This is a genomic window from Pseudomonas sp. SED1 (genome assembly GCF_034044025.1).
Lineage (GTDB): Bacteria > Pseudomonadota > Gammaproteobacteria > Pseudomonadales > Pseudomonadaceae > Aquipseudomonas.
Map to the genome: position 1 here is coordinate 1 of NZ_JAXCIS010000116.1, position 54,370 is coordinate 54,370.

General features: G+C 60.2%; 59 protein-coding genes (1 of these 59 cut by a window edge). 33 read left to right on the top strand and 26 right to left on the bottom strand.

Annotated elements, in window-relative coordinates:
* Positions 1-26 precede the first annotated feature (26 nt).
* On the bottom strand, positions 27-968 hold the full coding sequence (locus tag SNL23_RS14955) for a magnesium transporter CorA family protein (RefSeq protein WP_318302594.1): 942 nt from the start codon (positions 966-968) through the stop codon (positions 27-29).
* A 6-nt stretch (positions 969-974) separates the two neighbouring features.
* A complete protein-coding gene (locus tag SNL23_RS14960; protein ID WP_076013623.1) occupies positions 975-2,561 on the bottom strand; it encodes a RimK family protein in 1,587 nt (528 codons plus the stop codon).
* A 94-nt stretch (positions 2,562-2,655) separates the two neighbouring features.
* Between SNL23_RS14960 and SNL23_RS14965 the strand changes: the two genes are divergently transcribed.
* Positions 2,656-3,756 carry a GNAT family N-acetyltransferase/peptidase C39 family protein gene (locus SNL23_RS14965; RefSeq protein ID WP_318302595.1) on the top strand — a complete coding sequence of 367 codons (1,101 nt, stop codon included), beginning with the start codon at positions 2,656-2,658 and terminating at the stop codon, positions 3,754-3,756.
* Here SNL23_RS14965 and sfnG read toward each other — a convergent pair.
* Positions 3,740-4,831 (bottom strand): dimethylsulfone monooxygenase SfnG, encoded by a 1,092-nt coding sequence (gene sfnG, locus SNL23_RS14970; RefSeq protein WP_017475582.1) that lies wholly within the window; start codon positions 4,829-4,831, stop codon positions 3,740-3,742. The two genes, SNL23_RS14965 and sfnG, sit on opposite strands and share 17 nt — an antisense overlap.
* Positions 4,832-5,094: 263 nt before the next feature.
* Here sfnG and SNL23_RS14975 point away from each other — a divergent pair, with 263 nt between their 5' ends.
* Positions 5,095-6,330, top strand: a complete 1,236-nt coding sequence (locus SNL23_RS14975) for an acyl-CoA dehydrogenase family protein (protein WP_318302596.1) — start codon at positions 5,095-5,097, stop codon at positions 6,328-6,330.
* Here SNL23_RS14975 and SNL23_RS14980 read toward each other — a convergent pair.
* Both SNL23_RS14980 and SNL23_RS14985 read right to left on the bottom strand, forming a co-directional pair.
* Positions 6,327-7,112: a sulfite exporter TauE/SafE family protein gene (locus tag SNL23_RS14980; protein WP_076013626.1), complete on the bottom strand. Its 786-nt coding sequence runs from the start codon at positions 7,110-7,112 to the stop codon at positions 6,327-6,329. The genes SNL23_RS14975 and SNL23_RS14980 overlap by 4 nt on opposite strands.
* Positions 7,113-7,194: 82 nt before the next feature.
* Entirely contained in the window at positions 7,195-7,974 is a 780-nt protein-coding gene (locus SNL23_RS14985; RefSeq protein ID WP_318302597.1) for a class I SAM-dependent methyltransferase, read from the bottom strand.
* A gap of 136 nt (positions 7,975-8,110) precedes the next feature.
* On the opposite strand from SNL23_RS14985, the gene SNL23_RS14990 reads away from it, so the two are divergent.
* From SNL23_RS14990 to SNL23_RS15010, 5 genes are all read left to right on the top strand, one after another.
* Complete coding sequence (locus SNL23_RS14990) at positions 8,111-8,632, top strand: DUF3455 domain-containing protein (RefSeq protein WP_318302598.1); 522 nt, start codon at positions 8,111-8,113, stop codon at positions 8,630-8,632.
* 71 nt (positions 8,633-8,703) lie between these two features.
* Positions 8,704-9,231, top strand: a complete 528-nt coding sequence (locus SNL23_RS14995) for a sigma-70 family RNA polymerase sigma factor (protein ID WP_318302599.1) — start codon at positions 8,704-8,706, stop codon at positions 9,229-9,231.
* Entirely contained in the window at positions 9,228-9,911 is a 684-nt protein-coding gene (locus tag SNL23_RS15000; protein WP_318302600.1) for an anti-sigma factor, read from the top strand. Before SNL23_RS14995 ends, SNL23_RS15000 begins: the two co-directional genes overlap by 4 nt.
* 114 nt (positions 9,912-10,025) lie before the next feature.
* Positions 10,026-11,279, top strand: a complete 1,254-nt coding sequence (locus SNL23_RS15005) for a chloride channel protein (RefSeq protein WP_318302601.1) — start codon at positions 10,026-10,028, stop codon at positions 11,277-11,279.
* 87 nt (positions 11,280-11,366) lie between these two features.
* Positions 11,367-11,921: a UPF0149 family protein gene (locus tag SNL23_RS15010; protein ID WP_167664681.1), complete on the top strand. Its 555-nt coding sequence runs from the start codon at positions 11,367-11,369 to the stop codon at positions 11,919-11,921.
* A 147-nt stretch (positions 11,922-12,068) separates the two neighbouring features.
* Here the strand turns inward: SNL23_RS15010 and SNL23_RS15015 are convergent, their stop codons facing one another.
* The 3 genes from SNL23_RS15015 to SNL23_RS15025 all read right to left on the bottom strand — a co-directional run bounded on the left by SNL23_RS15015 (position 12,069) and on the right by SNL23_RS15025 (position 14,278).
* Entirely contained in the window at positions 12,069-12,698 is a 630-nt protein-coding gene (locus SNL23_RS15015; RefSeq protein ID WP_167664682.1) for a lytic polysaccharide monooxygenase auxiliary activity family 9 protein, read from the bottom strand.
* A 212-nt stretch (positions 12,699-12,910) separates the two neighbouring features.
* A complete protein-coding gene (locus tag SNL23_RS15020) occupies positions 12,911-13,264 on the bottom strand; it encodes a DUF1428 domain-containing protein (RefSeq protein WP_258345444.1) in 354 nt (117 codons plus the stop codon).
* 114 nt (positions 13,265-13,378) lie between these two features.
* Positions 13,379-14,278 carry a LysR family transcriptional regulator gene (locus SNL23_RS15025; RefSeq protein WP_318302637.1) on the bottom strand — a complete coding sequence of 300 codons (900 nt, stop codon included), beginning with the start codon at positions 14,276-14,278 and terminating at the stop codon, positions 13,379-13,381.
* Between the two features lie 114 nt (positions 14,279-14,392).
* Here SNL23_RS15025 and SNL23_RS15030 point away from each other — a divergent pair, with 114 nt between their 5' ends.
* The 5 genes from SNL23_RS15030 to SNL23_RS15050 all read left to right on the top strand — a co-directional run bounded on the left by SNL23_RS15030 (position 14,393) and on the right by SNL23_RS15050 (position 18,350).
* Positions 14,393-15,292, top strand: coding sequence for an NAD-dependent epimerase/dehydratase family protein (locus SNL23_RS15030; protein ID WP_318302602.1), 900 nt, complete (start codon positions 14,393-14,395; stop codon positions 15,290-15,292).
* Complete coding sequence (locus SNL23_RS15035; RefSeq protein WP_318302603.1) at positions 15,289-16,119, top strand: SDR family NAD(P)-dependent oxidoreductase; 831 nt, start codon at positions 15,289-15,291, stop codon at positions 16,117-16,119. The genes SNL23_RS15030 and SNL23_RS15035 overlap by 4 nt, the downstream gene beginning before the upstream one ends.
* A gap of 123 nt (positions 16,120-16,242) precedes the next feature.
* Positions 16,243-16,587, top strand: coding sequence for a nuclear transport factor 2 family protein (locus tag SNL23_RS15040; RefSeq protein WP_318302638.1), 345 nt, complete (start codon positions 16,243-16,245; stop codon positions 16,585-16,587).
* 84 nt (positions 16,588-16,671) lie between these two features.
* The gene (gene aroA / locus SNL23_RS15045) at positions 16,672-17,928 is read left to right on the top strand and encodes a 3-phosphoshikimate 1-carboxyvinyltransferase (protein WP_318302604.1); all 1,257 of its coding nucleotides are present in this window, start codon (positions 16,672-16,674) and stop codon (positions 17,926-17,928) included.
* Between the two features lie 32 nt (positions 17,929-17,960).
* Positions 17,961-18,350, top strand: a complete 390-nt coding sequence (locus tag SNL23_RS15050; protein WP_318302605.1) for a hypothetical protein — start codon at positions 17,961-17,963, stop codon at positions 18,348-18,350.
* A gap of 1 nt (position 18,351) precedes the next feature.
* On the opposite strand, the gene SNL23_RS15055 is transcribed toward SNL23_RS15050, so the two are convergent.
* Both SNL23_RS15055 and SNL23_RS15060 read right to left on the bottom strand, forming a co-directional pair.
* Positions 18,352-18,726 (bottom strand): tautomerase family protein, encoded by a 375-nt coding sequence (locus tag SNL23_RS15055; RefSeq protein ID WP_318302606.1) that lies wholly within the window; start codon positions 18,724-18,726, stop codon positions 18,352-18,354.
* 4 nt (positions 18,727-18,730) lie between these two features.
* Positions 18,731-19,009, bottom strand: coding sequence for a carboxymuconolactone decarboxylase family protein (locus SNL23_RS15060; RefSeq protein ID WP_008436391.1), 279 nt, complete (start codon positions 19,007-19,009; stop codon positions 18,731-18,733).
* Positions 19,010-19,116: 107 nt separating this feature from the next.
* Here SNL23_RS15060 and SNL23_RS15065 point away from each other — a divergent pair, with 107 nt between their 5' ends.
* Positions 19,117-19,974 carry a LysR substrate-binding domain-containing protein gene (locus SNL23_RS15065; protein WP_318302607.1) on the top strand — a complete coding sequence of 286 codons (858 nt, stop codon included), beginning with the start codon at positions 19,117-19,119 and terminating at the stop codon, positions 19,972-19,974.
* On the opposite strand, the gene SNL23_RS15070 is transcribed toward SNL23_RS15065, so the two are convergent.
* Complete coding sequence (locus SNL23_RS15070; protein WP_318302608.1) at positions 19,971-20,576, bottom strand: NAD(P)H-dependent oxidoreductase; 606 nt, start codon at positions 20,574-20,576, stop codon at positions 19,971-19,973. The two genes, SNL23_RS15065 and SNL23_RS15070, sit on opposite strands and share 4 nt — an antisense overlap.
* Positions 20,577-20,666: 90 nt before the next feature.
* Here SNL23_RS15070 and SNL23_RS15075 point away from each other — a divergent pair, with 90 nt between their 5' ends.
* On the top strand, positions 20,667-21,269 hold the full coding sequence (locus SNL23_RS15075; RefSeq protein WP_167664691.1) for a TetR/AcrR family transcriptional regulator: 603 nt from the start codon (positions 20,667-20,669) through the stop codon (positions 21,267-21,269).
* On the opposite strand, the gene SNL23_RS15080 is transcribed toward SNL23_RS15075, so the two are convergent.
* A complete protein-coding gene (locus SNL23_RS15080; protein WP_003215223.1) occupies positions 21,266-21,940 on the bottom strand; it encodes a GNAT family N-acetyltransferase in 675 nt (224 codons plus the stop codon). The two genes, SNL23_RS15075 and SNL23_RS15080, sit on opposite strands and share 4 nt — an antisense overlap.
* A 464-nt stretch (positions 21,941-22,404) precedes the next feature.
* Here SNL23_RS15080 and SNL23_RS15085 point away from each other — a divergent pair, with 464 nt between their 5' ends.
* The 6 genes from SNL23_RS15085 (at position 22,405) to SNL23_RS15110 (ending at position 29,112) form a co-directional block, all read left to right on the top strand.
* Positions 22,405-23,115: a FadR/GntR family transcriptional regulator gene (locus SNL23_RS15085; protein WP_063029761.1), complete on the top strand. Its 711-nt coding sequence runs from the start codon at positions 22,405-22,407 to the stop codon at positions 23,113-23,115.
* 107 nt (positions 23,116-23,222) lie between these two features.
* Positions 23,223-24,416 carry an L-2-hydroxyglutarate oxidase gene (gene lhgO / locus SNL23_RS15090; protein WP_167664692.1) on the top strand — a complete coding sequence of 398 codons (1,194 nt, stop codon included), beginning with the start codon at positions 23,223-23,225 and terminating at the stop codon, positions 24,414-24,416.
* Positions 24,417-24,473: 57 nt separating this feature from the next.
* Entirely contained in the window at positions 24,474-25,799 is a 1,326-nt protein-coding gene (locus tag SNL23_RS15095; protein ID WP_318302609.1) for an MFS transporter, read from the top strand.
* A gap of 81 nt (positions 25,800-25,880) precedes the next feature.
* Positions 25,881-26,735 (top strand): CAP domain-containing protein, encoded by an 855-nt coding sequence (locus SNL23_RS15100; RefSeq protein ID WP_076013647.1) that lies wholly within the window; start codon positions 25,881-25,883, stop codon positions 26,733-26,735.
* Positions 26,736-26,875: 140 nt separating this feature from the next.
* Positions 26,876-27,295 carry an organic hydroperoxide resistance protein gene (locus SNL23_RS15105; RefSeq protein ID WP_076013648.1) on the top strand — a complete coding sequence of 140 codons (420 nt, stop codon included), beginning with the start codon at positions 26,876-26,878 and terminating at the stop codon, positions 27,293-27,295.
* A 140-nt stretch (positions 27,296-27,435) separates the two neighbouring features.
* Positions 27,436-29,112, top strand: coding sequence for an ATP-binding protein (locus tag SNL23_RS15110; protein ID WP_318302610.1), 1,677 nt, complete (start codon positions 27,436-27,438; stop codon positions 29,110-29,112).
* Between the two features lie 3 nt (positions 29,113-29,115).
* Here the strand turns inward: SNL23_RS15110 and SNL23_RS15115 are convergent, their stop codons facing one another.
* Positions 29,116-30,243, bottom strand: coding sequence for a GGDEF domain-containing protein (locus SNL23_RS15115; protein WP_076013650.1), 1,128 nt, complete (start codon positions 30,241-30,243; stop codon positions 29,116-29,118).
* Positions 30,244-30,393: 150 nt separating this feature from the next.
* Here SNL23_RS15115 and SNL23_RS15120 point away from each other — a divergent pair, with 150 nt between their 5' ends.
* From SNL23_RS15120 to SNL23_RS15130, 3 genes are all read left to right on the top strand, one after another.
* A complete protein-coding gene (locus tag SNL23_RS15120) occupies positions 30,394-30,921 on the top strand; it encodes a GNAT family N-acetyltransferase (RefSeq protein ID WP_318302611.1) in 528 nt (175 codons plus the stop codon).
* Between the two features lie 131 nt (positions 30,922-31,052).
* Positions 31,053-32,105: an alpha/beta fold hydrolase gene (locus tag SNL23_RS15125; protein WP_318302612.1), complete on the top strand. Its 1,053-nt coding sequence runs from the start codon at positions 31,053-31,055 to the stop codon at positions 32,103-32,105.
* Positions 32,105-32,614, top strand: a complete 510-nt coding sequence (locus SNL23_RS15130; RefSeq protein ID WP_318302613.1) for a cytochrome P460 family protein — start codon at positions 32,105-32,107, stop codon at positions 32,612-32,614. Before SNL23_RS15125 ends, SNL23_RS15130 begins: the two co-directional genes overlap by 1 nt.
* Positions 32,615-32,780: 166 nt before the next feature.
* Here the strand turns inward: SNL23_RS15130 and SNL23_RS15135 are convergent, their stop codons facing one another.
* The 3 genes from SNL23_RS15135 to SNL23_RS15145 all read right to left on the bottom strand — a co-directional run bounded on the left by SNL23_RS15135 (position 32,781) and on the right by SNL23_RS15145 (position 36,916).
* Positions 32,781-34,190, bottom strand: coding sequence for an OprD family outer membrane porin (locus SNL23_RS15135; protein WP_318302614.1), 1,410 nt, complete (start codon positions 34,188-34,190; stop codon positions 32,781-32,783).
* A 204-nt stretch (positions 34,191-34,394) separates the two neighbouring features.
* The gene (locus SNL23_RS15140; protein ID WP_318302615.1) at positions 34,395-35,804 is read right to left on the bottom strand and encodes an amino acid permease; all 1,410 of its coding nucleotides are present in this window, start codon (positions 35,802-35,804) and stop codon (positions 34,395-34,397) included.
* A gap of 77 nt (positions 35,805-35,881) precedes the next feature.
* The gene (locus tag SNL23_RS15145) at positions 35,882-36,916 is read right to left on the bottom strand and encodes a histone deacetylase family protein (protein WP_318302616.1); all 1,035 of its coding nucleotides are present in this window, start codon (positions 36,914-36,916) and stop codon (positions 35,882-35,884) included.
* Between the two features lie 118 nt (positions 36,917-37,034).
* Between SNL23_RS15145 and SNL23_RS15150 the strand changes: the two genes are divergently transcribed.
* Entirely contained in the window at positions 37,035-37,535 is a 501-nt protein-coding gene (locus SNL23_RS15150) for an Lrp/AsnC family transcriptional regulator (RefSeq protein ID WP_017475545.1), read from the top strand.
* Between the two features lie 246 nt (positions 37,536-37,781).
* Here SNL23_RS15150 and SNL23_RS15155 read toward each other — a convergent pair whose 3' ends face one another.
* The gene (locus tag SNL23_RS15155) at positions 37,782-38,819 is read right to left on the bottom strand and encodes an alpha/beta hydrolase family protein (RefSeq protein ID WP_318302617.1); all 1,038 of its coding nucleotides are present in this window, start codon (positions 38,817-38,819) and stop codon (positions 37,782-37,784) included.
* Positions 38,820-38,934: 115 nt separating this feature from the next.
* Here SNL23_RS15155 and SNL23_RS15160 point away from each other — a divergent pair, with 115 nt between their 5' ends.
* On the top strand, positions 38,935-39,516 hold the full coding sequence (locus SNL23_RS15160) for a DUF6630 family protein (protein ID WP_318302618.1): 582 nt from the start codon (positions 38,935-38,937) through the stop codon (positions 39,514-39,516).
* Positions 39,517-39,532: 16 nt separating this feature from the next.
* The gene (locus SNL23_RS15165; protein WP_318302619.1) at positions 39,533-40,153 is read left to right on the top strand and encodes a LysE family translocator; all 621 of its coding nucleotides are present in this window, start codon (positions 39,533-39,535) and stop codon (positions 40,151-40,153) included.
* A 137-nt stretch (positions 40,154-40,290) separates the two neighbouring features.
* Here SNL23_RS15165 and SNL23_RS15170 read toward each other — a convergent pair whose 3' ends face one another.
* From SNL23_RS15170 to SNL23_RS15190, 5 genes are all read right to left on the bottom strand, one after another.
* A complete protein-coding gene (locus tag SNL23_RS15170) occupies positions 40,291-42,486 on the bottom strand; it encodes an OsmC domain/YcaO domain-containing protein (RefSeq protein ID WP_318302620.1) in 2,196 nt (731 codons plus the stop codon).
* Between the two features lie 101 nt (positions 42,487-42,587).
* Positions 42,588-43,394 (bottom strand): alpha/beta fold hydrolase, encoded by an 807-nt coding sequence (locus SNL23_RS15175; protein ID WP_318302621.1) that lies wholly within the window; start codon positions 43,392-43,394, stop codon positions 42,588-42,590.
* 155 nt (positions 43,395-43,549) lie between these two features.
* Positions 43,550-44,176: a hypothetical protein gene (locus SNL23_RS15180; RefSeq protein ID WP_167664711.1), complete on the bottom strand. Its 627-nt coding sequence runs from the start codon at positions 44,174-44,176 to the stop codon at positions 43,550-43,552.
* 41 nt (positions 44,177-44,217) lie between these two features.
* Positions 44,218-44,550: a DUF2388 domain-containing protein gene (locus SNL23_RS15185; protein WP_076013663.1), complete on the bottom strand. Its 333-nt coding sequence runs from the start codon at positions 44,548-44,550 to the stop codon at positions 44,218-44,220.
* Between the two features lie 82 nt (positions 44,551-44,632).
* A complete protein-coding gene (locus SNL23_RS15190) occupies positions 44,633-45,517 on the bottom strand; it encodes a LysR family transcriptional regulator (RefSeq protein WP_167664712.1) in 885 nt (294 codons plus the stop codon).
* Positions 45,518-45,629: 112 nt separating this feature from the next.
* Between SNL23_RS15190 and argC the strand changes: the two genes are divergently transcribed.
* On the top strand, positions 45,630-46,562 hold the full coding sequence (gene argC, locus SNL23_RS15195) for an N-acetyl-gamma-glutamyl-phosphate reductase (RefSeq protein ID WP_167664713.1): 933 nt from the start codon (positions 45,630-45,632) through the stop codon (positions 46,560-46,562).
* 39 nt (positions 46,563-46,601) lie between these two features.
* Here argC and SNL23_RS15200 read toward each other — a convergent pair whose 3' ends face one another.
* The gene (locus tag SNL23_RS15200) at positions 46,602-46,973 is read right to left on the bottom strand and encodes a hypothetical protein (protein WP_318302622.1); all 372 of its coding nucleotides are present in this window, start codon (positions 46,971-46,973) and stop codon (positions 46,602-46,604) included.
* Positions 46,974-47,140: 167 nt separating this feature from the next.
* Between SNL23_RS15200 and SNL23_RS15205 the strand changes: the two genes are divergently transcribed.
* Positions 47,141-48,199 (top strand): NAD(P)/FAD-dependent oxidoreductase, encoded by a 1,059-nt coding sequence (locus tag SNL23_RS15205; RefSeq protein WP_318302623.1) that lies wholly within the window; start codon positions 47,141-47,143, stop codon positions 48,197-48,199.
* Between the two features lie 43 nt (positions 48,200-48,242).
* On the opposite strand, the gene SNL23_RS15210 is transcribed toward SNL23_RS15205, so the two are convergent.
* Positions 48,243-48,806 carry a recombinase family protein gene (locus SNL23_RS15210; RefSeq protein ID WP_318302624.1) on the bottom strand — a complete coding sequence of 188 codons (564 nt, stop codon included), beginning with the start codon at positions 48,804-48,806 and terminating at the stop codon, positions 48,243-48,245.
* Positions 48,807-49,120: 314 nt separating this feature from the next.
* Between SNL23_RS15210 and SNL23_RS15215 the strand changes: the two genes are divergently transcribed.
* Both SNL23_RS15215 and SNL23_RS15220 read left to right on the top strand, forming a co-directional pair.
* On the top strand, positions 49,121-50,188 hold the full coding sequence (locus tag SNL23_RS15215; protein WP_318302639.1) for a fatty acid desaturase: 1,068 nt from the start codon (positions 49,121-49,123) through the stop codon (positions 50,186-50,188).
* Between the two features lie 70 nt (positions 50,189-50,258).
* Complete coding sequence (locus tag SNL23_RS15220) at positions 50,259-51,404, top strand: serine hydrolase domain-containing protein (protein WP_076013669.1); 1,146 nt, start codon at positions 50,259-50,261, stop codon at positions 51,402-51,404.
* Positions 51,405-52,094: 690 nt separating this feature from the next.
* Here the strand turns inward: SNL23_RS15220 and SNL23_RS15225 are convergent.
* Positions 52,095-52,661, bottom strand: a complete 567-nt coding sequence (locus tag SNL23_RS15225; protein WP_076013670.1) for a hypothetical protein — start codon at positions 52,659-52,661, stop codon at positions 52,095-52,097.
* Positions 52,662-52,901: 240 nt separating this feature from the next.
* Between SNL23_RS15225 and SNL23_RS15230 the strand changes: the two genes are divergently transcribed.
* From SNL23_RS15230 to SNL23_RS15240, 3 genes are read left to right on the top strand one after another with little or no spacing between them, the layout of a single operon-like run.
* Positions 52,902-53,522 carry a LysE family translocator gene (locus tag SNL23_RS15230; protein ID WP_076013671.1) on the top strand — a complete coding sequence of 207 codons (621 nt, stop codon included), beginning with the start codon at positions 52,902-52,904 and terminating at the stop codon, positions 53,520-53,522.
* Positions 53,523-53,537: 15 nt separating this feature from the next.
* Complete coding sequence (locus SNL23_RS15235; protein WP_318302625.1) at positions 53,538-54,089, top strand: arsinothricin resistance N-acetyltransferase ArsN1 family B; 552 nt, start codon at positions 53,538-53,540, stop codon at positions 54,087-54,089.
* Positions 54,090-54,108: 19 nt separating this feature from the next.
* Entirely contained in the window at positions 54,109-54,237 is a 129-nt protein-coding gene (locus tag SNL23_RS15240; RefSeq protein ID WP_318302641.1) for a hypothetical protein, read from the top strand.
* Here SNL23_RS15240 and SNL23_RS15245 read toward each other — a convergent pair.
* A protein-coding gene (locus SNL23_RS15245) for a VOC family protein (RefSeq protein ID WP_167664720.1) crosses the window boundary here: on the bottom strand, positions 54,227-54,370 show its final stretch. 336 nt of this gene lie beyond the right edge of the window; 144 of the gene's 480 nt are visible here — the last part of the coding sequence; the start codon falls outside the window, past its right edge; it ends in the stop codon at positions 54,227-54,229. The two genes, SNL23_RS15240 and SNL23_RS15245, sit on opposite strands and share 11 nt — an antisense overlap.

The window sequence follows — 54,370 nt, forward strand, 5'->3', positions numbered from 1 at the left end:
GACCTCAGTGATATTCAAGATTTTAGTCAAACTGCCTTGTCGCCACTCCCCGCGATCCGCTTCAACGCCAACACCATCAACCCCGCCCCCAGCCCCATCGCTGCCAAAAACAACGGATACGAAATCCACCACGGCGTCCCCGCCGTCATCATGCTGAATTCCGACATCCCGCCCACACTCGCAATCAGGTTCAGCGGCAGGAACACCACGTTGATCAACGTCAGCTTGCGCAGCAGGTTGTTCATGCTGTTGTTCATCAGGTTGCCCCGGGCATCGATCAGCCCGGAGAACACGTTGGAGTAAATCTCCGCCTGCTTGTAGCACTGGTTGTTCTCGATGATCAGGTCATCGATCAAGCCCAGGGTCTCAGCGCTGAAATGCTCCTTTTCCCCATGGTTACGCAGGCGCGTCAGCACCGCGCCGTTGCTGTGCAAGGCGTTGATGTAATAGATCAGGCTTTCGCTGAGGTTGAACATCTGCATCAGGTGGCGGTTGCTCATCGATGCGTTGAACTGCTGCTGCAACTCCCGGGCGATCATCTTGATCACCTTGAGGTGGCCCAGGTAGTGGTGGATGTTGTTGAGCAGCAGGTCCAGCAACACATCCAGTGGCGTGCGTAACGGCCGGCGTGAGCCCAGCCCGGAGAGTTGGCTGTCGTCGGTGGCGATCACCAAGAGTTGGTCCCCGGAAAACAGCAGGCCGCAGGACGACACTTCAAACACCAGGTTGCCGCCGCCGGAATAGTTTTCCGGGCGCTTCCAGATCAGGAACAGGTTATCGGGGTGGAACTCGATGCGGGACACTTCGTCCGGGTCGAGCGCCGAGGCCAGGGCGTGCTCATCAAGCTTGTAGCAGTCGCGCAGGTACTTGCGCTCGTGAGGGTCCGGATTGCTGAACAGCAAGACATCCCCGCCGTCCCCCAGGCTGTTGTACAACTTGCCATCGGTTAATTCAAAGCGCTGGATCATCGCGCGTCACCACACCTGGCCTTGACGCTTCAACTCCAGGCGTCGTACGAACTCTTCCAGTACCAGGGAATACAAGTCGTCTTGCAGGTAGGCGTCTTCGATACCGGCGTCCATGTTGGGGTTGTCGTTGACCTCGATCACCACCACCTTGTCGCCGGATTGCTTGAGGTCGACGCCGTACAGGCCATCGCCGATCAGGTTGGCGGTTTTTACCGCCAGTTCCACCACGGCCTTGGGTGCTTCGTGAACCGCCAGGGTGCGGCACTCGCCATTGATGTCCTGGCCGATGGCCTTGTGGTTGTAGATCTGCCAATGGCCCTTGGACATGAAGTACTGGCAGGCAAAGATCGGTTTGCGGTTGAGGACGCCGATGCGCCAGTCGTACTCGGTGTAGAAAAATTCCTGGGCCAGCAGCAACACTGAATGCTCGAACAGTTCCGCGGTGGCGGTCAGCAGCGCTTGCTGGCTTTCGACCTTGATCACGCCACGGGAGAAACACCCGTCGGGGATCTTCAGCACCAGCGGGAAGCCAAGGCGCTCGCCCACCCGTTCAAAGTCTTCGGGTCGTTCCTTGTAGAGAATTTCGGTGGCGGGCATGCCCAACTGGTGGCTTTTCAGCAGGTCGGTGAGGTAGACCTTGTTGGTGCAGCGCAGGATCGACGCAGGGTCGTCCATCACCACCAGCCCTTCGCTCTCGGCCTTTTTGGCGAAGCGGTAGGTGTGGTTGTCGACGCTGGTGGTCTCGCGGATCAGCAAGGCGTCGTATTCGGCCAGGCGGGCGTAGTCCTTGCGTTCGATCAGTTCCACATCGATGCCCAGGCCCTTGCCGACGCGTACAAAGTTCTCGAGAGCGCGGGCGTTGGATGGCGGCAATTGTTCCTGCGGGTCATGCAGGATCGCCAGGTCGTAGCGGGCCAAACGTCGGGAGCGCGGTTGGCGCCAAATCTTGCGGCTGAAGTTGTCCAGCGCGTTGGCAAACTGATCTTCCTGGTCATCGCGCAACTTGTGCAATACGCCAGACTTGATGCCTTCGATGTGCCAGCCGTTATTCTTGCGAAACTCAACTAACAGGATTGGACAAGGGAACGCTTCAAACAACTGACGGGCCAAATCCTGCAAGGGTTCAATATTGGTTCGGCCAAAGTAAAGTGTCAGGGTGAAGCCTTCTGTGTTGCTGTAGAGATGGTGACTCAAGGCTTTGTCGAGGGTTTTATCCAGGTCATCCAGGGCCAGGCCATACAGTGATTTTTTGGTCAACTCGCTGATGGTGCGCACCGACGGAATCACCTTGTGGCCCCGCGCCTCGGCCAGCAGCGAGCAGTAGTAACCGTGCCCCAGGTACTTGTAGCTGCGGCACAGGTTGATCACCTGGACCCGCTTGCCCGTCTCGCTTTCCCGGGTTTGCTCAAGGTATTCCTGGGCGGTGACGATGTCTTCGCTGGGAAAGTACGACGCCCAGTCTTCCTTGCGCTCGACAATGATCACGACTTGACTTGCACTCTTGGGAGGGCTGGAAAAATAACCGTTGGAAGTTATTGTCGCCGCCACTGTTTGCTCGGATACTTCACGCCAATGACCTTGTACCGCTGACATATTGATTGATCCGCTTTAGAGAACTAGACCTTTTCTATTAAGCACGATCTTTTAGAGAAGTCCCGTTTCGTTACGCAACTTTTACGGCGGTCACATGGCTCTTTCCTTTCGCGTTGCAACACCCGATGACGTGCCTGCATTGGTGGCATTGGAACAGCACTGTTTCACCACGGACCGGCTCTCCACCCGCAGCTTCCAGTGGATGGTCAGCCGCGCCCACGGGCAACTGCTGGTGGCAGAAAAAGATGACGATTTGCTGGGCTACGCCCTGGTGCTGTTCCACCGGGGCACCTCGTTGGCGCGCCTGTATTCCATCGCCATCGCCGAGTCCTCCCGGGGCCTGGGACTGGGCAAGCAACTGCTGACGCGCATCGAAGCCTGCGCCGTAGAACATGACTGCGCCTACCTGCGCCTGGAAGTGCGCACCGACAACCCCGGCGCCATCGCCCTGTACGAGCGCAACGGCTATCGGCGCTTTGCCCTGATCAACGACTACTACGAAGACCACGCCCCGGCACTGCGCCTGGAGAAACGCATCCTCCAGCATCAGGACGCGCGGGCCTTGAGTGTGCCCTATTACCAACAGACCACCGACTTCACCTGTGGCGCCGCCAGCCTGCTGATGGCCATGGGTGCCCTGGAACCTGCGCGTGTGGCCCAGCGCCGGGAAGAACTGCAAATCTGGCGCGAAGCAACCACCGTGTTCATGACCGCCGGCCATGGCGGTTGCAGCCCCCAAGGCCTGGCACTTGCCGCCTGGCGCCGGGGCTTTCGGGTACGCATGCAGGTCAACGTCAGCGGGCCGTTGTTTCTCGACGGAGTGCGTGATGCGCGTAAAAAAGACGTCATGCGCTTGGTGCATGACGCCTTCGAGGAAGAGTTGGCCTTGAGTGACGTTGAGCGAGTACTCGGCGGCCCGCTGGATCTACCCCAGGTACTGCGCGACGGTGGACAGCCGCTGGTGTTGATCAGCAGCTACCGGCTGACCCGCTCCAAGTCGCCCCATTGGGTGATCGTCACCGACTGCGACGAAGACTTCGTCTACCTGCATGACCCGGACGTCGACCACAGCCAGCACCGCCAACCCATGGACTGTCAGCACTTGCCGGTCAGCCACGGGGAGTTCGAGCGAATGTGCCGGTTCGGCAATAACAAATTGCGTGCGGCGGTGGTGGTGTTCAGGCGACTTGCTTGATCCCGGCCTTGGCTTCCAGCTCGCGCACCAGCGGCAACACGCGCTGGCCGAAGTACTCGACTTCTTCCTGGAAATGCAGGAAACCCGCCAGCACCAGGTCCACGCCGACCGCTTTCAAGGCGACGATGCGCTCGGCGATCTGTTGCGGGGTACCGATCAGGTTGGTCTTGAAGCCGTCGTTGTATTGCACCAGATCCTCAAAGGTCGACTTGGCCCAGTTGCCCTCGCCTTCCGGCGATGCCTTGCCGGCCTGCTTCGCAGCGTCGCCAAACGCATTGACGGCTTCCGGGTCGGCCTGCTCGATGATTTGCGCGAGCACGGCGCGGGCTTCTTCCTCGGTGTCGCGGGCGATCACAAACGCGTTGACCCCGACTTTCACCGAATGGTGGTTGGCAGCGGCCTTGGCACGAATATCGTCCACCTGGGCCTTGATGCCTTCCGGGGTGTTGCCGTTGGTGAAGTACCAGTCTGACACCCGCGCGGCCATGTCACGCGCGGCCCGTGAACTGCCGCCCTGGAAGATTTCCGGGTGCGGTTCGCCCAGTGGCTTGGGCTTGAGGCTGTAGTTGTCGAAGCGGTAGAAATCACCGCGGAAGGTGAAGTTGTCCTGGGTCCAGATGCCTTTCAGGGCGCGAATGAATTCCTCGGAGCGGCGATAACGCTCGTCGTGCTCCAGCCAGTGTTCGCCGATGGCCTGGAACTCACCCTTGAACCAGCCGCTGACGATATTCACGGCGACGCGGCCGTTGGTGAGTTGGTCGATGGTTGCCAGTTGCTTGGCCGCCAGCGCCGGTTGCCAAGGGCCGGGCAGGATTGCCGCGATTACCTTGAGCTTGGTGGTGGCCGCCAGCAACGCGTGGCTGAACGCGACGGACTCATGCTGGTATTCAGCGCCATAACCGGCGGTGAAGCGAATCTGCGTCAGGGCGTATTCGAAGCCGGCTTCTTCGGCCAATTGCGCCAGCTTGCGGTTGTAGTCGATGCCCCAGTGGGTGCGCTGTTCGATCTTGCTGACCACCAGCCCCCCACTGACGTTGGGCACCCAGTAGGCAAATTTAACGGCTTGCTGACTCATCGGACTGTACCTCGCGGATTGGCATGTACAGCGTAGGGAGCAGCAACTGTGCCAGTGACCGTGAGAAGCCCGGCCCAAGTGGCCTGGCGCGCGGAAATGGGCGAAAAGCAACCTGCGGGAAGGTGTCATGGATTGCAGTGGTTTGTCGTTTTGCTGTTGCCGCAGCAACAGTTGAATCCGCCCCGCGCCCGCAAACACGGTCGTTGGCACCCGGCATGGACCGTGCAATAGCTCCATTGTCCAACTGCCCAGGAACCGTCCCCATGACCGAACACCACGTGATCAATCCACTGTCCACCGGCGTCGATTATCACGCCCTGGCCGAACGCTTCCGCCCGATTTTCCAGCGCATCGCCGAGGGTGCCGTAGAACGCGAACACACCCGCGCCCTGCCCTACGAGCCGATCCAATGGCTCAAGCAAGCCGGCTTTGGCGCCGTGCGCGTTCCGGTGGAATACGGCGGTGGCGGCGCTTCCCTGCCCCAGCTGTTTGAACTGCTGATCGAGCTCGCCGAAGCCGACTCCAACGTGCCCCAGGCCCTGCGTGGGCATTTCGCGTTTGCCGAAGACCGCCTGAACACCGCACCTGGCGCAGCGCGGGACATCTGGTTCAAACGCTTTGTCGACGGCGACATCGTCGGCTGCGCCTGGACCGAAATCGGCAGCGTGGCCATCGGCGATGTCGTCACTCAAGTCAGCCCCGACGGCGATAAATGGAAACTCAACGGTGAGAAGTTCTACAGCACCGGCAGCCTGTTTTCCGACTGGATCGACGTCTACGCCCAACGCAGCGACACCGGCGGCGACGTGATTGCCGCCACCCGCACCCGCCAGCCCGGCGTGGTGCAAAGCGATGACTGGGACGGCTTTGGCCAACGCACCACCGGCAGCGGTACCTCGCGTTTTACCGATGCGGTGGTGGAGGCAGAAAACGTCATCGACTTTGCTACCCGCTTTAAATACCAGACTGCGTTCTACCAGTTGGTACTGCTCGCCACCCTGGCCGGTATCGGCCGCGCGGCCCTCAAGGATGTGACGCATCAGGTGCGCAGCCGCAAGCGGATCTACAGCCACGGCAATGCGGCCCATGTGAGCCAGGATTCGCAGATACAGCAGGTGGTGGGCGAAGTCGCAGCACTGGTGTATGCCGCCGAAGCCAGCGCGCTGAAGGCCGCGGTTCCGGCGCAGTGGGCTTATGTGGCGCGGTTTGGTGGGGACGATGCCGTCGAGCGCGAAGCCAACGTGGCGGCCGAGATTGAGTCAGCCACGGCGCAGGTGGTGGTCTCGGAACTGATCCAGCGCGCCACCACTGAACTGTTCAACGCGCTGGGGGCTTCGGATGTGCGCCAGGGCAAAGCCCTCGATCGGCATTGGCGCAACGCACGGACGGTGTCGTCCCACAACCCGGTGATCTACAAGGCGCGGATTGTCGGCGACTGGGTGATCAATGGCACCGAGCCGCCGTTTGTATGGCAGATCGGCAATGGGCCAGCGCGTTAAAGCGCCAGCTTGAAGCCAATCATCACCAGCATGAACGCCAGGCAAGGACGCAATATCCCGTCCGGGACCTTGCCGGCCATGTGGCTGCCGACATAAATCCCCGGCAGCGAGCCCAGCAACAGGAAGCCCAGCAGGGTCCAGTCCATGTTACCCATGCTCGCGTGGCCGAGGCCTGCGACCAGGGTCAGCGGCACGGCGTGGGCGATTTCAGTGCCCACCAGGCGCTTAGTAGCCAGGAACGGGTACAGGATAAACAGCGCCACGGTGCCCAGGGCGCCGGCGCCGATGGAGGTCAGGGCAACCATGGTGCCGAGGATCGCGCCGGTAACGATGGTCAGCGCATTGAGGTTGCGCGGCGCCATCTTGTAGTCGTCGCCGGCATGCCGCTGGGCGAAGGCCAACAGCTTGTTCTTGAACAGGATCGCCGTGGCCGTCAGCAGCAACACCACGCCCAGGGATTGCTTGATGACCGCGTTCAAGGCCGCCGGATCAGTGTCCAGGCTCTTGAGGAACCACAAGGTCAGCAATACCGCAGGCACGCTGCCCAGGGTCAACCAGCCGGTGATGGTCCAGTCGATGTTGCGATTCTTGCTGTGGACCAGCACACCACCCGACTTGGTGATGGCGGCATACAACAGGTCGGTGCCCACGGCGGTGGCCGGGTTGATGCCGAACCAGAGCAGGATCGGCGTCATCAACGAACCACCGCCGACACCGGTCATACCCACGATAAATCCAACAATCAGGCCAGCAATCGAGAAACCAAAATTACCTACATCCATTACAACTACCTGCGGCCTTATAAAATTCTGGCCGCAGCATAGCGATTTTTCTTATAACCACTTATATCAAAACGTTCTGACTTTATGCCTTTCTGGCCAGTCGCTGGCTGCGGTAGGCCTGGGTCTGATACGGGAAGGCGACCGTCTCACGACCGCGCAACGCCGGATGCGTGTTGATCAGCGCCTGCAACTGCTCGGTCACCCGTGCTTTTTCCGTCGGCGGCAGCGCTGCGATAAAGCTCACGGAGAGAAAGCGATCCATGATCACTTCCTGAGGGCTGCCCACATGGCTGTAGGGGAAGCAGGTCATCTCGGGGGCGGAAAAATACTCACCCGTGAACGCCTCGCGCCAACGCCCGGTGTGAAAACGCGGGGTGTCACCCTCGTAGGGCGTGATGATCTCGGTGATCGCCGCAACCCAGTCCACCGACTCATCCCGCACATTCCAGATCAACCCAAGGCGGCCGTCCGGCTTGAGCACCCGGTGAATTTCCGCCAGGGCCGCTTCCGTGGAGAACCAGTGGAATGCCTGGGCGCACACCAGCGCATCGGCGGTGGCCGCTTCAAGGGGGATGGCTTCGGCGGTGCCCGACAGCAGGCGCACATCCGGCAGCAGTTTCTTCAACTGCGCGCCCATCGCCTCCACCGGCTCGACCGCAATCAACGTTGGCGCCACGGTGCTGAGCAAGCGGGTGAACTTGCCAGTGCCGGCCCCCAGGTCGATGACCGTGGACTGGGGATTGATTTGCAGGGCATCGGTCAGCCAACCCGTGAGTTGCCGTGGATAGTCAGGCCGGCCTTGGGCGTACGTGACGGCCTGAGTAGAGAAACCCTGTTGAGCAGACGTGTGAACACCGGTCATTGCCAATCGCTCCTCTGGTAGTGCGGGGGCCACAGTGTGCGCCCTTGCTGATTTATTTTCTAATCGCTGCATCCGTTTTCGCGTGTCGTGGGTAGTACAGGTAGCAGCGCCTTGCTGCCCCTACGGAGAGACACCGATGAACGCCAAAGCCCTGTTCTGCGTGACCTGCCTGTTCGCCGCTGCACCGACTGCCTTTGCCCAGACCGGTTTACCCGACAGCATCAAAGTGCCGGACGGTCACAAGGTGGCAATGGAAACCACCGGGGTCGGCGAAATCACTTACGAGTGCCGCGACAAGGCCAACGCTGCCGGCCAGACCGAATGGTTTTTCGTCGGGCCCAAGGCCGTGCTCAATGACCGCAATGGCCAGCAGGTCGGCAGCTACTTCGGCCCGCCGGCCACCTGGCAGGCCAAGGACGGTTCGAAAGTCACCGGCACCCAGTTGGCGGTGGCGCCGTCCAGCCCCGGCAACCTGCCCTATCAACTGGTCAAGGCCAACCCCGCCGAAGGCAAGGGCGCGATGAGTGGCGTCGCCTACATTCAGCGGGTCGCCCTCAAGGGTGGCGTGGCTCCGAGCACCGAATGCACCGCGGCCAACAAGGGCAAGCAGGCAGTGGTGAAGTACCAGGCTGACTACATCTTCTGGGCGGCCAATTAACCAAACTCGTCTACGCTGCTGCGAAAGCGCCCCGGGCTTACCGCCGGGGCATCCACCAGGAAGCCCTGTCTTTGCCTGAAGCCGATTTTGACTATGAAGCATGCCTGCTGGCCTGCGGCCGTGGCGAACAACCGGCCTTGCGCCGACTGTACCAACAGGAAAGCAGCCGGCTGCTGGGGGTCGCCTTGCGCATCGTGCGCGACAAGGCGGTGGCCGAAGACATCGTGCATGACGCCTTTATCAAGATCTGGAAGGGCGCCGCCAGCTTTGACCCGCACAAGGGCTCGGCCCGCGGCTGGGTGTACAGCGTGACCCGGCACCTGGCGCTGAATGCCGTGCGCAGCAATGGACGCGAAGTGCCCCTCAGCGAAGAGCACGAAAGCGCAGAGCACACCGACCCCTTCGACTATCAGGCGCGCTCGGGGCGGATCTACAGTTGCCTCGAACAACTCGACCCGGCCCGCCGCAACTGCATCCTGCATGCGTATGTAGACGGTTATTCCCACAGCGAAATCGCGCACAAACTCGGCACCCCATTGGGCACCGTGAAAGCGTGGATCAAACGCAGCCTCGCGGCATTGCGTGAGTGCATGGCATGAACAGCATCGATGAACTGGCCAGCGAATATGTGCTCGGCACCTTGCCCGCCGAGCAGCGTGCCGAGGTAGAACAACGCCTGGCAACCGACACCGCGTTGCGCGCAGCGGTGGACGCCTGGGAGCAGCGCCTGCTGCCATTGACCGAACAGGCCGCGCCCGCAACGCCGTCGGTGTATTTATGGCGACGCATCGAGCGCAGCCTGGGGCATTCAGCCACTCACGATTCGCCCGTCTGGTGGTGGAACCGGCTGGCCCTGTGGCGCGGGCTGGCCGGTGCCGGCATCGCGGCAAGCCTGGTGTTGGCGACGCTGCTACTGACCCGTACGGCTGCCATCAACCCGACCGCTTATGTGGTGGTGCTGGTAGCCCCGCAAAACCAGGCGCCGGGCTGGGTGATCCAGGCGAGTAACACTCAGGAAATCCAGCTGATTCCACTGGGCGTCATGGAAGTGCCGGCGGACAAGACCTTGCAGTTCTGGACCAAGGGCGAAGACTGGCAAGGCCCCGTGTCGCTGGGCTTGGTCAAGCCCGGGCAGACGTTGTCGGTGCCGCTGGACAAACTCCCGCCACTGGCGCCGAACCAGCTGTTTGAGCTGACCCTGGAAAATCCGGGCGGATCGAAAACCGGCAGGCCGACAGGTCCGATTCAGGCAATTGGCCGGGCCGTTAAAGTAATCTGAACGTAATGCAATGTTGTGGAAGGCCAGTTCGCGCAGTTGCATTACATCTCGGGGCTATGGCGTCACCATTGCGCTATAGAATCGGGCTGGAAAACCCGGCTCCCTGGACCCTTCATGCCCTCAAAAACCCGTTCGCTGCTGATTCTTGCCCTCGTCGTCATCTTCACCGGCATCGGCGCCGGCCTGGGCGGCATGCTCCTCGCCTTGCTGCTGCACGGAATCCAGCACCTGGCCTACGGCTACAGCCTCGACAGCCTGATCAGCCATGAAACCTTTTTGCTCGGCGTCACCGCCGCCGCCCCCGAACGCCGGGTGTTGGTGCTGATCACCTGCGGCCTGATAGCCGGCGTGGGTTGGTGGTTGATCTACCGTTATGGCCGCCCCTTGGTGAGCATCAAGCAAGCGGTCTCGGCCGACGCGCCGATCATGCCGCCCAAGACCACCCTCGCCCACGCCGTGCTGCAAATCATCACCGTGGCCCTCGGCTCGCCCTTGGGCCGTGAAGTGGCGCCACGGGAAGTCGGCGCGCTGGCCGCCACCTGGTTGTCACAGCGGGCGCGCCTGGCGCCGGACATGCATCGGTTGATTGTTGCGTGCGGCGCGGGTGCCGGGCTGGCGGCGGTGTACAACGTGCCGCTGGGGGGCGCGGTGTTTGTGCTCGAAGTGTTGGTGGGCGTGTTCAGTTGGCCGGCGGCCGTGATTGCCCTGGCCACCTCGGCCATCGGCGCATCGGTGGCCTGGATTGGCTTGGGGGCTGAGGCGCAATACGTGGTGCCGCACTTCGTGCTCAGCCCGGGCCTGATCGCTTGGGCATTGATCTGCGGCCCGGTGTTTGGCCTCGCCGCCTACGGGTTCACCCGCCTGACCGGCGCTGCCCGCAGCAACGCCGCCCGTGGCTGGCGACTGCCGGTGCTGTCGTTGATCAACTTCACCCTCATCGGTGGCCTGGCGATTTTCCTGCCGCAAATCCTCGGCAACGGCAAGGGCCCGGCGCAGTTGGGCTTCGACAACGAGCTGACCATCGCCCTGGCCGCCGTGCTGCTGGTGGTCAAGGTGCTGATCACCGCCAGCAGCCTGCGCGCCGGTGCCGAAGGTGGCCTGTTGACCCCGGCGCTGGCCAACGGCGCGTTGCTCGCGATCATCCTCGGTGGCGCCTGGAACCTGCTGTGGCCCGGCGTGCCCCTGGGGGCGTTCGCGATCATCGGTGCGGCGGCGTTCCTGGCATCGAGCATGAGCATGCCGTTGACGGCGATTGTACTGGTGGCGGAATTCACCCGCATCGACCATGACTTCCTGGTGCCTATCATCCTCGCGGTGGCGGGTTCGATGTGCATGAGCAAGCTGTGCGTCATGTGGGAAAAGCGTTGAAGAAGCTGGATTAAAACCCCGACACGCGCCATCCTCCGCGCTTTAAGCCGCCCCATCAGCGGCGTTCTACGCACAAAGGATATGCCCATGCACGACCAACCCCTCGCCCCCGCCGATTTCGAGTTCATCGACGAAACGCTGCTCAAGTACGGCGACGACCATTCGGTGCTGAACCTGGCCGAACTTGACGGCTACTTCACCGCACTGGTTTCAAGCCCTGCCCAAGTGGACGTTGCCGAATGGTTCCCGGGGATCTTTGGCGGGCAGAACCCGGATTGGGAAAGCCCGGAAGAAGCCGGGCAGTTCCTTGAACTGTGCGTGCGGCATATGAACGCCATCGCCACGCAACTGGCGACCGATGCCCAAGGCTTTAAAGCGCGTTTCGAAGAAACCGAGCATCAGGACCAGCCACTGACCCTGGCGGAAGAATGGTGCTTTGGCTATATCCGTGGCGCCGCCATTGGCAACTGGCCAGAGCTGCCCGCCGAACAGGCCGGGCAACTGGAGAAGATTTCCTGGTGCGCCGAGCAGGACAACTTCGAACTGCCGGCAGACCTGGATGTTGATGCCCATCAGCAACGAGTAGCAGCGATCGAACCTGCGGCCCGTGCGCTGCATGATTACTGGTTGGCCCAGCGCTGATTGATCTTGTGCTGAACGCAACACCTGTGGCGAGGGAGCTTGCTCCCGCTGGGGTGCGAAGCGCCCCTGATTTTTAGGGCTGCTCCGCAGCCCAGCGGGAGCAAGCTCCCTCGCCACATTATGTTGTTCCTCCAGGTTCAGTTGCCGCTAGTTGAAATCGACGTCAAACGCCTGATAGAACGCATTGCCGGTATTGGCCACGATCCACATCAACACCAGCACATGCCGGCCCTTCTTGCCCTTGGGCAATGTCACTTGATGTTCAACCTTGGCCTTCAATTCTGCCGAGTGCTGGTAATACGGCACCTGGGTGTAGAAGTCCTCAAAGAAAGGCTTGGCCTCCAGTTGAGCGCGGCTGATGCGCTGCTTGGGGTCCCAACCGTCCTTGGTGATCAACCAGCGATAGCCACGGGTTACGTGCGCGGCGGTGTAAGCCCACTGCACCTTGAACACCTGGCCGGCTTCAACATTCAGTAACGGCCAGTTAAACGGGGTGTTGAGCTTTTTACCCATTTCTTCGTCGGTGAAGTTGACGCAGTCGCGGGCGTCGGTTTTGCCGCCGCTGAGGATGTGCCCGTCAGCGGGTGGCGTGACACTTTGATCGTCGGTTTCGTAAGGCGCCGGAAACGGGCCTGCGTTGAGGGCCGGGAAGTTCTTGCCGCCTTCCATTTCGTTGACTTGCCAGCCTTCCAGCAGCCCGCGTTCTACCGCTACCGCGCCACGGCTGGCCGGGGTCACGACGCGACCATGCTTGAGTTGAGTCTGGGGTTTGTTCATTTCAGTCACTCCTTGATTGAAGACCTCCCGTCATGGGAGGCGCCTTGAACTTAGCCCACCCCGCCGGGTTGTCTACCCGACGGTTCTGTCAGACAAATCGCGTCATGTCCTTGTTTTGCGGAGTTTTCGTACTGGTCTTGCACCGGAGGTATCGTCGGTCCTACCCTGCAACAGGCGATCGGACTACAGCTGCAGTCCGTGAACACCTGGCCTCAAGTGTTGAGGATCATCTCAAACCCGCCATAGATCATCCGTTGCCCATCAAACGGCATCGGATTGACGTCCGCCTTCAGGCGCGGGTCCTCCATCACCTTGCTCATCCCGACGTCACGCACCTGCCGCGACGGCCAGACGATCCAGGAAAACACCACGGTTTCATCCTCCTTGAGCTTGACCGCCATGGGAAACGAGGTCACCTGCCCCTGGGGCACGTCATCGCCCCAGCACTCGATGATATTCAGCGCACCGTGTTCCTTGAACACCACGGCGGCGGCTTTGGCGTGCTGGATGAATTGTTCGCGCTTTGCGGTGGGCACCGCGATGACACAGCCATCTACGTAAGACATGATCACTCTCCTGATTCGACGGGTTGTTGTGCTTGTAGTCGATCCATCAGGCGCTTAATCGACATCAACATGGGAAATGTCGACCAGTGGTGGTTTAACCAGTGCGATGCCGGGCTAAGGCGCTCCACGCACCAACGGCATGTTCGCAACAATAAACTCGATAAACACCCGCAGCTTGGGCGGCACCTGTCGCCCCGACGGCCACAGCAGGTTGAATTGGCCACCCTCCCAGGTGTAATCCCCGAGCACCTCCACCAGACGCCCGTCTGCCAACGCGTCGCGTACCACGAAGTCCGCTGCATAAGTCATGCCCTGGCCTTGCACGGCGAGCTCCATGCGCCCTTCCACCGAATTGCAGATCATCGAGCGCGGCAGCTCAAGTTCAAGCGCGCGCTCGTCACGGCGCATCTGCCAGGCCTGGAGTTTGCCGGAGGCAGGAAAGCGGAAATGGATGCAGCGATGTGCGTGCAGGTCTTCCGGGCAACGCGGCGTTCCGTTCCGAGCCAGATAATCCGGGGAGCCAACGACCAACATTCGATAAGTGCCCAGTGGGCGTGCCGACAACCCTGAATCCTTCGGCGCACCGCTGCGGATCACTGCATCGAAACCTTCGGCAATCACGTCTGCCAGACGGTCGTTGAAATCCAGGTCCAGCTGGATCTGCGGGTACAACGCCTGGAACTCACCGAACATCCCCAGGAACGGCCGGGCAATCATCGGCAGGCCAACCCGCAGCGGTCCCTGGGGCGCGGCAAGGGTTTGCGACAGTTCTTCACCCGCCACTTCCAGTTCCGCGAGTACCCGCCGGCAGCGCTCGACAAACTGCGTGCCCTGGGCCGTGAGGGTGATGCTGCGGGTGCTGCGATGGAACAGCCGCACACCAAACTTTGCCTCCAGCCGGGCAATGCTCTTGCTCACCGCCGACGCCGAGATGCCCAGCGCCCTGCCCGCGCCGACAAAGCTGCGGGCTTCAGCCGCCGCAACAAATACGCCGATGGCATTCAGGCTTTCCATACGCTTACCCATTAAGGACTCCGGAGTCCATTCTAAACAGAACTGAAGCCTGTTTTTCCGCTAATTGTTCAAGCCTATGGTGGTGGCTCGTTCCCCAGCCACAGGCTTTTACCCATGAAGATTTTCCTTACCGGTGCCAATGGTTTCGTCGGCGGCAGCGTCGCCCATCACTTGATTGCCCAAGGGCACAGCGTGCGCGGCCTGCTGCGGGACTCGCAGAAAGCCGGGCGCCTGCATGCCCAGGGCATCACTCCAGTGATCGGCAGCCTGGATGACCGCCAATTACTGATCGACGAAGCTCGCCAGGCCGATGCCGTGATCGATGCCGCCAACAGCGACCACGCCGGCGCCGTCGACGCGTTTATCGAGGCGCTGCGTGGCTCAGGCAAACTGCTGATCCACACCAGCGGCTCCAGCATCATCGGCGATGATGCGTTGGGTAATACGCTGTCCGAACACATTTTCGACGAAGACACGCCGTTCATCATCGAGGCCCCCAAGCAAGCCCGCTACGACATCGACCTGCGCATGATGGCCGCCGCCAACCTGGGCATTCGCAGCGTTGTGATCTGCCCGAGCAATATCTATGGCGTGGGCCATGGCCTGTCCGATCACAGCTTCCAACTGCCATTCCTGATGGCCCGCGCTCGGGAAACCGGGGTGATGCGTATCGTTGGGCGCGGGGTCAATCGCTGGTCAAACGTGCACATTGATGACGTTGCGCAACTGTTCCTGTTGGCCATGGAAAAAGCCCCGGCCGGCGCGTTTTATTTTCTGGAGAACGGTGAAGCGTCGTTTATCGATATGGCCGCCGCACTGGCCGAGCGCATGAACCTCGGCGCGGTGCAGTCATGGCCGGCCGAAGAAGCCGAGCGACATTGGGACCCGATGCACGTGCATTACACCTTCGGCACCAATAGCCGGGTCAAGGCCAAGCGTGCGCGTGCCGAGCTGGGTTGGGCGCCGCGTCATAGCTCGATCCTCGACTGGATCAGCAGCGAGATGCCGCTATGAGCCGGGTCTGGATGATTACCGGCAGCGCTGGCGGCCTGGGTGCCGGCATCGCCCGCGCGGCGCTGGACCACGGCGACCAGGTGGTGGTCACCGACCTGGACCTGGCCCGCCTGGATCAAACCTACAGCGGCGACCAAGTGATGACCGCCGCCCTGGACATCCGCGATGAGCAACAGGCCCAAACGGTGGTGGCCGCAGCCATCGCACGATTCGGACGCATCGATGTGCTGGTCAATAACGCCGGCTACGGACAGTTCGGGCCTTTCGAGGAAGTCGAACCCGAGGCCATCGAGCGCCAGTTCGCCACCAACGTGTTCGGCACCTTCAACGTCACCCGCGCGGTGCTGCCGGTGATGCGCCGCCAGCGCAGCGGCCACCTGGTGATGATGTCGTCCAATGGCGGCTTCAAGGGCGTGCGAGGGGCCTCGATGTATTCGGCGTCGAAGTTTGCGATTGAAGGGTTTTCCGAAGCCCTGGCCGAGGAAGTCGCCGAGTTCGGCATCCGCCTGACGCTGTTGGAGCCCGGGGCGTTTCGTACTGACTTTCTCGACAGCCGAATGCTCAAGCTCGGCACCCGGGCACTTGAGGATTACGCCGAATTTCGTGCGCGCACGCTGGCGGTCTTCGAGGCTCGTAATCATCGGCAAATCGGTGACCCGGACCGGCTAGGCCTGGCGGTTGTGCAATTGGCGGCCCTGGCAGCGCCGCCCTTGCGCTTCGTCGCTGGCAGCGATGCAGTCAGCGTTGTCGAGGCAAAACTGGGCCAGGTCCACGCCGATCTTGAACACTGGCGCTCGCTGTCCCTCTCCACCGATTTTCCTCAGTAAAGGCTCCTGTCATGACCGACCTAATTAGTCGCGTGGAACACCTGGAAATCCGCTTCGCCCGAGCGCCTGATCAGTGAGTACGCCCACGCCTTCGACTCCCGCGACGAAACGCTGCTGCGCAGCATCTGGCACGACAACGCACGGCTGGACCTCGGTGCCGCGTTCGGCTGCCATGACGGCGTCGCAGCGATCATTGCTTCAGCCCACCTTAACTGGGCAGCCATGCCGCATATGCATCACTGGATGGCCAACCCGCTGATCGACATCAGCGGCGATACCGCCAGCGCGAGGGTTGCGGTGGATTGCCTGTGCACCTATAACGAACTGGGGCAGGTGCAGATCAGCGGTCTTTATCACGACCGTTTCGAACGCCGGCAAGGGCGCTGGGCGTTCAGCGAGCGGCGCTTTGAGCTGCATTTCCTGACGCCATTGGCCGGCTGGAAGCCGGTGGCAGGGCTGGAGGCGTAGATCCACGCTCGACAAGGGTGGCGTGTTTGGCCGATTATTCGTGTCCGCCAAACGCCACCCGCCTTGAAGCAGGAGCCTTGTACCTTGAGTTCGCAGAAAACCGTGACCGTTACACCGCCCAACTTTCCATTGAACGGCAAGGTAGCGCCCCCCGGCTCCAAATCCATTACCAACCGTGCCTTGCTGCTGGCGGCCCTGGCCAAGGGCACCAGTCGCCTGAGCGGCGCGCTGAAAAGCGATGACACCCGCCACATGTCGGTGGCCCTGCGGCAGATGGGCGTGGTGATCGATGAACCGGATGACACCACGTTCGTCGTCACCAGCGTTGGCACGCTGCAATTGCCGGCACAACCGCTGTTCCTTGGCAACGCCGGTACCGCGATGCGCTTCCTCACTGCCGCCGTGGCCACCGTACAAGGCACCGTGGTGCTGGATGGCGACGCCTACATGCAAAAACGCCCGATCGGCCCGCTGCTGGCGACCCTCGGCCAGAATGGCATCAAGGTCGACAGCCCAACTGGTTGCCCGCCCGTGACCGTCCATGGCACTGGCCGTGTGCAAGCCAAGCGTTTCGAGATCGACGGCGGGCTGTCGAGCCAGTACGTGTCGGCGCTGTTGATGTTGGCGGCGTGCGGCGAAGCGCCGATTGAAGTGGCGTTGACCGGCAAGGACATCGGCGCCCGTGGCTACGTCGACCTGACCCTGGACTGCATGCGCGCCTTCGGTGCTCAGGTGGACATCGTTGATGAAAGCACCTGGCGCGTGGCCCCAACCGGCTACACCGCCCACGACTACCTGATCGAGCCTGACGCTTCCGCCGCCACCTACTTGTGGGCTGCCGAAGTGTTGACCGGTGGCCGCATCGACCTCGGTGTCGCCCCGCAGGATTTCACCCAGCCCGATGCCAAGGCCCAGGCAGTGATCGCGCAATTCCCGCAGATGCAGCCGGTGGTCATCGGCTCGCAGATGCAGGACGCAATCCCCACCCTCGCCGTGCTCGCCGCGTTCAACAACACACCGGTACGTTTCACGGAACTGGCCAACCTGCGGGTCAAGGAATGTGATCGGGTGCAGGCACTGCATGACGGCCTGAATGAAATCCGTCCGGGGCTGGCGACCATTGAAGGTGATGACTTGCTGGTGGCCAGCGATCCGGCCCTGGCGGGCACTACGTGCAACGCGCTGATCGACACCCACGCCGACCACCGCATCGCGATGTGCTTTGCCTTGGCGGGCCTGAAGGTTTCAGGCATCAGGATTCAAGACCCGGACTGCGTCGGCAAGACCTATCCTGAGTACTGGAAAGAGCTGGAAAGCCTTGGGGTTCATCTGACCTATTAAGCCGCCGGCGCCGGGAACGGGAGGGAGACTGCATGACGATTCGCCAACCCTGCCCACCCGGCGTCTGCGACTGCAATCGTGAGCAACTGCTCGACCTTCCCGGCGCCGATGCGCGCATTCTGCACCTGACCCGCCAGGAAGAAAAACGCCTGCTCGAACGCCTCGAAAACCTGCAAAGCCTGCCCGACCTGGAACGCATGCAACAGCTGATGTACCTGCAATTGGGCATTCGCGTGCATGTCGCGCCGGGTCATACGGAAGTGAAGACGATGCGCGGGATTCAGATCGTTATCGATGACTTGCCGGGGCTGTGTCGCAAGACCCGACAGTCGATTCCGGCGGCAATTCGCAAGGGCATGGAGAAACGGCCGGAGATTGCGTATCGGTTGCTGGATGCTCATGACTTGTTTCGCGAGGGTTGAGTCAGTTCCCTCTGCCCCCCGCAAACGACCACTCATCCGCCGCCGTCGTCGTAATCACCACCATCACATCCTCAGGGCTCAGCCCAATCGCGACCTCCAGCCGCTCCACCAACACCTGGTAAAACCGCCGTTTGGTCTCGGTATCACGAGGTTTACCGCCCGTGATCGCGATCAGTACATAGTCATGGCCGCGCGGGCCGCCCAGGTAGTTGGGGTCGATGATCATCTCGCCAATTTCGTGCTGGTGGATCACGTGGAAGCGATCCGCGTCAGGAATCTTGAAGCTTTCAACCAGGGCATCATGCAATCCCTGTGAAAGCGCTTGCAGATACTCAGGGGATTTCCCGCGGTGCAGGGAGATTCGAGCGTAAGGCATGGGGTTACTCCGCAGGATGGATGGCTGCCAACAGGTTCAGCGCCGACGCCGCTGTCGGCCAGCCGGAGTAAAACGCCAGGTGAGTGATGACTTCACCCAGTTCCTCGACGCTCAAGCCATTGCCAACCGCCCGCTGCAAGTGAAACGGTAGTTGCTCCAGACGGTACATCGCCACCAGCGCCGCCACGGTGATCAGGCTGCGCTCCCTGGGCGACAGGCCCTCGCGCTCCCAGATATCGGCGAACAGCACGTCGCGGGTCAGCTCGGTGAATTTGTTGCTCATGGGCTCTCGCTCCGACAATTCAGTTGACGGGCAAAAACTAGCAAGACAGGATCATTCCGAATATCAGATTTAATGGCACCCACCATCCCGTTTTAATGGACCATCCAATGCGCCACCCCACCTTCGACCTTGATGTACTGCGCACCTTCGTCACCGGCGTCGAGCTGAACAGCTTTGCCAAGGCGGCGGATCGCCTGGGCCGTTCGACCTCAGCCGTCAGCGCGCAATTAAAGAAACTCGAAGAACAGGTCGGCACGCCGGTGCTGAGCAAATCCGGGCGCGGGCTGGTGTTGACGCCGGTGGGTGAAGCGCTGCTCGGCCACGCCAGGCGGTTGCTGGACCTCAATGACACTGTCTTCAGCAGCCTTAACGAAACCCAAACCGCCGGCACCTTGCGCCTCGGCTTGCAGGAGGATTTTGGCGAGCATTTGCTCAGTGACATCTTGCGGCGCTTCGCCAGGCTGTATCCGATGATCAGCCTTGAAGTGCGGATTGGCCGCAATGCCGAGTTGCTGACCCTGATCAACAGCGCGAGCCTGGACCTGGCGCTGACCTGGGAAACCGGTCAAACATCGTCCTGCCGCACCCGCCTGGGGCAAACACCCATGCATTGGATCGGGCCCCGGGACAAACCCCAACTACCGCGTGCCGAAGATGCGCCGCTGCCCCTGGTGATGTTCGAGGCGCCCTGCGTATTGCGCAGCGCGGCCACTGAAGCCCTGGACCGCGCCGGCATTGCCTGGCGTATTGCATTGACCAGCCCCAGCGTGGGTGGGATCTGGGCGGCGGTCGATGCCGGGTTGGGCGTGACCTTGCGCACCCGCATCGGTTTGCCCGCGCACCTGCGGGTGCTCGACGGCCTGCCGCCGGTGCCGTCCCTTGGCTATGAATTGCATTGCAGCCATCCAGCGCCAGGCCCTGCGGTAGCACAGCTGGCAGCGCTCATACAGAGCAGCCTGGTTTAGGCGGTTTCGCAGGGTTCCAGGGTGACGAACAGTTGTCGCCCCAACTTCGCCACCGTTTCCAAGTGCTGTTCGGCAGCGCCGCTTTCCGAGTCCAGTAGCAGCTCGGATGTCAGCACTTTCGCTCCGCAGTAATCAAAGATCCCGTGGTCGATTTGCGTACGCATGGCGTTGGCATAGCCGTGGCGTTCAAACACACCTTCGTCCGCCCCGCCGACGCCCAGCAAGTGAACCTGCAAATGGCCGAGCTTTTTCACCACCTTCGTCTCAAGGCTGTAGTCGATCGCCCAACCGTTGACAAATACCCGGTCGATCCAGCCCTTGAGCAAGGCCGGCATCGCCCACCAGAAGATCGGGAACACCAGCACCAAGGCGTCGGCGCGGTCCAGACGGGCCTGTTCGGCCAGTACGTCGGCCGGCGGCGTGGCGCGGGTGCGGTGCACTTTATGGTCGGCGGCGCTGTAGCGCGGGTCAAAACCTTCGGCGGCGAGGTCGGCAATTTCAAAGGTGTGGCCGGCTGCGGTTATGCCGGCGGCGGCCTGTTTGGCAAGGCTGTGGGTCAGGGAGTGTGAGTCGTGATGAGCAACAACGATCAGCGCGTGCATGGCAGTGACTCCTTCGGGGTAGCGATGAGAAGGCAAATTGAGTAGGCTTGAGCTAAGTTACCGCTGGTAAGTTACTTTTGGTATATAAGCATGTCAAGCGATCAATCCCCTGCCCCTCGCCGTCGACTGTCCCGGGATGACCGGTTGCGTCAGTTGCTCGACGTGGCCTGGCAACTGGTGCGAGAAGAAGGCACCGATGCCCTGACCCTGGGGCATCTGGCTGAGTTGGCCGGCGTTACAAAGCCGGTGGTGTATGACCATTTCGGCGATCGCGCGGGGCTGTTGGCCGCGCTGTATGAAGATTTCGACGCCCGTCAGAACCAGGTGTTTGCCGCCGCGATCGAGGCCAGCGAACCCACCCTGGACGACCGCGCCTGGGTGATCGCCTCGTGCTATGTCGACTGTGTGTTGCTGCAGGGACGTGAAATTCCGGGGGTGATCGCGGCGTTGGCCGGCAGCCCGGAACTGGAGAGCATCAAGCGTGAGTACGACGTGATTTTCCTCGGCAAGTGCCGCGATGCCCTCGCCCCCTTTGCCGTGGACGGCGCGATAACCCAGGCCGGTTTGAGGGGAATGTTGGGCGCGGCGGAAGCCTTGTCCCATGCCGCAGCGAGCGAGGAAATCAGCGCGCTGGAGGCACAGGAGGAACTGTTTGCGAGCATCAAGTCGATGGTGAGTCGAGGCGTACGTTAACCCAGCCTTGCGTGCACAAACATCCGGGCCTTGTGGGTCATCTGGTCGAAGTGACGATCACGCTGTTTTTCGGCATCGACCATCGCCCGCTTGCCGTGCTTTTGCAGCAGGTAGGTGTGGATCTGCCGCACCTCCAGCGAGCTGTAGATCGACGCCACATCCAGCAAACCCATCAGACCGTCAGTGCTGTAGTCGCGGGTGTTCATCAGCACCTGTGTACCGCGCACGCCGCGCAGTTGAAAGCCCATGGACTCGAACGCCGGCACCTTCTCCACCGCGCAGGTCAGTTCGGCATGGGGGTAGCGAGCGAGCATGTCCTGCATCATCGCCCGCGCCACGCCTTTACGCCGATGGCTGGCGTGCACCGCCATATAGGCAACGCCGCAGGCTTCTGGATCATCCTTCACCGGCAGGTACAGCAGGAAGCCGATCACCTGCTCCTGCGCGTCCAGCGCGACGATCAATTCAACCGCAATGCCCTTGGAGCCACCCAGCGCTTCGAGGTACAGGTGCACTTCGTAGCCGATCGCGTACTGGTAGACGTTGTACAGCAGGTTGCTCGGCGGGATGGCGACCATGCTGATGTCCGTCAGGTAGTCGACCACCATTTGCAGGATCTGCGCATTGATCGGCTCGGGGCATGGGGTTTCATAATGGGTAAGGCTGAACATTCGAATTCCTGGTGTTTCATTCTAAGGCCCGGCGGATTGTACCTGCTCAAGGGCCGCCGTGGCCCCGGAAACACCCATTGTGGCGAGGGAGCTTGCTCCCGCTGGGCTGCGTAGCAGCCCCATTAAGCGCACCGCGTTCTTTCAGCTGGAAACAGGATGCAGGTTTTGGGGCCGCTTCGCAGCCCAGCGGGAGCAAGCTCCCTCGCCACAGGGGGGTCGGTGCTTTCCAAAGCGATGGGCCAGGTCGCCGCCCTGTCACGTCTTTGCACACGTTTCAGGTGACCTCGCCACGGCCACTCCTGCCGACGTGGGAAGTGGGATGCAAGCCACGTTCGGCGTGGCGTTGGCACTGATTGGTGTAGGCCTTTTCCTAGCCCTGCGCGCCCGGTTCCGCCTGACACCTGTCTTGACAAGGTAAAATCATAACGACTATTGTCTGACAACCTGATTACCAAGGTTTTCCCATGCTTGAGCTCCAGCGCCCAGATTCGCTCGTTATGCGTGTTGTCAGCGCCATTCGTGCAGAAATCGATTCCGGCCAACTGGCGCCCGAAGCACGCCTGCCCACCGAACAGCAACTGGCAGAACAACTCAACGTCAGCCGTTCGGTGGTGCGTGAAGCGATCGCCCAGCTCAAGGCCGACGGCGTACTGACTGCGCGGCGTGGCCTGGGCTCATTTATTTCCCAGACCCCGGCCGGCACCGTGTTCCGTTTCCCGGAAAAAAACGGCCGCCGTCCGGACCTGGCGCAGATGTTCGAAGTACGCCTGTGGATCGAAACCCAGGCCGCCTCGATTGCCGCCCAGCGCCGTGATGCCGCTGACCTGCACCGCATGAAAACCGCCCTGCAGGAAATGCACGACAAGCGCGCCGACTTCGAAGCCGCCGCCCTGGCCGACGTGGAATTCCACCGCGCCATCGCCGAGGCCAGCAAGAACGACTATTTCGTGGCCTTCCATGACTTCCTCCGCAGCCAGCTGGCCAGTGCGCGCAAGACCGCCTGGGAAAACTCTGCCACCCGTTTTGTCAGTGGTTCAGCCGACGCCACCCAGGAACACACCGCGCTGTACCAGGCCATCGTCGACGGTGACGCCCAAGGCGCCGCTGCCTGTGCCGAAGCCCATTTGCGCGCGGCAGCACGGCGTTTGCACCTGGAATTGCCCGCCATCAATTAAACGATCCAGACCCGTTTGAAGCGTGCCTTCGGGCGCGCCGGTTTTTTAACAAAATCATTAGTCTGACAACCTGATAAGCAGACTGAAATGCGTAGGTACCTAAAACAATGATTTATGACTTTTGCATCATCGGCGGCGGCATCGTCGGTTTGGCCACCGCGATGGAGTTGCTCAAGCGCCAGCCGAACGCTTCCCTGGTAATCCTGGAAAAGGAAAGCCTACTGGCCAAGCACCAGACCGGCCATAACAGCGGCGTGATCCATGCCGGCATCTACTACGCGCCGGGCAGCCTCAAAGCCGATTTGTGTAAACGCGGCGCCGAAGCCACCAAGCAGTTCTGCACCGAGCACGGGATCAAGTTTGAGGTGTGCGGCAAGTTGCTGGTGGCCTCGACCCCGCTGGAAGTGCAGCGGATGGAAGCGCTGTACGCCCGCTCGCAGCTCAACGGCATGAAAGTCGAACGCCTGGACGCCGACCAGTTGCGCCAGCGCGAACCGAACATCGTCGGGCTGGGCGGGTTGTTTCTCGACGCCACCGGCATCGTCGACTACCGCGAAGTCTGCGAAACCATGGCCCGGGTCATCCGCCGTGCCGGTGGAGAAATCTGCCTGGAACGCACGGTGACCTCGATCGTTGAAGACACCGACAAAGTCACCGTCAACACCCGTGGCGAAAGCTGGCAGGCCAAGCACCTGGTGGTCTGCGCCGGCTTGCAATCGGACCGTTTGGCGAAGATGGCCGGGGTCAAGATCGACCACCAGATCATCCCGTTTCGCGGCGAGTACTTCCGCCTGCCGGAATCGAAAAACAACATCGTCAACCACCTGATCTACCCGATCCCTGATCCGGAGTTGCCGTTCCTCGGCGTGCACCTGACCCGCATGATCGACGGCAGCGTCACCGTCGGCCCGAATGCCGTACTCGGCCTGGGCCGTGAAAACTACCGCAAGTTCTCGGTGAACTGGCGCGATGTGGCGCAGTACGCGAGCTTCCCGGGCTTCTGGAAAACCCTCTGGCAGAACCTCGGTTCCGGCAGCGTCGAGATGAAGAACTCGCTGTTCAAATCCGGCTACCTGGAGCAATGCCGCAAGTACTGTCCGTCGCTGAACATTGAAGACCTGCTGCCTTACGAAGCCGGCATCCGCGCCCAGGCCGTGATGCGCGACGGCACCCTGGTGCACGACTTCCTGTTCGCCCAGACCCCACGAATGCTCCACGTGTGCAATGCGCCCTCACCCGCTGCCACCTCCGCAATTCCCATCGGCGCGATGATCGCCGACCGCATGTTCAAGCCCGACTGACACCCGCAACACGCCTCACTTTGACAATAAATATAATGACCAGGAAGGAACTCCAGAATGACGGCAACCGCCCACACCCCGGACGTTGAAACGCCCGAGCAAACCAAGAAACGCCTGCGCAAAGTCGCGGCCGCGACGATCTTCGGCTCGATGCTGGAGTGGTATGACTTTTACCTGTACGCCACCATGGCGGCGATTGTGTTTTCGAAGATCTTCTTCGATAACAGCGACCCGAAAGCCGCCACGCTGATGGCGTTTTCCACCTTTGCCATCGGCTTTATCGCCCGCCCGTTCGGCGGCATTCTGTTCGGCTACCTGGGCGACAAGTTCGGACGTAAACAAGTGCTGGTGCTGACCTTCTGCATGATGGGCGTGTGCACCACGCTGATCGGCCTGATCCCCAGCTACGCCTCCATCGGCATCTGGGCGCCGATCGTGCTGGTGTTTATCCGCATCATCCAGGGCCTGGGCGCCGGTGCCGAATTGTCCGGCGCGGCGGTTACCTCCTACGAGCACGCCTCGGAAGGCAAGCGCGGCAGCCAGGGTGCGTGGCCGGCGCTGGGCTTGAACCTGGGCTTGCTGCTGTCGTCCCTGACCGTGTACCTGCTGACCATCAACGGCAACGAGTTCCTGCTGGCCGGCGGCTGGCGGATTCCGTTCATTTGCAGCATTGCACTGGTGGGTGTGGGCCTGTGGGTGCGCAACAGCATCCCGGAAACCCCGGAGTTCAAAGAGCTGAGCAAGGAAACCGCGAAGGCCAAGGCCTCGCCGCTCAAGGCGCTGTTCAAGAACGACCTCAAGGGTTTGGCCGTGGTGTTCTTCGTGGCGATTGGCTACAACGCCCTGAGCTACATCTTCAAGACCTTTTCCCTGGCGTACCTGACCCAGTTCAAGGGCGTTGATGTGCACGTCACGTCGCTGTCGGTGACCATCGCCAGCCTGATCGCCATCGTCGCCGTGCCGTGCTTCGGCTGGTTGTGCGACAAGTGGAGCAGCAAGACCGTGCTGATGCTCGGTGGGCTGTTCTCGCTGCTGTTTGCCTATCCGTTCCTGGCGCTGCTCAACACCGGTGAAAGCCTGATGATCTACGTTGCAATCGGCGTAGGCACCGGCATCCTCGCACCGATGATGTTCGCGCCGCAGGGTTCGTTCCTGAGCCGACAGTTCCCGACTCAGACCCGCTCTTCAGGCTTTGGCACCGGGCGTGAAATCGGCACCGCGATCGCGGGTGGCCTCGCGCCATTAGGCGCCTTGTCGATGGTCGCGGCATCGGCCACCCACTCCACTGATGGCGTTGTGATAATTCTCGCCATCTCGTCACTGCTGGTGGTGGTGTTTGCCTTGTGCGATCAGGGCCGTAAACACTCGGCATTCAAGAACTGAGGTAAAAAGTTCGGACCAACGGGTGCATGGATGCCCCTTCATCACGCATCATGGGCACTTTCAAGCTCAAGGGAAACGTCCATGCGCGTTCTGTCATTGATGATGGGTCTTACGACGCTGGCCGCCAGTCTGGTGTTTACCGCCCAGGCGCAGGCGGGTGAAGAAAGCCTGTTGGTCGACTCGATCAATCAATACCGCAGCCAGGTCCAGCGCTGCGGCAACCAGGGTTCCCAGGAATTGCCACCACTGGCCAGCGACACGCGGCTGGTCTTGCCGGTCAACAGCGTCGGCGACCTGCAACAGGCGCTGGCGCGCGCGGCCTACCCGATGGTCAACGTCCAGGCCATCAGCCTGTCCGGGCCCAAGAACGCTGAAGCCGCGATGAAAGCCGTGCGCGAAAGTTTTTGCCGGGTGGTGCTCGACCCGCAATTCATTGATATCGGTGTGAGCAACAGCGGCCAGGACTGGCGCATTGTGCTGGCCCGTCCGCTGTTGACCAGCGGCCTGGGCGAGAGCCAGACCGAAGGTAAAAAGGTCCTCGACCTCATCAACACCGCCCGCCAGCAACCACGCCAATGTGGCGGCCAGGCCTTTGCCGCCACCACGCCGCTGAGCTGGAACGAAGCACTCGCCAACGCCGCCGCCGGCCACGCCCGCAACATGGCCAACGGCAACTTCTTCGATCACCTCGACCACGACGGCCGCACGCCGGGGGACCGGGCTGAGCTGGCGGGCTACATCGGCCAGCAGATCGGCGAAAACATCGCCGCCGGCATGGACACCCCGCGCAAGGTGGTCGACGGCTGGCTCGCCAGCCCCGGGCATTGCGCCAACCTGATGAACCCGCAGTTCCGCGAAATGGGCGCCGCCTATGCCATGGACCCGAAAAGTGATGCCGGCATCTACTGGACGGGGCTGTTTGGGGTGCAGCAGTAGCGGTTTGTATCCCAACGTATCTTCGCGCCAAGGCGACACACTGCGAGGCGCGCAGCCACTGGCGATGACACATTGCGGATACGCCAGCACGGTTTCCTGTGCACACCGGCCCACCCCGGGCCACTCACAAGGAAACCGTCATGTCCCAGAACAGCACCGTGCTCTACACCGGCAAAACCCACACCACTGGCGGCCGTGAAGGCGCGTCCCACAGCGATGACCTGCAACTGGACATCAAGCTGTCGCCACCCGGTTCCAAGGCGGCCGGCACCAACCCCGAGCAACTGTTTGGCGCCGGCTGGTCCGCGTGCTTTATCGGCGCGATGGGCAAGGCCGCTCAAACCCTGCAAATCCGCCTGCCGGCCGACACTGCGATAAGCGCCGAAGTGGACTTGGTGAACAGCCCGGAAAACGGCTATTACCTGCAAGCGCGCCTGCGGGTCAGCCTGCCGGGTATCGAGCACTCGGCCGCCCAGGCGCTGGTGGATCGTGCCCACCAGACGTGCCCGTATTCCAAGGCAACTCGTGGCAATATCGATGTGCTGATCACCGTGGTTTGAAGGCGGTTAGCGGGGTCATTATTTGGCGGAGGTATTAAATTGCCATCTAGCGGATAATCCCGCTGAACTGGCGGGGTCCAGGGGTGTCTGTAGCTTGGCATCCCTACTCAGCAAACCGTGGCAAAGAAGGCGTTCAGCGAATGACAAACTGGCTGCAAGGCGGCGGCGAAATGGCCGAGCGAGTCCGGCATCACGACTGGGCAAGTACGCCGCTGGGGCCGCTGGATCAATGGCCGGACGTGTTGAAGACCACTGTCGCGCTGTGCCTTGCCTCCAGTTTCCCCCAGGCGATCGTCTGGGGACCTTCGCTGATCACCCTTTATAACGACGGTTTTATCCCGATTCTTGGCGACAAACCCGATGCACTCGGGCGGCCCTTCAGCCAGATCTGGCAGGAAGCCTGGAGCGAAATCAGCCCGATCGCCGATGCCGCTTTCGCCGGTGACGCCACCTTTATCGAAAATTTCCCGTTAATCGTCGAACGCGGCGGCGCGCCGGAACAGGCGTACTTCACCTTCTGCTACAGCCCGATTCGCGACGTGCAAGGCAAGGTTGTCGGCATGCTCGACACCGTCACCGAAACCACCGCCACCGTCGTTTTGTCCCGGCGATTGACCGAGTTGAATGCGAGCCTGGAGCAGCGCGTCAACGAAAGAACCACCCTGTTGACCGAGACAGAAGCGGCATTGCGTCAATCCCAAAAGCTCGAAGCCATCGGCCAGTTGACCGGCGGCGTGGCCCACGACTTCAATAACCTGCTGACCATCATTCGCTCATCTGTCGACTTCCTGCGCATGCCCACCCTGTCCGAAGAACGTCGCCAGCGCTACATGAGCGCCGTCACCGACACCGTGGAGCGGGCGAGTAAATTGACCAGCCAGTTGCTCGCGTTCGCCCGCCGCCAGCCGCTTAACCCGGAAGTGTTTGATGCGGCCCAGCGGGTCAAGAACATCGGCGAGATGCTCGAGACGGTCACCGGCGCGCGGATTCAGGTGCGGATCGAACTGCCTGGCCAGCCATGTTATATCCGCGCCGACTCCAGCCAGTTTGAAACCGCCTTGATCAACATCGCCCTCAACGCCCGGGACGCCATGAACGGCCAGGGCACCCTGACCCTGCGCCTGGATGCTGACCAACCGCTGCCGAGCATCCGTGGCGATGCCGGCTCGCGCCAGGCGTTTATTGCGATTTCACTGACCGACACCGGTAGCGGTATTCCCGGCGAGACGTTCGAGCGCATCTTCGAACCCTTCTTCACCACCAAGGAAGTCGGCAAGGGCACCGGGCTTGGGCTGTCCCAAGTGTTCGGCTTCGCCAAGCAGTCGGGCGGCAACGTCGATGTGGCGAGCAAGGTCGGCCAAGGCACGGTGTTTACCCTGTACCTGCCGCAAGTGGTGCCTGAAGAAGGCTTCGAGCATTGCCCGCAGGACACTTGTGGCCTGATCGCGGACTGCGCCCAGCGCCATATCCTGGTGGTGGAAGACAACCTGGAAGTGGGCCGTTTTGCCAATCAGATCCTCCAGGACCTGGGCTACCAGACCACCTGGGCGACCAATGCTGAGCAGGCGCTGGAGCTGGCCGGCTCAGACGTGATGGGGTTCGACGCGGTGTTTTCCGATGTGATGATGCCCGGCATCACCGGCGTGGCGCTGGCCAGGGAATTGCGCCGGCGCAGGCCGGGCCTGCCGGTGGTGCTGACCTCGGGCTACAGCGAAGAACTGGCTGAGAGCGGCTATGAAGGCCTGGCGTTCCTGCCCAAGCCCTACTCCGCCGACCAAATCTCTCAGGTGCTGGCCAAGGCGCTGTTCAAGGGCTGAGCCCTACTCCGCCACGGCCACCTGGTTGCGCCCGAGGGCCTTGGCGCGGTACAGGGCCTTGTCTGCGGTGTTCATCAAGCCGTGCAGGTCTTGGTCCACCGCCCGGGCCCAGGCCACGCCGAGGCTCGCGGTCAACCCATGGACCGGCTCGCTGGCCAGCCCCGCGATGGCCTTGATCAACTGCTCGGCGATGTGCCGCCCGGTCTCCAGCGACGTATCCGGCAGCAGCACCGCAAACTCCTCGCCACCCAACCGCCCGTAGACATCGGCCTGGCGAAACGACGTGCTGATTACCCCGCCGATCTGCCGCAGCACCTCGTCCCCAGCTTGGTGGCCATAGGTGTCGTTGATGTTTTTGAAGTGGTCCATGTCCATCATCAGCGCGCACAACGGCTGCTGGTTATGCCGACACTGTTCGTAGAGCAACTGCGCGTGCTCGAAGAACGCCCGGCGGTTCATCAGGCCAGTGAGTTCGTCGGTTTGTGCGGCGCGGGTGGAGATGTTGTGGGCACGTTCCATTTGCCGGGTCAGGCGAAAGGCCTTCTCCAGGGCGTCGGACAGCTTGCGCGTGGCGCCACCGACAAACGAGGAGAACACCAGAACCGCCAGGGCCATGCCGACTTGCATCGAGGACGGTTGAAACAGCAGCCACAGGGTGCACGGCAGCAAGACCAGTCCCATGGAAACCAGGGTCATGTAGCGATAGGCCGAGTAACACGAGACTGCGCTGACCGACATGCCCACGGTGAACAACATCACCAGGGCCTGGGACAGCCGGTCGTCGGTGGGCATCAGCGCGAGTGCGCCTGCGCCCCAGACCCCGGCAGACAACATCAGCGTCACCCAGTAGCGCCGTTCCCAGCGTGCGGGGGTGCGATCACTGTTGGGGCAGCGAAACCAGGCCATGAACATCGAGACTCGCAGCAATGACGTGCCCGTCAACACCACCAGCCAGACCAGCATTACCGAGTGATCAAAACGTTCCCAGCACAGCCAGCAGAGCATGGCGGCTGCCATATAACTGCCGAACACAGCCGAAAATGATTGGCGAAACAGCTGATGCAAGCGATCGGTTCGTACCTGCTCCTCGATGAAGCAATCCTGGTCCTGCCCACGTCCAAGGCCATTCATTGGGTCCGCCTGATCTTACTGCCGCGACAAAGTGCCATTGTGGCATCCTGCCAGTACCCCTAACAACTGAATCAAGCGTGCTAGAGCGTCGAAAGCAGGATAAATATAGGTGATCACCTTCTCTTTCGCTCCAGGGATCAGAGCCTATCCATGAATACCCACCCAATAAGCACCCAACGATTGATCCTCAGGCCCCCAACGATCGACGATGCGCCCAGTGTATTCGCCATCTATGGCGATCCCGAGACCAACCGCTACAACCCGTCAGGCCCCCTAGCCGACATGGATCAAGCAAAAGCCGTGCTGGATCGCTGGCTGGAACATTGGGCAGAACATGGCTTTGGCCAATGGGCGATCGTGACCCAAGAGGCGCCGCAACGCGTGATCGGCTTTGGGGGCATCACGCTGTACCACTACAACGAGGTTGAGCGGATCAACCTGGGTTACCGCTTCGCCGTCAGCGCCTGGGGCCTGGGTTATGCGACAGAGCTTGCCAGGGCCGCGTTGCAATTTGGTTTTGTGCAGCTGGATCGGCCAGAGGTATACGGCGTGGTGCGCCCGGCGCACCAGGCATCAATCAACGTGCTGGAAAAAATCGGCATGCAACGCATCGATGAGTTGGACGATGTGCCCGGGCAGGCGCCGAGCCTCGTATACCGGGCGACCCGGCCTCTCTGAGCTATGTATCGCAGTGTGTCCAGACCACCCTGCGATACAAAACGTTTAACCCGATGGTTTTCTCGAAACAGGCCGGATACACAACTGCGTTCAACTGTGAGCCAGGCACAACCCGCCGCTGGAGACTCACCATGCACCCACAGTTGAACACCTCACCCGGTTTCACACCCCGCCGCCTGATGGGCGCGTCGCTGCTGGCCCTTGCGCTGTTGCAGTTCGGTGCCCCCGGCGTTGCCAATGCACAGGACACCCAGCCGCCAGCGGCTGCCAGCGCAAGCAGCCACACCACGCTTGGCCCGTTGAAGCATGTGAAGACCGGCTTGCTGGACGTGGCCTACGCCGAAGTCGGCCCGGCCGAAGGCCCGGTGGTGATCCTGCTGCACGGCTGGCCCTACGACATTGACAGCTACTCCGAGGTAGCGCCGCTGCTGGCCGCCCAAGGCTATCGGGTGCTGGTGCCCTACGCCCGCGGCTACGGCGACACGCACTTCCTGTCGGCAAAGACCCTGCGCAACGGCCAGCCGGCCGCACTCGCGGTCGACCTGATCGACTTCATGGATGCACTGAACATCAAACAAGCCGTGCTCGGCGGCTACGACTGGGGCGCACGCACCGCCGACATCGTCTCCGCGCTGTGGCCGGAGCGGGTCAAGGCGCTGGTGTCGGTCAGCGGCTACCTGATCGGCAACCAGGCTACCGGCAAGAACCCGCTGCCGCCCAAGGCCGAGTTGCAATGGTGGTACCAGTTCTACTTCGCCACCGACCGCGGCGCCGCCGGCTATGCAAAAAACACCCACGACTTCGCCAAGCTGATCTGGCAGATCGCCTCGCCGAAATGGGCGTTTGACGACGCCACCTTCGACCGCAGCGCCAAAGGCCTGGACAACCCCGACCACGTCGCCGTGTCGATCTTCAACTACCGCTGGCGCCTGGGCCTGGTGCAGGGCGAGAAGAAATACGCTGCGCTGGAGCAGAAACTCGCCACCGCCCCGTCCATCGGCGTGCCCACCATCACCCTGGAAGGCGACGCCAACGGCGCACCGCACCCGGCGGCGGAAGACTACGCCAAGCGTTTCACCGGCAAGTACGAATACCGGTTGATCAGCGGCGGCATCGGCCACAACCTGCCGCAGGAAGCCCCGCAAGCCTTTGCCAAGGCTGTGATTGATGCGGACCATTTGTGATGAAGCGCCTGCATCTTGCGGCACTCGTCGCAGCGACAGCGGCCATTGTGGCCACGGCTACCGGATTCGCCTTTGGCGGCTCACCCACCAGCGAACCGTCACCGATCTACGGCGTGACCATTCCCGACGGCTACCGCCAATGGGAGCTGATCGCACCGGCCCAGGAAGCCGACCCGCTGAATGAACTGCGGGTGGTGCTGGGCAACAAGATCGCGCTCAAGGCCTACCGCGACGGCACGCTGCCCTTCCCCGACGGCACCGTGCTGGCGAAGTTGGCCTGGAAACACGTGCAGTCGCCCGAGTTCAAGACGGCATCGATTCCCGGTGCGGCCACCACCGTGCAGTTCATGGTGAAGGATTCGAAGAAATACGCGGCGACGGGAGGTTGGGGCTTTGGGCGGTTCATCAACGGCAAGCCAGCGGATCAGGCGCAGCATGAAACGTGCTTTGCCTGCCATCAGGCGTTGGTCAAGAACCATGATTACGTGTTTACCCGTCTGGCGCCTTAGCGCAATAACCCTCTTCCACACCGGCCACCCCGTAGCAGCTGTCGAGCCCAAGCGAGGCTGCGTTTGGTGGTGTTTTATCAGGCCCTGGCCCTGCCAGCGCATCGCGGGTCGCAAAAAAAGGCCGCCCAGTAGGCGGCCCTCTTTTAGAGCATTTACCGGCGTCTTATTAAAAGATCGCGTAGGTGTAGTTGAGGATCAGGCGGGTTTGATCCTGGTCAGCAGTGCCGGTGTTATGGCCGTGGTAGCTACCGGTACGGAAGGTGGTACCGAAGCCTTTCAGCGGGCCTGCTTGCACGACGTAATCCAGACGGAAATCGGTTTCGCGTTCCGACTGATCGCTGCCGCCGGCAACCTTGGACTTGATGTCGCTACCGTTGAGGTAGGCAATCGAGGCTTTCAAGCCAGGCACCAGGGTTCTGAAGTCATACAGGTACTGACCGAAATTGACCTGCTCTCCCGCACGGGAGAACTGCCCAACCACCGCGTCGGTGAACAGGTAGAAGTCTGAGCCCGCCGCGCCTTGTGCGGTGGGGTCGGCGATGCTGCCCTGGTTGACCCAGACGAAGCCGCCGTCATCGCTTACGCCAATGTGGCCGAGCATCAACTGGCTGCCACCCAACTGGTAGGTGAATGCAGCACTGTAGGTTTTGTTGTCGACTTCACCGGCGTGCTTGGCATAGCCACCGTTGTTGTTGAACGCGTAGCCAGCCGAACCGTTTTTGCCGTCGCTGGTGCTGTCGAAATAGCGCAGGTCGGTCTTGAACGATTGGTCATTGCCCAACGGCAGTACGTGCACCAGGCCGAAATAGTTCTGTTTGTAGAAGTCTTCAAGGTCGGCGTAGTAGTACTGCAACGTCAGGTTTTTAGCGATGACGTTGTCAGAAGAACCAAACGGCTGGTAGTCAACGCCGCCGAAACGGAAGCTGTCGCTGTCACGTGTCGCACCGGCGACGCTCAGGCCAGTGGAGTTACTCGATGCACGGCCTTCAGCCTTGTTCAGCTCGCCACCGGTGAAGGTGACGTTAGGAATGTCCTTGGAGGTCAGGATACCGCCGTCGAATGTTTGCGGTGCGGCACGGCTATCGTTGGAGACCAGGATCGGCAGGATCGGCGCCAAACCACCGCCCACGTGCAATTCAGTCTGGGAAATACGGAATTTAACGTTGCCGGCTGCGCGACCGAAGCTGTCAGCAGGCTCGGTGCCGTTGTTCTTGACCGGGAAGAAGCTGTTGCCGTTACCCGACAGGCCATTACCGGCTGCGTGGCCATCGCCACCGTCGAGACGCAAGGCGCCGAAAGCCATCACGTCGAACCCAACGCCTACGGTGCCTTGGGTGTAGCCGGATTTGTAGTCGAAACGCAGTACTTGAGCCGCCTCGCGCAGGTCGTTCGCGGTGCCGGCGTGAACGTCGGCGTTGTAGTACATGGTGCGCGAACTGATCGACGAATGACTGTCTTCGAGGAAGCCGCTATGACCGTTACCCGTGCCGAGTGAACCAAGCCCAAAGTCATCTGCGCAGGCCTGTTGTGCGAGGACAGCCGCGGTGATAGCCAAAGCTAATGTAGAGAGTTTCATTTACTGCGCCCCTGTGAACATTATTTTTTTACTGTCCTTCGAGCGAATACCGTTGCGGCCCTGCAAACGCTGCGGATTGTGGCATGGGGCTTATGGCGCAGAATGTGAAATTTTTGTCATGTAGCGATGAAAAAACCGTCATGAAAAGGCCGTAAAAGACGGCCTTTTTTGAGGCTTGAGTGCCCGTGAGTGGTATGACGACTGCTAGAGCGCTGCGCGCTGATCAGGCTGAAGTCGGCTGCGAAAATGCGAAAATTGGTAGGCAACTGCCAGCCACACAAACCAGGCAGGCATCACGCAAAGGGCCAGCCGCGTGTCTGGTCGCAGTGCCAGCAGGCAAAGTACAAACGCCATGAACCCAAGTGAAACCCAGGCCATCGGTACGCCACCGGGCATTTTGTAGAGGGATTTTGCGTGCAGCTCCGGTCGTTTTTTACGATAGGCAATGTAGGACGCCAGGATGGTCGACCAGGTAAAAATCACCAGGATCGCCGAAACGGTGGAGACGATGGTAAAGGCCGTCATCACTTCCGGGACGATAAAGAGCAGCAACAAGCCCAGCAACATCAGGAAGGTGGTAAACGCCAGGCTGATAAACGGCACGCTGTGTTTCGACAGGCGCCGGAAGATTCCCGGTGCATCACCCAGGTCCGCCAAACCAAACAGCATCCGACTGGCCGAAAACACCCCGCTGTTGGCCGACGAAGCCGCCGACGTCAGCACCACAAAATTCACAATCCCGGCGGCGGCGGGAAACCCGGCCACCAGGAACAGCTCGACAAACGGACTCTTGCTCGGCGACACCTGCTGCCAGGACGTCACCGCGATGATGCACGCCAAGGCCAACACATAAAACAGGATGATCCGCAGCGGAATCGAGTTGATTGCCTTGGGTAGCGTCTTCTCCGGCGAGCGGGTTTCCGCCGCCGCCGTGCCGATCAACTCAGTGCCGGCAAACGAGAAGATCGCCATCTGAAACCCGGCAAAGAAACCGAACAAGCCATTGGGAAACGCCGCCTGCTTATCCAGCAAATGGTTGAGGGAAGCCGTGACGCCAGTGGGCGAAACAAACGAGCTGGCAATCAGCACCACGCTCACGCCGATCAAGGTCACCACGGCGATGATCTTGATGATCGCGAACCAGAATTCCACCTCACCAAACAGCCGTACCGTCAGCACATTCAGCGCAAACAGGGTCAGCAGCATGGCGATCGCCGGGATCCAGGCCGGCACGTCCGGAAACCAGTACTGGAAAAAGCCCCCGACCACCACCGCATCCCCCACCACCGCTACGCTCCAGCTCAGCCAATACGACCAGCCGAGAAAAAACGCCGCACGCGGCCCCAGATAGGCACCGGCAAAGTCGGCGAAGCTCTTGAAGTTCAGGTTGGATAACAGCAGCTCGCCCATGGCGCGCATCACGAAATACACAAACAGCCCGATGATCATGTAGATCAGGATGATCGAGGTGCCGGACAGCGCGATGATCTTGCCCGAGCCCATAAACAGGCCGGTGCCAATCGCACCGCCCATGGCCATCAGTTGGATATGTCGGTTATTGAGGGTGCGTTGCAAAGCGGGCTTTTCAATAAGCCCGGGCGCGGTTGTTTTCATCACAAAACCTCTTGTTATGTTTTTGAGTTTTGGCAGAAAAAAGTCAGGCGTTTTTTATTGTTGAAATGGCATCGGGATCAGGCTTGTTTGTTCTCGAAACCATGCAGCACGTTGACGGCATTGATGCCGATTTCATCGACCATGTAGCCGCCTTCCATCACAAACAGGGTGGGCACGCCGACGCTGGCGATGATCTCGCCAATGCCCAGGAAGTCGCGGCTTTCGAGGAGGAAATGGCTGATGGGATCGTCCTTGAAGGTGTCGACACCGAGGGAGATCACCAACACTTCCGGCGAGAACTTTCGCAGCTGGATGCAGGCGTCGAGCAACGCGTCTCTATAGGTGCTCCAACCGGTGTTTTTTGCCAGCGGATAGTTGAGGTTGAACCCCTCGCCTACCCCTGCGCCGCGCTCGGCACTGAAGCCTGAATAGTAGGGATACGACACGGACGGTTCGCCATGCAGCGAGACGAACATCACGTCACTACGGTCGTAGAAAATGTTCTGCGTGCCGTTGCCGTGGTGGAAGTCCACGTCCAGCACCGCAACACGCCTGGCGCCTTGAGTGATCGCCTGCTGCGCTGCGATGGCGGCGTTATTCAGGTAGCAATAACCGCCCATGTATTCCCGCGCCGCATGGTGGCCAGGTGGACGGCACAAGGCGAAGGCACTGTTGTGGCCTTCATCGATCAACGCCAGGCCGGTGAGCGCGATATCGGCGCTGGTCTTCACCGCTTCCCAGGTGGTGCTGGTGATGGGCGAACCGGCATCCATTGCGAAGAATCCGAGCTTGCCGTCAATAAATTCCGGCACCTGCTCATTGGCCAAGTCACGCACCGGCCACACCAGCGGCAACGCATCATGGGCCCGGCCGATGGCGGTCCATTCAGCCCAGGCGGTTTCCAGGAAAGACACGTAGCGTTCACTGTGGGCGTTGACGTAACAGGCCCGGTCGAACTTGCGCGGGACGATGATATCCCCCAGGCCCACATGCTTGACCCGGTCACGCACGGTGTCGGCCCGGCTGGGTTGTTCGAAGGACGGCTTGAGCACGCCATCCTTGAGTTCGGTGCCATGGTGCAAACGATGAGAATCACTAAAAACAGTCAACATGAAAGACATCCACCCGTGAAAGACAGGTGATTATTTTGTTCTGGCTTTGGTGGGCTTTCTTTGCTTTTACGTGCGCCGATGCTAGCGTAATCGGGCATTTTTACCCCAACGAGCCGCAATGAAGAAAAATAAAACCAAACAGGTCGCACTTGACGACACCGATCTCGCCATCCTCGCTTTGCTGCAGGAAGACGCGAGCATTTCCAACGCCGAACTCAGCGAGCGCCTGTCACTGAGCCTCACGCCGTGCTGGCGACGGCGTAAGCGGCTGGAAGAAGAAGGCGTGATCAAGGACTACCAGGCCAACCTCGATCGGAAGATGTTGGGCCTGGAAATCATGGCGTTTGTGCACGTGCGGTTTGCGGTGCATTCCGACCATACGCCGGAAGATTTTGAAGCAGTGATCAAGGAACTGCCGCAGGTGCAGGCGTGCCACAAGATCACCGGGGATGCGGATTATCTGTTGCAGGTGTTGGCGGAGGATCTGGATGCGTACAGCGATTTTGTGGAGAGCGTGTTGCGGCGACAGTTGGGGATTGCGTCGATTCAGTCGAGTTTGGCGTTAAGGGAGGTCAAGGCGACGAGTCGGGTGGCGATTCCTGGGCGGGTGGGAAAGTGATCCAGTGGGAAATCAGCTTTTGTTTTCTATCCCACGACTCGGCTAGCTAGACGGTGGCGAGGGGGCTTGTCCCCCGTTGGGCTGCGTAGCAGTCCTGTTTTTGGGGGCGCTTCGCACCCCTGCGGCAGCAAGCTCCCTCGCCACGGGGTTAGTGGTTTTTTGACGGATTGCCGGGGCTGCTGCGCAGCCCAACGGGGGACAAGCCCCCTCGCCACAGGTTGTGTGTTTTCCGAAGATATGTGACGGCTAGCGCAGGGATTGCTGCAGGAACTCGCTGATCAAGCTGAGTATCTGTTGCTGAATCTGCGGCTTGGGACGGGCGCCCTTGGCATCCAGGCAGATGAAGCCTTCGCCGGGGTCGCTCTGTTCAATTCGCTCCACCGCGCCCGGCTTGCACAGGGGCAGGAAGCTGAAGTGCGTGGCGTCGCTGATTTCCACGTAGCGCGAAGTCTTCTGCGGCAGGCGTTTGGCCAAGTCGGCCGACTCCAGCGCTGCTGGCAATTCCGGGGACGGCGTACCCGCCGCAATTACCAGTGTGGGCCGGTGCAACGCCGTCAGGCTTTCGTCGCTGAAGCCGCGGGCGAAGCCCAGGTCCAGGGAGATGATGGCGGCCACGCGCTTGTCGCTCAAGTCCTCGGCCAGGCGCTGTTTGGCCTGCTCCGTGCGACCCACCTCGATCAGGTCGTACGCTTTGCAAGGGGCGATCTCGGGATGCACTTTGCAATCCTCGGTAAAGCGCTGCGGGTCGAAGCGTGCGCCGCCAACTTCCATCGCGGTCCAGCCACCGAGGGAATGCCCCACTACCGCGATCCTGTGGTCGGCCACCGCGCCAAAACGCTTGGGCTGGGCGATCACGGCATCAATCACCCGATGGATATCCAGGGGACGTTTCCATAGCTCGGAGGCGGCAGGCTGGGTGCGGTCCTTGCTGGTGGTGCCGGGGTGGTTGGGCGAGGCGACGATGTAACCCTGCCCGGCTAACGCACTGGCGAGCCACGATTGGTTGATCCAGTTGCCAAAGATGCCGTGGGAGATCACCACCAGCGGGTGCTCGCCGGCAGCCGGCGCGGCGTCCTTCAAGGCGGGTGCGCCGACAAACACCGGATTGTCAGCAATCAGTTCTGGTGTGCCGGAAGCATGGGTCGGGTACCACACCGCCACCTGCAACGGCCTGCCGTGCTCCGGGTCGGGAATCACTATTTCCTGGAAACCGATCCGAACCTCATTGGCCTGGGCCAGACCGGTTACAACCGTCAACAACAGCGCAGCACACAGCGTTTTCATCCTTGAGTTCCCTAAGTGGCTAAGCGCCATATTCTTGCACAGTATCGACAGCCCTGCGTCCATGACAGTAACCTGCCTCACTGATGAGGAAAGCCACGTATCCAGGGAGCGCAGCATGGGCATTTTTGATCGTCTGTTTGGTGGGCGCTTTACCATGCCGCCGCCCGAGGAAACCAACGCCAGCCATGCCGCAATCATGCGAGAGATGCGCCCTCCCGAATTCCCGCAGCAGAAGCAGGCGCTTAAAACACTGACCCAAACGCTGCTGGCCCGTGCGCCGGAAGAGGAAAGCGCCAGGCTGGTCAGGCGAGTGCTGCGTCAGTTCTCCGTCCGGCAAGACGCAACCACGGCACTGTCGTTGGGTTTGCTTGCAGATACCCGCGGACAGAAACTCGATTACCTGACGCTGCTGGCCGTCGATTGGCGCGGGTATGACAGCTTTGAATACCTCGCGCCCTACCTGGCAAGCGCCAGCGGCGTGCAAGAACCTTACGTCTACGTGCATGACGGCAAGTCATCAATGGCTGAGGTGCTGGGCCGTTTCGACCAATGGCTGGCTCGGTTCGGCAAGCGTTACGTTCATCTGGACTCGGGAGATGACGATTTCCAGGGCTTTATCATCGATGCTGAACAGGTTGAGGCAATCATTGAGTTGGCGCGTGTAGCGGGTATCAACACCCGTCTCGAGAGCTTCTAATTTCAGGTAACTATCCATGCCCATCACCGATAACCTGCTGGCCTTTACCTTCGCCGCCACACTGCTGACGCTGACCCCAGGGCTGGACACGGCCCTGGTGCTGCGCACCGCAACCGTCGAGGGCAAGCAGCAAGCGCTGCGCGCCACCCTAGGCATCAACGCCGGTTGTTTGTTGTGGGGTGCAGCGGTGGCCTTTGGGCTGGGGGCGCTGATTGCCGTGTCCGAGGTGGCCTTCAACGTCTTGAAGTATTGCGGCGCCGCTTACCTGGCCTGGCTGGGCCTGAACATGCTGATGCGTCCGCGCAGCTCGCTGGCGCCCGTCGAGGCCGACGGAAAACCCGGTGCCAACTGGTTCTTGAAGGGCATGATGGGCAACGTGCTCAACCCCAAGATCGGGATTTTCTACGTGTCTTTCCTGCCGCAGTTCATTCCCCAGGGGCATTCCCTGGTGGCCTGGACGTTCGGCCTGGTGAGCATCCATGTGGTGATCAGCCTGATCTGGGCACTGATACTGATCGGCGCCACGCAGCCACTCGCCGGCGTGCTGCGGCGCGAAAAGGTGATCAAGTGGATGGACCGCACCACCGGCATGATTTTTGTGCTGTTCGCAGTCCGGCTGGCGTTCAGCAAGCGCTGAGGTCAGCGTGTGGCGAGGGGGGCTTGTCCCCGGCTGGGCTGCGCAGCGGCCCCAAAAAAAGGACTGCTACGCAGTCCAACGGGGGACAAGCCCCCTCGCCACAACAAGCCCTCTCACCACAGGTACGGTGTTAGCTTTTAATTGGCGGTATTAGCCCGCGCCGCGTGCAGCTTCTTGTAGCTGTCGACCAACCGCAGATGCCGATCCAGCCCTTCCAGCTTCATGCTCGTCGGCGTCAAACCATAGAACCGCACGCTACCGTTCACCGAACCAATCGCCGCATCCATCCGCTCGTTGCCAAACATCCGGCGGAAATTCACTTCGTAATCCGCCAGTTCCAGATCTTCGTCCAGCTCCATCTCCAACACTGCATTCACAGCTTGGTAGAACAAGCCACGCTCGACGGTGTTGTCGTTGTACTGCTGGAACATCTCCACCAGTTCTTTCGCTTCCTCGAACTGCTGCAAGGCCAGGTAAATCAGCAGCTTCAGTTCCAGAATGGTCAGTTGACCCCACGCCGTGTTGTCATCGAATTCGATGCCGATCAAGGAGGTGATGTCGGTGTAATCGTCCAGCTCACTTTCCACCAGACGCTCAACCAGGCCCTTCAATTCGGCTTCGTCGAGGCGATGCAGGTTCAAGATGTCTTCGCGGAAAAACAGCGCCTTGTTGGTGTTGTCCCAGATCAGATCGTCGATCGGATAGATCTCCGAATAATCCGGCACCAGGATGCGGCAGGCGGTCGCGCCGATGTGCTCGTACACCGCCATGTAGACTTCCTTGCCCATGCCTTCGAGGATACCGAACAAGGTTGCGGCCTCTTCGGCGTTGGAGTTTTCACCCTGGCCGGAGAAGTCCCATTCGACGAACTCGTAATCCGACTTGGAGCTGAAGAAGCGCCACGACACCACGCCGCTGGAGTCGATGAAGTGCTCGACAAAGTTGTTCGGCTCGGTCACTGCGTGGCCTTCAAACGTCGGCTGCGGCAAGTCGTTCAGGCCTTCGAAGCTGCGGCCTTGCAGCAGTTCCGTCAGGCTGCGTTCCAGCGCCACTTCCAGGCTCGGGTGCGCGCCGAACGAGGCGAATACACCGCCGGTGCGCGGGTTCATCAACGTCACGCACATCACCGGAAATTCGCCGCCCAGGGACGCATCCTTCACCAGTACCGGAAAGCCTTGGGCTTCCAGGCCCTGAATACCGGCGAGGATGCCCGGGAATTTCGCCAGCACTTCCTGCGGCACATCCGGCAGCGCGAATTCGCCTTCGATGATTTCGCGTTTTACCGCGCGCTCGAAGATTTCCGACAGGCACTGCACCTGCGCTTCAGCCAGGGTGTTACCGGCACTCATGCCGTTGCTGAGGTACAGGTTCTCGATCAGGTTGGACGGGAAATACACCACCTCACCATCGGACTGGCGCACGAACGGCAGCGAAACAATGCCGCGCTCTTCGTTGCCGGAGTTGGTGTCGTACAAGTGCGAGCCACGCAGCTCGCCGTCGCGGTTGTAGATATGCAGGCAGTGCGCGTCGAGGATTTCCGGCGGCAGTTCGTCTTTACGGCCGGGGTTGAACCAGCGCTCGTCCGGGTAATGCACAAACGCCGCGTTGGCGATGTCTTCACCCCAGAACTGGTCGTTATAGAAGAAGTTGCAGTTCAGCCGCTCAATAAACTCGCCCAACGCCGACGCCAGCGCGCCTTCCTTGGTCGCGCCCTTGCCGTTGGTAAAGCACATCGGCGAGTGCGCATCGCGAATATGCAGCGACCACACGTTGGGCACGATATTGCGCCACGACGCGATTTCAATCTTCATGCCCAGGCCCGCCAGGATGGCCGACATGTTGGCAATGGTTGTTTCCAGCGGCAGGTCCTTGCCCGCGATGTAGGTGCCTGCATCCGACGCCGCGCTCGGCATCAGCAATGCCTGGGCATCGGCATCCAGGTTTTCCACTTCTTCGATCACAAACTCCGGCCCGGCCTGCACCACTTTTTTCACAGTGCAGCGGTCGATGGAGCGCAGGATGCCCTGGCGGTCTTTGTCGGAGATGTCCGCCGGCAACTCGACCTGGATCTTGAAGATCTGGTTGTAGCGGTTTTCCGGATCGACAATGTTGTTCTGGGACAGGCGAATGTTGTCAGTGGGGATGTTGCGGGTTTCGCAGTACAACTTCACAAAGTAAGCCGCACACAACGCCGACGAAGCCAGGAAGTAATCGAACGGACCCGGGGCCGAGCCATCGCCCTTGTAGCGAATAGGCTGGTCGGCCACCACGGTGAAGTCGTCGAACTTGGCTTCAAGTCGAAGGTTGTCGAGAAAGTTGACCTTGATTTCCATGCGGGTTTACCAGAATAGCGAGCAAAATATGGCCGCCATTATCCGGGTTTCGAGGCGTAAGTCTTGTGCTTTCGGGCTTGTCTGATCGCTGGTGGTTGAGATCAGCTGTGCTGAAAGTCCGCAATCTGCTGCCACATCGCGATCGGGTTGGAGTACATCGGGAAGTGCCCGCACTGGGCAATCGGTGCCAGCCGCACGCCCTGCGCCTGGATATGCGCCAGGTACGACAGGTGTGCATTCTGCTCGCCGTACATGAACAGGCGCGGGCATTCCAGGCCGAGAAACTTGCCCATCAGGTCGGCGTTATCGGAAAGCTCGACCATGGACTGGAAAATCCCCCGCACCGCACCGGCGCGCACCTTGTGCCTCAGGCTCGCCGAGTACAGCGCGCTGGCGTAGGCCGGTGCCTGGCGAGTGCGCTCGATAAAAGCGCTGAAGAACGCCTCGGGATCATCTGCCGGGTAGTCGACGATCTGCCGGCTGAGGAAGCAGTCTTCCGGAGCGATATTGCCTTCGATATCGACAAAGCTCAGCACCCTGCCCGGGAACTGGTGCGCCAGCATCAGAGCGGTGAGCCCGCCCATGGAGTGGCCTACCAGATGGAAGCGCTCGATGTTGAAGTGGTCAAGCACTTGCTTGGCGGTTTGCAGCAGGAACGGGATTGAGATCTTCGACAGGTCGCTGCACTGGCTTTCACCGCAACCGGGCGCGTCGTAGGCCACAAACGGGTGACCATCGAATGCAGGTTGCTGGACGATGTCGGCGTAGTCTTCCTTGGTGGAGCCAAAGCCATGCAGGAACACGATTGGCGCCAGGCCGCCCGCGCGGTGGATCGTTGCGATGTTCAACGGCACACCGTCGACCGTCATGGGGAGCTGTGCATGGGTGAACGGTTCGGGTAGGGGCATATGGCTGACTCCTTGAAAAAAACGACCGCGCTAAGCGGATTGGCGGCCCAAAGCCGCCAATCTCAAGGAGATTCAGACCGGTGTAAATTCCTGAGTCACTAAGGCACTCATAGCCCAATCGTATGATTCAGCGCGTCATGGTCAAGGACAACGCATTACTTCTTAACCGGCGCATCCCAGCACTCCGGGTTACGTGCGCACACGTTGTATTGTCGGTCCATCAAGGCCATACGATTGATATGCGTATCGGCAGCGGCGCGCAACGATTGCTCACTGGTCTTTATGTACTGCGACAGTCTATCGGCCATGCGGGCGTTCCACTGACGCCGCGTCTGCTCATCCAGCGTCTTGGGCGCCGTGGCCATGACTTGCAGCGTGCTGTCGTCGACTCGGCCCAACTCATCACGATAAGTCTGCTCGTACTGCACACGGGCGGCGTCATGCTGGTGATTGAGGTCGTACTGCATCGCTTCAAGGTTTTGCTTATAGAGTGCCCAGTAACCGTCAGGCAGTGCGCCGCCGTCTGCTTTGCGTAGTTTGGCGATGCGCGCCTCGTTATCAGAGGGCGCGAGAACCGGCTTTTGCGCTGAGATCACCACTGGGTCCTTGACGATGATCTGGTCGATCAGCGCAGTACGGACGCTGGTCTGCGCCATCGGCTGGCCCAGGGGTTCAAGATCAAAGGGCGCCGCCGGTGCGACAGCGACCTGAGGGTTTGCACAGCCTGAAAGCAACAGCGCTACGGCGAGATGGGTAAAAACGAGGACGTTACGAAATGGCATAAGCTCTCCATGAGCAGGTCAGGTTCAGGGTTGAAACGTGTTTACTCAATGATCGCCACCGCCTCGGCAAACTGCGCATCGCTGACATCCGCGTTACCGCCAGCACCGCGAAAATCCCGCAACGCCTGCTCAAAATACGCACCCCGGATCTTGCCCTCGGACCCTACAAACGCCAATGCGTCATTCTTGGCTGAAAAAAAACTACCTGGACGTGTGGTCAGTTCCGAAGTCAGCAAGGTGAAGGTGGAGAACTTCAGGCATGACCACCCAAGCGGATCGTCGCCAAAGGAGACACCGTCTTTAGCCTCGGCAACGCTGCAACCGAGCAACAGGCCTAATCCCGCCAACCCGGTCACTCCTCGAAAAATCTTCACGCGCGCTTCCTTCCTTGAAATGGCTAGTTACATCGGGGCGCAAGGCTACCCGTCCCGCCCTGAACACACAACTTAAAGGCGGCTACCCCGCACTCAACCCCCACAACACATCCAGCACATGTTGCGTTGGCCGCTCGATGTCCCCGGCGCGGTGGGCAATCCCCAGTTGGCGCCACAACAAGGGCTGGATTGGACGCATCACGATCCGGCTGTCGGGCAATGGCGTGGACGCCTCATGGGGCAACAACGTAGCGCCATAACCGGCAGCCACCAGGCTTTTGATCGCGTCGTTATAGTTGAGTTGAATACGCGGCGTGGGCTGATGCCCGTCACTGGCGAACCACTCCGACGTGAGGCGTGAAAGCCGGGTGGTGGTGTCATTCAGAATCAAGGGCTGGGCGGCCAGCCACGCAGGTGTCACCACCTCCGGGCACTCCCGGCGCGCCGGCAAAAAAGCCATGACCGGATCACGCCGCCAGGGCTCGATCCGCAAACCCTTCACTGGCGCTTGCGGCAACGCCACCAGGCCAATTTCGAGTGTGCCTTCGGCAAGTTTCTTCAGCGTGTCCTGCGAGGTGAGTACTGCGACCTGCACATCAATGGCTGCGTGGTGTTGGCTCAAAGTCTCGAGGGCTTGCGGCAGCAACTGTGCGATGGCCCCGGTGGATGCACCCAGCCGCACGCGACCGGCCAGGCCCAGCACCTGACGCTCCACGTCCTCCAGCGCCTGTTCCGCATCCGCCAACAACCGGCGCGCGCGTTCCACCAGGGTTTCGCCAATCGCCGAGGGCTGAACCCGTCCACGGGTACGCGATAACAGCTTGCCGCCCACTCGCGACTCAAGATCAGCAATGTGCAGGCTGACGGTGGGTGGCGCCAGGTTGAGCATGCGGGCCGCCTCGGCAAATGAGCCGAGGTCGGCAATCGCCACCAACGTGCGCAGGCGGTCCAGGCTGATTTCGCGCATGGGTCAATCCTTATTCAGAAAACCTGAACTTCATCGTTTGGAAATTCAACTTTTCCTATCCTAGCGACTCGCCGAAGATTGGAACACCTGATTTCCTCTCCGAGTGCATCCCATGGCAAATCCTCTTGTATTTATCGACGGCGACCAAGGCACCACCGGGCTGCAGATCCATCAACGCCTGCGCGACCGCATCGATCTGCAGCTGATCACCCTGAGCCCGGAACACCGCAAGGACCCGCAGCAGCGCGCCGAGATGATCAACGCTTGCGACATCGCGATTCTCTGCTTGCCCGACGACGCCGCACGCGATGCCGTCGCCAGCATCCGGAACCCGGCTGTGCGGGTGATCGACGCGAGTTCAGCCCACCGTACTCATCCTGACTGGACCTACGGTTTCGCCGAGATGAGCCCGCAACAGGCGCAACGCATTGCCACGGCGCAGCGGGTCAGCAACCCCGGTTGCTACCCCACCGGAGCGATTGGACTGTTGCGCCCCTTGCTTGAGGCCGGGTTGCTGCCCAAGGATTACCCAACGACCATTCATGCCGTGTCGGGCTATTCCGGCAAGGGCCGCGCCGGGGTGCAGGAACATGAGGGCGCCGACGCCTCACAAGCGCCCGCCTTCCTGGTGTATGGGCTTGGGCTGGCACACAAGCATGTGCCGGAGATTCAGCTGCAAAGCGGGCTGACCGAGCGGCCGACCTTTGTGCCGGCCTACGGGGCGTTTCGCCAGGGCATCGTATTGACCATCCCGCTGCAACGTCGGTTATTGGCGCCGGGTGTGGATGGCTCGCGGTTGCATGACTGTTTGACTCAGCACTACCGCGATACGAATCATGTCCAGGTGCTGTCGATGCAGGCCGCCAAGGAGCTGACCTACCTTGACCCTCAAGCGCTGAACGGCACGGATGATGTGCGCCTGATCGTGTGTGAAAACCACGAGACGGGCCAGGTCCTGCTGGCGGCGGTATTCGACAACCTTGGCAAGGGCGCTGCGGGTGCTGCTGTGCAGAACCTGGATTTGATGATCAGGGCAAAACAATAGCGGGCGCCGATTTTTCCGGGGCCCTGCGGTCGTAATCCGTCACGACTGTGCAACAAGCTCGACGTAGCTGGACTCCCCGCCGCCCTCCGCGCCCGACAGCCAACCCCACACGAAGGTCAGAGTGGTATGCCCGGCGTCATCAACGCCTACGGTGCCCCTTGACCAGCCGGCAAGAATCTCGCCCTCGGTAGTCAGGCACTGATACAGCAACTCGATGGTATCGGGGCCTGTAGCGCGCCCGACTTGATTGCCCATGCGAATCCGGCCGCCCTGGTAAGTGCCCCAGATGGCGTCTTCATCGACGTGATATTCAAACACGGTGCCCGTACCGGACAGCCCGTGGGTGTTGCCCGCTACGATAAATCGGCGATTGTTCAGGCGTTCGCTGATTTGGGAAAAGGCGGTTGGCATATGAAGGCGCTTCCTTGGTCGACAGGGTCCGTTCCCTGGGTGGTCAACCTACCGCAAATGGCTTTAACCGGTCATGCAAAACCTGCACAATTCCCGTCGGCTTTAGCGATAAGCTCGACCGCTTGCCCGCAGCGGCTGAAGGCGGCCTTGAATAGATGGAGCGGGATATGAAGGAGCACAGAGAAAAGCGCGTCGTGGTCATTGGCGCAGGCATCGTCGGCGCTTCCCTGGCGTATCACCTTGCCGTCAAAAGCGCGAGCGTGACCCTGCTCGAGGCTGCAGAAGTCGCCTCCGGCGTGACGGCCACTTCGTTTGCCTGGATCACCACTTCACACCGAGGGCCGGACCCGATCGCCGCCCTGCGTGGCGAGGCCATCAACGACTATCACCGTCTTGAAACCCAGCTGCCGGGCCTGAACATTCGTTGGACAGGCGCCCTGTCTTACGGCGCGAACTCAAGGGCGTTGCAGCAGCCTTCGGCGCACCGGTTGTCGCGCTCGCAGATTCTCGACCTTGAGCCAAACCTGAAAAACCCTCCTGAACATGCCCTGTATGTGGCCGAAGAAGGCGCCCTGGATGCGGTGCACGTCACCCATACGTTGGTCGCTGGCGCCCAGGAGCTGGGCGCGAAGGTACACACACAGACCCGGGTTCTCGGCTTCAAAACCGCGAATGGCCGGGTGACGGGCGTCGAAACCGCCAAGGGCATCATCGATGCCGACGTTGTGGTAATGGCCGCCGGGACAGGCATCTCGACGCTGGCAGACATGCTTGGGGCGACCCTTCCCATACACGCCTCGCCGTCCATTTTCATCCGCTACACCGCGCAATCCAACCTGGTGCAGACACTTATCTCCAGCCCGGAAATGGAAGTCAGGCAAGCGGCCGACGGTACGTTGCTGGCGGCAGAGGATTACCTGGGCGATGCCGTGGAAAACCAGCCGATGGCGATCGCGCTACGCACGGCCAACACCATTCGGCACGAGTTCCATGGCGTTGATTCGATTGAGCCGGAGTTGGCGTGTATCGGCCTCAGGCCCATCCCCGCAGACAACATCCCCATCATCGGTTATCTACCCAACGTCGAGGGCGTGTACATATGTGTGATGCACCCTGGGGTTGCGTTGGCCGCAATAGTGGGACGTCTTGCCAGTGAAGAAATCACTGATGGCAAGACCTCCGCCGCTTTCGGGCCATGCCGTCCTGAAAGGTTTTTTCAACGGTAGGGGCTTGTTGGCACCCGCTCCCGCGTGCGACCTGAAGAAGCCCCTATCCAGATCTCAAGTACCGATAGAGCGTCTGCCGACTGATTTCAAAATCACGCGCCAACTTGGATTTACTTTCTCCTGCACTGGCCCGGTCAATTAAGTTTACAACCTGATTGTCAGACAGTTTCTTCTTGCGACCTCTATAAGTCCCACGATGCTTTGCGCTGGCAATTCCCGCCGCCTGTCTTTCCCTCATCGCAGCGCGCTCGAACTCTGCAATCAGCTCCATTACCGCAATGATGGACTCCACGACTTCAAGACAGTCATGCCGGAACACCAGGTTTTCGTTCAAACACTCCAGCGTGACCTGCTTTTCAATCAACCGGCGAATGATGGTGCACAACTGGTCCGTGTTGGAGGTGAGCGCTGCCATGCTGTCCACCACCACGGTATCCCCGCACTGCAGGTGGCGGAGTAGCCTCTCCAGGCCTGCAGGATTCGCGGCATTGTCTGCCGGCTCATCGCAAAACACGGCATCAAATACATCATCGCTTGTTATTTTCTCTACGGCGATCTCGGGCTCTTGTAGAGCGCGCCGGAAATATTTGATGCGATGCAATCTCATGGTGCCTCCTTGGCAATACTTGTACAGCGTCATTTTATACCTGTACAAACTGTAACTAAATCATCAATTCCTTACACCAACACTTGTAACATTGAACCCACCCAAAATACACAGTTGCAAAGAGTTGAACTTGCCCTATCATTTTGAAGCATGGAATTCTAACAAGCTTTTCGCAAAAAAGTCGATTTCGTATTTCTTGAATGACCCGCGCAATTCAAGCAACCCATATGAGCAACTACTGTTTTATAGCCTCAACAATTGACTTGACCGACTTGACGCGCTGGTATTTATCGATGCAATCAGAGGATGAATGGATGAAGGTCATGGAAAACACCATCGAAATTGATCACCCAACTACCGATCAGCAAAAGATTGACAAGGTAACTCGGAGTATTACGGATCATGGGAACTACCTGCGAAAGCGTTATCCGATCCTGCAGCACCAGGATGCTCTGGGCGCGAGTGTCATGGCGTTTTCCCTGCTAGGGATGGTCATTACGGGAGGGCTCTATATAAAGGGTTTTATCCCCGCATGGACGTGTATTTTGGTCAATGCGCTGCTGACTTCGTTCATTCATGAAATCGAACATGACCTGATTCATCGCCTTTATTTTAGAAAGCAGCCGCTTGCCCATAATGCCATGATGCTCTTCTGCTGGCTGGCTCGGCCGGGAATGCCCAGTCCGTGGCTAAGGCGCAATCTGCACTTTCATCACCATAAGGAGTCCGGAACTGGTTCGGATGTCGAGGCCTGGATCACCACGAGCGGCAGCCCTTGGGGAATACTGCGATTATTAAAACTGGTGGACGGATTTGTATTTGGTTTTCTAAATGCGGTTTTTGCCCCGGGATGGGGGCAAAAGGTAAAATTGTTAGGCAAGATTATTCGGCTCAATACACCATTCGGGCTTCTGTATTGGGGGTGCTGGTATGTGTTCCTCGGCTACCACCTGTATGTCTGGTTTGGGTCAATGATTGGGATGGAGGTTCACAGCTCTGCCACGACGCTGGAATTAATGGGCATCATCAATAGCGCAGTAGTTATTCTTATAGCGCCCAATATGATACGGCAGTTCTGCCTATTCTTTATAAGCTCAAATATGCACTACTACGGCGATGTTGCCCCGCGTAACGCATTACAACAAACCCAAGTGATGAACCCTTGGTGGCTGTGGCCGTTCCAGTTGTTCTGTTTTAACTTTGGCAGCACCCACAGCATCCATCACTTCGTGGTGAGAGACCCGTTTTATCTGCGCCAGATGACGGCACCGTATGCTCATAAAGTCATGGCCCAGGCCGGTGTCAGGTTCAATGACTTCGGCACCTACAAGCGAGCGAACCGCTTCTCCATGGAGCACTCCCAAACTCGGTCTCGTGGGTGAAGTCCCCCACGACCATTATCGGTGTTCGGCAAGTATCAAGGGCCGCACTTCAAATAGAGGACATTGAGGTATGAAAGCGCAAGGGATGTGTGCGAAGCCGTTTGAAGCGGTCAAGCAGGCCTTCGAGGACATGTTTGATGATCCGCAGGAACGTGGGGCCGGCCTATGCGTGCAGGTAGGCGCAGAGACAGTTGTCGACCTCTGGGCGGGCATGGCGGATCTGGCAGGCACGAAGCCCTGGACCCGCGATACGCTGGCCAATACCTTTTGCGTTATAAAACCCTATGTCGCGGTGGCCGTCCTGATGTTGGTCGAGGACGGCAAATTGGAGCTGGATGCGCCCGTGGCCCGTTACTGGCCTGAATTCGCCCAGAGCGGGAAAGCACGGGTCACCTTGCGCCAAGTGATGAACCACACCGCAGGCCTGCCGGCGCTGCGAGCACCCGACCATAACCCCATGATGTATGACTGGGAACATATGCTGCGGGTCCTGGAAGCCGAGCCGCTTTGGTGGGAAGCGGGAACAGACCTGGGGTACGGCACCACCACGTTTGGCTGGATTCTCGGTGAATTGATTCGTCGGGTGGACGGGCGAGATCCTTGTGTGTTTATCCACGAAGAGATTCTGGATCCCCATGAGTTGGACGTGCACCTTGGCGTGGACGCAGAACACTTTCATCGTATCGCGCGTTTCGACAGTGCCACGGGACGGGTCGGTGATCCTTACTCGCAGGCATTGCGAACCGTGGTGAAAAACGAGCCGTCACATATCGCGACACTCGCCTTCACCAATCCCGGAATGGTGCCAAGACGAACCAGTGACCCGCGCTGGTGGGCCTACCGGCAACCCGCCGTGTGTGGACACGGTTCGGCTCACGGCTTGGCCGGTTTCTACAGCGCACTGATGGCGGGAAACTTTATCGGTCCCGAACTGCTTAGTGAGTTCACTCGAGAGCACAGTCACGGCATGGATCGGGTATGGATGCGCCCCATGCGTTATGGATTGGGTTGCATGCTGGAGCAGCAACGAGACCCGACGGCTTCCCATGCGATGGGCCCAAACACCTTCGGCCATATCGGGCTTGGCGGCCCGATCAGTTTCGCCGATCCCGAAAGGCAAGTGAGCTTTGGCTTTGTCACCACCACCTCGGGCAGCCATTCGATGATTGATCCCCGTCCCGGCCTGCTTTCATCCCTTGTCTATGCGGCTCTTTGAAGGTAAGGGGCGGATCTATGCATCTGAGGCTTTCAACAGTGCGCAAGATTGCATAATGCAACGCAGCAGGTTTATGGCAAGATGCGGCCTTGTGCCACCCACCTGTTGAACCTGCAGAATTAGGCTTTAATTGCCGATATGGATTCACCCAGGAAACTAATCGACTACGGAGCGCGGATGCGCCGTTACAAGCCTTAACTGAATGGGTAATCACTTGCCGCGATTTTCAATTTACAGCGGGACGGTTCTAGCCGGGTACTCGGCACTCGATGAGGGCGACCCTCCTATGGGTGTCGCATTCGGCAGATTCGAGCCAGTCGATGGATACCGATTGATCCAAAACGAGTGCCGTACGAACCACCGTGATCAGTCGGCTCTGGGGCTTTCGGTTCAAACCGAAACGGGCCAAGTCATTCAGTGTGCAGGCGTTAGTATCCTGGATTACTCGGAAGCGCTTCTACCTGACTTAATTGAGGTTAACGTTCTTGGCATTTCCCACCCCCCTTATGGTGAGCTGTTTCCTGAACAGGTCGCCCGATATGCAAGGCAACTAAGCTAAGCCAGTTATTCACCGGTACCTTGCAACCAGCTTCCGGTCACAAGTGACTGATGGCAAACCGAAACCTATCCCTCCCGGCTCACAATGAGCCGTTGGTTTATGAACGAGGGTGGGTAAAACGACGACATGATTTATTTATAAATAAATTCATACGCCTCAATATAAGAACCTATCTTGTTTGAATGAGCAGTCACCCACACTGCATTCATGCCTTTCTTTCTTTGATCGTTGAGTTCCGACTGAGTGGTACAAAGCTCAACCCAGCGCTCAGTCTTTAAATCCTTAATCCGCAGACCCGCCTCACAACGACTGAACTTTCCAACGTAGGGCCCCGGAGTATCCAGCTCGTAAGGTGACGCATACTGAACAATGTCGCCGGGCAACAGGTACGTAACGACGTCATAACTGTGTAAGGACAAAATCAGACCCAGGCAAAAACCACCAAAAAAAGATTCTCCAACACGGTTCGGGTTTCTTACAGCCGGACGATAGTAGGTGGCCCTTGCAGCAAAAAAGAGTCCAACCAGACAACCAACGACTATATAGGTCGTCCACTCGGGAATCGATGGCATTAAAACCGTTCGCATTCCAATACGAGCGGCCCAGAGCATATAAGCAATCCATGCTCCAAATACCAGACACACCACCAACAACAAGGTTCTTTTCTTTGATTTGTTTTCAAATGAAGGATATTCCATTCCCTGCCTACTCTATTTTTAAATTCCCGGGAAAAGCACTTCGTGCTTCACGCCAACTTCCTTTACCCGATTGGCATGCCGGGCATATTAACGAATGAGCGTCACGGGTAACGGCCTATTTATCCGCGACTCACAGACATGGGCAGAGCGCCATCGGTTCTACCCATTAGCGCAAATTGTTCAACCGCCTCACATCCCTTATCCTCGTGGCCTTACCTGCCAACGCCCGCCGGAGCCCTCATGGACCTCGCCACCCTAACCCTCTTCCTCCCGGCCTGCTTCGCCCTGAACATGGCGCCCGGCCCGAACAACCTGCTGTCCGTGAGCAACTCCACCCGCTACGGCTACCGTACTTCGTGCCTGGCGGGCGTCGGGCGCTTGCTGGCCTTCGCCGGGATGATCGCCCTCGCGTCCGCCGGGCTGGCGGTGGTGTTGCAAACTTCAGAATTGCTGTTCTACGGGATCAAGATCCTGGGCGCCGCGTATCTGTTTTATCTGGCGTATCAACTGTGGCGGGCCAACCCGCAAGCGGAGGCTGAGTCGACAGCGCCCAAGGCCGGTTTGTGGGCATTGGCAAGACAGGAGTTCCTGGTGGCCGCCGGCAATCCCAAGGCAATCCTGATTTTTACCGCCTTCCTACCGCAATTCGTCGACCCGGCACAGCCGATCACACCGCAATTCGCCCTGCTGGGTGTGATGTTCCTGGCCCTGGAATGGATCGCCATCAGCGCCTACGCCTATATGGGTTTGCATATGCGCCGCTGGTTTTCGCAGGCTCGGGGCAAGCGGATTTTCAACCGCTGCTGTGCGGGGTTGTTGTCGGCCGCCGCGACGGTGTTGCTGATGGCACGCAGAGCCTGAAAAAGAGGATAAAGGATGAGTTTCACCGTCAATGTAAGGGTGGCAGTCGTAGCAGATGCACCCGCCATCCAGGCGATTTATGCACCCATGGTTGAACGCACGGCGATCTCTTTCGAGCAGGAAGCTCCGAGCATCGAAGAGATGGCCCAGCGGATCACTACCACGCTGGATCTTTATCCCTACCTGGTAGCCGAGCGCGACGGTCAGGTCGTGGGCTACGCCTATGCCAGCCCGCATCGCGCCCGGGAAGCGTATAGCTGGTCGGTGGATGTCACGGTGTATATCGATCCTGCGGCACATCGCAACGGAATCGGCCGGGCGTTATACCAACAGTTATTGCCCCTGCTTGTGCGCCAGGGCTACCACGCGGCCTATGCCGGGATCGCCCTGCCGAACGCCGGGAGTGTGGGGTTGCATGAAGCGTTGGGCTTCACGCATATCGGGACGTATCCCGAAGTCGGATTCAAGCATGGTCAGTGGCATGACGTAGGTTATTGGCGCAAGGCACTGGATGGATCAACACCGCCCAGGTCGATCATTCCATTCAACGAGTTGCCGGGGAAATAGGTTGGGCGGTGACGAGTTTGTGATCCTGCTTAACAACACCTCGAACGAGCGCACCGTCGCGCTGGGCCGCGTCGGCTTGATTGAACAAAGTGATGCGGCGCTGTATGAATCCAAGCGTGGCGGACGCGTTCAGCCGCTCAACCTTTAAGCGCCGCCTCAATCCCCGCGACATCGATCTTGGTCATCCCCATCATCGCGTCAAACGCCCGCTTGGCCGCTGCCGGATCGGGATGGGTGATCGCCGCGCTCAGCACCCTCGGGGTAATCTGCCACCTCACACC

What these genes read in the sequence shown, in the direction of transcription:
- SNL23_RS15020 (WP_258345444.1), bottom strand. Translation starts at nt 13,264, where the DNA reads ATGTCTTACGTAGATGGCTGTGTCATCGCGGTGCCCACCGCAAAGCGC.
- SNL23_RS15065 (WP_318302607.1), top strand. Translation starts at nt 19,117, where the DNA reads ATGCGCCACCCCACCTTCGACCTTGATGTACTGCGCACCTTCGTCACC.
- SNL23_RS15070 (WP_318302608.1), bottom strand. Translation starts at nt 20,576, where the DNA reads ATGCACGCGCTGATCGTTGTTGCTCATCACGACTCACACTCCCTGACC.
- SNL23_RS14990 (WP_318302598.1), top strand. Translation starts at nt 8,111, where the DNA reads ATGAACGCCAAAGCCCTGTTCTGCGTGACCTGCCTGTTCGCCGCTGCA.
- SNL23_RS15145 (WP_318302616.1), bottom strand. Translation starts at nt 36,916, where the DNA reads ATGTTGACTGTTTTTAGTGATTCTCATCGTTTGCACCATGGCACCGAA.
- SNL23_RS15055 (WP_318302606.1), bottom strand. Translation starts at nt 18,726, where the DNA reads ATGCCTTACGCTCGAATCTCCCTGCACCGCGGGAAATCCCCTGAGTAT.
- SNL23_RS15210 (WP_318302624.1), bottom strand. Translation starts at nt 48,806, where the DNA reads ATGAGATTGCATCGCATCAAATATTTCCGGCGCGCTCTACAAGAGCCC.
- SNL23_RS15155 (WP_318302617.1), bottom strand. Translation starts at nt 38,819, where the DNA reads ATGAAAACGCTGTGTGCTGCGCTGTTGTTGACGGTTGTAACCGGTCTG.
- SNL23_RS15025 (WP_318302637.1), bottom strand. Translation starts at nt 14,278, where the DNA reads ATGGAAAGCCTGAATGCCATCGGCGTATTTGTTGCGGCGGCTGAAGCC.
- SNL23_RS15205 (WP_318302623.1), top strand. Translation starts at nt 47,141, where the DNA reads ATGAAGGAGCACAGAGAAAAGCGCGTCGTGGTCATTGGCGCAGGCATC.
- SNL23_RS14960 (WP_076013623.1), bottom strand. Translation starts at nt 2,561, where the DNA reads ATGTCAGCGGTACAAGGTCATTGGCGTGAAGTATCCGAGCAAACAGTG.
- SNL23_RS15140 (WP_318302615.1), bottom strand. Translation starts at nt 35,804, where the DNA reads ATGAAAACAACCGCGCCCGGGCTTATTGAAAAGCCCGCTTTGCAACGC.
- SNL23_RS15015 (WP_167664682.1), bottom strand. Translation starts at nt 12,698, where the DNA reads ATGAACAAACCCCAGACTCAACTCAAGCATGGTCGCGTCGTGACCCCG.
- SNL23_RS15095 (WP_318302609.1), top strand. Translation starts at nt 24,474, where the DNA reads ATGACGGCAACCGCCCACACCCCGGACGTTGAAACGCCCGAGCAAACC.
- SNL23_RS15235 (WP_318302625.1), top strand. Translation starts at nt 53,538, where the DNA reads ATGAGTTTCACCGTCAATGTAAGGGTGGCAGTCGTAGCAGATGCACCC.
- SNL23_RS15075 (WP_167664691.1), top strand. Translation starts at nt 20,667, where the DNA reads ATGTCAAGCGATCAATCCCCTGCCCCTCGCCGTCGACTGTCCCGGGAT.
- SNL23_RS15220 (WP_076013669.1), top strand. Translation starts at nt 50,259, where the DNA reads ATGAAAGCGCAAGGGATGTGTGCGAAGCCGTTTGAAGCGGTCAAGCAG.
- SNL23_RS15060 (WP_008436391.1), bottom strand. Translation starts at nt 19,009, where the DNA reads ATGAGCAACAAATTCACCGAGCTGACCCGCGACGTGCTGTTCGCCGAT.
- SNL23_RS15005 (WP_318302601.1), top strand. Translation starts at nt 10,026, where the DNA reads ATGCCCTCAAAAACCCGTTCGCTGCTGATTCTTGCCCTCGTCGTCATC.
- SNL23_RS15035 (WP_318302603.1), top strand. Translation starts at nt 15,289, where the DNA reads ATGAGCCGGGTCTGGATGATTACCGGCAGCGCTGGCGGCCTGGGTGCC.
- SNL23_RS15120 (WP_318302611.1), top strand. Translation starts at nt 30,394, where the DNA reads ATGAATACCCACCCAATAAGCACCCAACGATTGATCCTCAGGCCCCCA.
- SNL23_RS15110 (WP_318302610.1), top strand. Translation starts at nt 27,436, where the DNA reads ATGACAAACTGGCTGCAAGGCGGCGGCGAAATGGCCGAGCGAGTCCGG.
- SNL23_RS15160 (WP_318302618.1), top strand. Translation starts at nt 38,935, where the DNA reads ATGGGCATTTTTGATCGTCTGTTTGGTGGGCGCTTTACCATGCCGCCG.
- SNL23_RS15200 (WP_318302622.1), bottom strand. Translation starts at nt 46,973, where the DNA reads ATGCCAACCGCCTTTTCCCAAATCAGCGAACGCCTGAACAATCGCCGA.
- SNL23_RS15030 (WP_318302602.1), top strand. Translation starts at nt 14,393, where the DNA reads ATGAAGATTTTCCTTACCGGTGCCAATGGTTTCGTCGGCGGCAGCGTC.
- SNL23_RS15050 (WP_318302605.1), top strand. Translation starts at nt 17,961, where the DNA reads ATGACGATTCGCCAACCCTGCCCACCCGGCGTCTGCGACTGCAATCGT.
- SNL23_RS15125 (WP_318302612.1), top strand. Translation starts at nt 31,053, where the DNA reads ATGCACCCACAGTTGAACACCTCACCCGGTTTCACACCCCGCCGCCTG.
- SNL23_RS15135 (WP_318302614.1), bottom strand. Translation starts at nt 34,190, where the DNA reads ATGAAACTCTCTACATTAGCTTTGGCTATCACCGCGGCTGTCCTCGCA.
- SNL23_RS15215 (WP_318302639.1), top strand. Translation starts at nt 49,121, where the DNA reads ATGAAGGTCATGGAAAACACCATCGAAATTGATCACCCAACTACCGAT.
- SNL23_RS14975 (WP_318302596.1), top strand. Translation starts at nt 5,095, where the DNA reads ATGACCGAACACCACGTGATCAATCCACTGTCCACCGGCGTCGATTAT.
- SNL23_RS14985 (WP_318302597.1), bottom strand. Translation starts at nt 7,974, where the DNA reads ATGACCGGTGTTCACACGTCTGCTCAACAGGGTTTCTCTACTCAGGCC.
- SNL23_RS15150 (WP_017475545.1), top strand. Translation starts at nt 37,035, where the DNA reads ATGAAGAAAAATAAAACCAAACAGGTCGCACTTGACGACACCGATCTC.
- SNL23_RS15175 (WP_318302621.1), bottom strand. Translation starts at nt 43,394, where the DNA reads ATGCCCCTACCCGAACCGTTCACCCATGCACAGCTCCCCATGACGGTC.
- SNL23_RS15230 (WP_076013671.1), top strand. Translation starts at nt 52,902, where the DNA reads ATGGACCTCGCCACCCTAACCCTCTTCCTCCCGGCCTGCTTCGCCCTG.
- SNL23_RS15190 (WP_167664712.1), bottom strand. Translation starts at nt 45,517, where the DNA reads ATGCGCGAAATCAGCCTGGACCGCCTGCGCACGTTGGTGGCGATTGCC.
- lhgO (WP_167664692.1), top strand. Translation starts at nt 23,223, where the DNA reads ATGATTTATGACTTTTGCATCATCGGCGGCGGCATCGTCGGTTTGGCC.
- SNL23_RS15085 (WP_063029761.1), top strand. Translation starts at nt 22,405, where the DNA reads ATGCTTGAGCTCCAGCGCCCAGATTCGCTCGTTATGCGTGTTGTCAGC.
- SNL23_RS14980 (WP_076013626.1), bottom strand. Translation starts at nt 7,112, where the DNA reads ATGGATGTAGGTAATTTTGGTTTCTCGATTGCTGGCCTGATTGTTGGA.
- SNL23_RS14955 (WP_318302594.1), bottom strand. Translation starts at nt 968, where the DNA reads ATGATCCAGCGCTTTGAATTAACCGATGGCAAGTTGTACAACAGCCTG.
- SNL23_RS15080 (WP_003215223.1), bottom strand. Translation starts at nt 21,940, where the DNA reads ATGTTCAGCCTTACCCATTATGAAACCCCATGCCCCGAGCCGATCAAT.
- SNL23_RS15100 (WP_076013647.1), top strand. Translation starts at nt 25,881, where the DNA reads ATGCGCGTTCTGTCATTGATGATGGGTCTTACGACGCTGGCCGCCAGT.
- SNL23_RS15225 (WP_076013670.1), bottom strand. Translation starts at nt 52,661, where the DNA reads ATGGAATATCCTTCATTTGAAAACAAATCAAAGAAAAGAACCTTGTTG.
- SNL23_RS15115 (WP_076013650.1), bottom strand. Translation starts at nt 30,243, where the DNA reads ATGAATGGCCTTGGACGTGGGCAGGACCAGGATTGCTTCATCGAGGAG.
- SNL23_RS15165 (WP_318302619.1), top strand. Translation starts at nt 39,533, where the DNA reads ATGCCCATCACCGATAACCTGCTGGCCTTTACCTTCGCCGCCACACTG.
- argC (WP_167664713.1), top strand. Translation starts at nt 45,630, where the DNA reads ATGGCAAATCCTCTTGTATTTATCGACGGCGACCAAGGCACCACCGGG.
- SNL23_RS15130 (WP_318302613.1), top strand. Translation starts at nt 32,105, where the DNA reads ATGAAGCGCCTGCATCTTGCGGCACTCGTCGCAGCGACAGCGGCCATT.
- SNL23_RS15180 (WP_167664711.1), bottom strand. Translation starts at nt 44,176, where the DNA reads ATGCCATTTCGTAACGTCCTCGTTTTTACCCATCTCGCCGTAGCGCTG.
- SNL23_RS15105 (WP_076013648.1), top strand. Translation starts at nt 26,876, where the DNA reads ATGTCCCAGAACAGCACCGTGCTCTACACCGGCAAAACCCACACCACT.
- SNL23_RS15000 (WP_318302600.1), top strand. Translation starts at nt 9,228, where the DNA reads ATGAACAGCATCGATGAACTGGCCAGCGAATATGTGCTCGGCACCTTG.
- SNL23_RS15170 (WP_318302620.1), bottom strand. Translation starts at nt 42,486, where the DNA reads ATGGAAATCAAGGTCAACTTTCTCGACAACCTTCGACTTGAAGCCAAG.
- SNL23_RS14965 (WP_318302595.1), top strand. Translation starts at nt 2,656, where the DNA reads ATGGCTCTTTCCTTTCGCGTTGCAACACCCGATGACGTGCCTGCATTG.
- SNL23_RS15010 (WP_167664681.1), top strand. Translation starts at nt 11,367, where the DNA reads ATGCACGACCAACCCCTCGCCCCCGCCGATTTCGAGTTCATCGACGAA.
- sfnG (WP_017475582.1), bottom strand. Translation starts at nt 4,831, where the DNA reads ATGAGTCAGCAAGCCGTTAAATTTGCCTACTGGGTGCCCAACGTCAGT.